General features: G+C 74.5%; 52 protein-coding genes, 1 pseudogene and 4 riboswitches (1 of these 57 only partly in view). Of the genes and pseudogenes, 24 read left to right on the top strand and 29 right to left on the bottom strand.

Annotated elements, in window-relative coordinates; genetic code table 11:
- Window positions 1-542, top strand: the 3' portion of a protein-coding gene (locus V7S47_RS20145; protein WP_336563238.1) for a hypothetical protein. 268 nt of this gene lie to the left of the window's left edge; the window shows 542 of its 810 coding nt (coding positions 269-810); its start codon lies off the left edge, out of view; it ends in the stop codon at window positions 540-542.
- 38 nt (window positions 543-580) lie between these two features.
- On the opposite strand, the gene V7S47_RS20140 is transcribed toward V7S47_RS20145, so the two are convergent.
- The 7 genes from V7S47_RS20140 to V7S47_RS20110 form a co-directional block, all read right to left on the bottom strand.
- Window positions 581-997, bottom strand: coding sequence for an ATP-binding protein (locus V7S47_RS20140; RefSeq protein ID WP_336563237.1), 417 nt, complete (start codon window positions 995-997; stop codon window positions 581-583).
- A gap of 61 nt (window positions 998-1058) precedes the next feature.
- The gene (locus tag V7S47_RS20135) at window positions 1059-1646 is read right to left on the bottom strand and encodes a VTT domain-containing protein (protein WP_336563236.1); all 588 of its coding nucleotides are present in this window, start codon (window positions 1644-1646) and stop codon (window positions 1059-1061) included.
- Complete coding sequence (locus V7S47_RS20130) at window positions 1636-2391, bottom strand: MBL fold metallo-hydrolase (protein ID WP_336563235.1); 756 nt, start codon at window positions 2389-2391, stop codon at window positions 1636-1638. The genes V7S47_RS20135 and V7S47_RS20130 overlap by 11 nt, the downstream gene beginning before the upstream one ends.
- On the bottom strand, window positions 2388-4421 hold the full coding sequence (locus tag V7S47_RS20125; protein ID WP_336563234.1) for an alkaline phosphatase family protein: 2034 nt from the start codon (window positions 4419-4421) through the stop codon (window positions 2388-2390). The genes V7S47_RS20130 and V7S47_RS20125 overlap by 4 nt, the downstream gene beginning before the upstream one ends.
- Before the next feature lie 26 nt (window positions 4422-4447).
- A complete protein-coding gene (locus V7S47_RS20120) occupies window positions 4448-5020 on the bottom strand; it encodes a TMEM165/GDT1 family protein (RefSeq protein ID WP_336563233.1) in 573 nt (190 codons plus the stop codon).
- A 267-nt stretch (window positions 5021-5287) separates the two neighbouring features.
- The gene (locus V7S47_RS20115; RefSeq protein WP_336563232.1) at window positions 5288-5422 is read right to left on the bottom strand and encodes a hypothetical protein; all 135 of its coding nucleotides are present in this window, start codon (window positions 5420-5422) and stop codon (window positions 5288-5290) included.
- A gap of 167 nt (window positions 5423-5589) precedes the next feature.
- Window positions 5590-6405 carry an S-methyl-5'-thioadenosine phosphorylase gene (locus tag V7S47_RS20110; protein ID WP_336563231.1) on the bottom strand — a complete coding sequence of 272 codons (816 nt, stop codon included), beginning with the start codon at window positions 6403-6405 and terminating at the stop codon, window positions 5590-5592.
- A gap of 28 nt (window positions 6406-6433) precedes the next feature.
- Window positions 6434-6640: riboswitch (cobalamin riboswitch) on the top strand.
- 53 nt (window positions 6641-6693) lie between these two features.
- Between V7S47_RS20110 and V7S47_RS20105 the strand changes: the two genes are divergently transcribed.
- The 4 genes from V7S47_RS20105 (at window position 6694) to V7S47_RS20090 (ending at window position 11258) form a co-directional block, all read left to right on the top strand.
- Complete coding sequence (locus V7S47_RS20105; RefSeq protein ID WP_336563230.1) at window positions 6694-7566, top strand: nitrite reductase; 873 nt, start codon at window positions 6694-6696, stop codon at window positions 7564-7566.
- Window positions 7563-8219 (top strand): precorrin-8X methylmutase, encoded by a 657-nt coding sequence (locus V7S47_RS20100; RefSeq protein WP_336563229.1) that lies wholly within the window; start codon window positions 7563-7565, stop codon window positions 8217-8219. Before V7S47_RS20105 ends, V7S47_RS20100 begins: the two co-directional genes overlap by 4 nt.
- On the top strand, window positions 8216-9718 hold the full coding sequence (locus V7S47_RS20095; protein ID WP_336563228.1) for a precorrin-2 C(20)-methyltransferase: 1503 nt from the start codon (window positions 8216-8218) through the stop codon (window positions 9716-9718). Before V7S47_RS20100 ends, V7S47_RS20095 begins: the two co-directional genes overlap by 4 nt.
- A gap of 229 nt (window positions 9719-9947) precedes the next feature.
- Window positions 9948-11258 carry a reverse transcriptase family protein gene (locus tag V7S47_RS20090; protein WP_336563227.1) on the top strand — a complete coding sequence of 437 codons (1311 nt, stop codon included), beginning with the start codon at window positions 9948-9950 and terminating at the stop codon, window positions 11256-11258.
- 14 nt (window positions 11259-11272) lie between these two features.
- Here V7S47_RS20090 and V7S47_RS20085 read toward each other — a convergent pair whose 3' ends face one another.
- Window positions 11273-11836: a TetR/AcrR family transcriptional regulator gene (locus tag V7S47_RS20085; protein ID WP_336563226.1), complete on the bottom strand. Its 564-nt coding sequence runs from the start codon at window positions 11834-11836 to the stop codon at window positions 11273-11275.
- Between the two features lie 98 nt (window positions 11837-11934).
- Here V7S47_RS20085 and V7S47_RS20080 point away from each other — a divergent pair, with 98 nt between their 5' ends.
- Window positions 11935-12642: an SDR family oxidoreductase gene (locus V7S47_RS20080; RefSeq protein WP_336563225.1), complete on the top strand. Its 708-nt coding sequence runs from the start codon at window positions 11935-11937 to the stop codon at window positions 12640-12642.
- Window positions 12643-12658: 16 nt separating this feature from the next.
- Here V7S47_RS20080 and V7S47_RS20075 read toward each other — a convergent pair whose 3' ends face one another.
- The 3 genes from V7S47_RS20075 to cbiE all read right to left on the bottom strand — a co-directional run bounded on the left by V7S47_RS20075 (window position 12659) and on the right by cbiE (window position 15478).
- Complete coding sequence (locus V7S47_RS20075) at window positions 12659-12988, bottom strand: hypothetical protein (protein WP_090861069.1); 330 nt, start codon at window positions 12986-12988, stop codon at window positions 12659-12661.
- Between the two features lie 154 nt (window positions 12989-13142).
- Entirely contained in the window at window positions 13143-13901 is a 759-nt protein-coding gene (locus V7S47_RS20070; RefSeq protein WP_336563223.1) for a cobalt-precorrin-4/precorrin-4 C(11)-methyltransferase, read from the bottom strand.
- Window positions 13898-15478, bottom strand: a complete 1581-nt coding sequence (gene cbiE / locus V7S47_RS20065; RefSeq protein ID WP_336563222.1) for a precorrin-6y C5,15-methyltransferase (decarboxylating) subunit CbiE — start codon at window positions 15476-15478, stop codon at window positions 13898-13900. The genes V7S47_RS20070 and cbiE overlap by 4 nt, the downstream gene beginning before the upstream one ends.
- A 16-nt stretch (window positions 15479-15494) precedes the next feature.
- Window positions 15495-15643: riboswitch (cobalamin riboswitch) on the top strand.
- 22 nt (window positions 15644-15665) lie between these two features.
- Between cbiE and V7S47_RS20060 the strand changes: the two genes are divergently transcribed.
- The 4 genes and pseudogenes from V7S47_RS20060 (at window position 15666) to V7S47_RS25700 (ending at window position 21198) form a co-directional block, all read left to right on the top strand.
- The gene (locus V7S47_RS20060; RefSeq protein WP_336563221.1) at window positions 15666-17663 is read left to right on the top strand and encodes a VWA domain-containing protein; all 1998 of its coding nucleotides are present in this window, start codon (window positions 15666-15668) and stop codon (window positions 17661-17663) included.
- The gene (gene bluB, locus V7S47_RS20055; RefSeq protein WP_336563220.1) at window positions 17660-18280 is read left to right on the top strand and encodes a 5,6-dimethylbenzimidazole synthase; all 621 of its coding nucleotides are present in this window, start codon (window positions 17660-17662) and stop codon (window positions 18278-18280) included. Before V7S47_RS20060 ends, bluB begins: the two co-directional genes overlap by 4 nt.
- Entirely contained in the window at window positions 18280-18894 is a 615-nt protein-coding gene (gene cobO, locus V7S47_RS20050; RefSeq protein WP_336563219.1) for a cob(I)yrinic acid a,c-diamide adenosyltransferase, read from the top strand. The genes bluB and cobO overlap by 1 nt, the downstream gene beginning before the upstream one ends.
- Window positions 18888-21198 (top strand): annotated as a pseudogene (locus V7S47_RS25700) (cobyrinate a,c-diamide synthase). Before cobO ends, V7S47_RS25700 begins: the two are co-directional and overlap by 7 nt.
- 1 nt (window position 21199) lies before the next feature.
- Here V7S47_RS25700 and V7S47_RS20035 read toward each other — a convergent pair.
- The gene (locus V7S47_RS20035; RefSeq protein ID WP_336563216.1) at window positions 21200-21871 is read right to left on the bottom strand and encodes a hypothetical protein; all 672 of its coding nucleotides are present in this window, start codon (window positions 21869-21871) and stop codon (window positions 21200-21202) included.
- Between the two features lie 11 nt (window positions 21872-21882).
- The gene (locus V7S47_RS20030) at window positions 21883-22383 is read right to left on the bottom strand and encodes a hypothetical protein (protein WP_336563215.1); all 501 of its coding nucleotides are present in this window, start codon (window positions 22381-22383) and stop codon (window positions 21883-21885) included.
- A gap of 588 nt (window positions 22384-22971) precedes the next feature.
- On the opposite strand from V7S47_RS20030, the gene V7S47_RS20025 reads away from it, so the two are divergent.
- The 3 genes from V7S47_RS20025 (at window position 22972) to V7S47_RS20015 (ending at window position 25404) form a co-directional block, all read left to right on the top strand.
- A complete protein-coding gene (locus tag V7S47_RS20025) occupies window positions 22972-23361 on the top strand; it encodes a hypothetical protein (RefSeq protein WP_336563213.1) in 390 nt (129 codons plus the stop codon).
- A gap of 64 nt (window positions 23362-23425) precedes the next feature.
- Entirely contained in the window at window positions 23426-24292 is an 867-nt protein-coding gene (locus tag V7S47_RS20020) for a hypothetical protein (protein ID WP_336563212.1), read from the top strand.
- A gap of 257 nt (window positions 24293-24549) precedes the next feature.
- The gene (locus V7S47_RS20015; RefSeq protein WP_336563211.1) at window positions 24550-25404 is read left to right on the top strand and encodes an NAD(P)-dependent oxidoreductase; all 855 of its coding nucleotides are present in this window, start codon (window positions 24550-24552) and stop codon (window positions 25402-25404) included.
- Here the strand turns inward: V7S47_RS20015 and V7S47_RS20010 are convergent.
- Window positions 25398-26267: a LysR family transcriptional regulator gene (locus V7S47_RS20010; RefSeq protein ID WP_336563210.1), complete on the bottom strand. Its 870-nt coding sequence runs from the start codon at window positions 26265-26267 to the stop codon at window positions 25398-25400. The two genes, V7S47_RS20015 and V7S47_RS20010, sit on opposite strands and share 7 nt — an antisense overlap.
- A 71-nt stretch (window positions 26268-26338) precedes the next feature.
- On the opposite strand from V7S47_RS20010, the gene V7S47_RS20005 reads away from it, so the two are divergent.
- Window positions 26339-27592: an MFS transporter gene (locus V7S47_RS20005; protein WP_336563209.1), complete on the top strand. Its 1254-nt coding sequence runs from the start codon at window positions 26339-26341 to the stop codon at window positions 27590-27592.
- On the opposite strand, the gene V7S47_RS20000 is transcribed toward V7S47_RS20005, so the two are convergent.
- Window positions 27549-29792: a hybrid sensor histidine kinase/response regulator gene (locus V7S47_RS20000; protein ID WP_336563208.1), complete on the bottom strand. Its 2244-nt coding sequence runs from the start codon at window positions 29790-29792 to the stop codon at window positions 27549-27551. The genes V7S47_RS20005 and V7S47_RS20000 overlap by 44 nt on opposite strands.
- Window positions 29789-30967 (bottom strand): sensor histidine kinase, encoded by a 1179-nt coding sequence (locus tag V7S47_RS19995; protein WP_336563207.1) that lies wholly within the window; start codon window positions 30965-30967, stop codon window positions 29789-29791. The genes V7S47_RS20000 and V7S47_RS19995 overlap by 4 nt, the downstream gene beginning before the upstream one ends.
- A gap of 235 nt (window positions 30968-31202) precedes the next feature.
- On the opposite strand from V7S47_RS19995, the gene V7S47_RS19990 reads away from it, so the two are divergent.
- From V7S47_RS19990 to V7S47_RS19975, 4 genes are read left to right on the top strand one after another with little or no spacing between them, the layout of a single operon-like run.
- Window positions 31203-31418, top strand: a complete 216-nt coding sequence (locus tag V7S47_RS19990; RefSeq protein ID WP_336563206.1) for a CbtB domain-containing protein — start codon at window positions 31203-31205, stop codon at window positions 31416-31418.
- Window positions 31419-31431: 13 nt separating this feature from the next.
- Window positions 31432-32202 (top strand): CbtA family protein, encoded by a 771-nt coding sequence (locus V7S47_RS19985; protein ID WP_336563205.1) that lies wholly within the window; start codon window positions 31432-31434, stop codon window positions 32200-32202.
- Window positions 32199-33230, top strand: a complete 1032-nt coding sequence (cobT, locus tag V7S47_RS19980) for a nicotinate-nucleotide--dimethylbenzimidazole phosphoribosyltransferase (protein WP_244509562.1) — start codon at window positions 32199-32201, stop codon at window positions 33228-33230. Before V7S47_RS19985 ends, cobT begins: the two co-directional genes overlap by 4 nt.
- Window positions 33227-33925, top strand: a complete 699-nt coding sequence (locus V7S47_RS19975) for an adenosylcobinamide-GDP ribazoletransferase (RefSeq protein WP_336563204.1) — start codon at window positions 33227-33229, stop codon at window positions 33923-33925. Before cobT ends, V7S47_RS19975 begins: the two co-directional genes overlap by 4 nt.
- A 23-nt stretch (window positions 33926-33948) precedes the next feature.
- On the opposite strand, the gene V7S47_RS19970 is transcribed toward V7S47_RS19975, so the two are convergent.
- Complete coding sequence (locus V7S47_RS19970; RefSeq protein WP_336563203.1) at window positions 33949-34452, bottom strand: bifunctional adenosylcobinamide kinase/adenosylcobinamide-phosphate guanylyltransferase; 504 nt, start codon at window positions 34450-34452, stop codon at window positions 33949-33951.
- A 2-nt stretch (window positions 34453-34454) separates the two neighbouring features.
- Between V7S47_RS19970 and V7S47_RS19965 the strand changes: the two genes are divergently transcribed.
- The gene (locus tag V7S47_RS19965) at window positions 34455-35360 is read left to right on the top strand and encodes a cobalamin biosynthesis protein (RefSeq protein WP_336563202.1); all 906 of its coding nucleotides are present in this window, start codon (window positions 34455-34457) and stop codon (window positions 35358-35360) included.
- Here the strand turns inward: V7S47_RS19965 and V7S47_RS19960 are convergent.
- The 5 genes from V7S47_RS19960 to V7S47_RS19940 form a co-directional block, all read right to left on the bottom strand.
- On the bottom strand, window positions 35272-36027 hold the full coding sequence (locus V7S47_RS19960) for a cobalt-precorrin-6A reductase (protein WP_336563201.1): 756 nt from the start codon (window positions 36025-36027) through the stop codon (window positions 35272-35274). The genes V7S47_RS19965 and V7S47_RS19960 overlap by 89 nt on opposite strands.
- A complete protein-coding gene (locus V7S47_RS19955; RefSeq protein ID WP_336563200.1) occupies window positions 36024-37394 on the bottom strand; it encodes a cobyric acid synthase in 1371 nt (456 codons plus the stop codon). Before V7S47_RS19955 ends, V7S47_RS19960 begins: the two co-directional genes overlap by 4 nt.
- Complete coding sequence (gene cobF / locus V7S47_RS19950) at window positions 37391-38110, bottom strand: precorrin-6A synthase (deacetylating) (RefSeq protein WP_336563199.1); 720 nt, start codon at window positions 38108-38110, stop codon at window positions 37391-37393. Before cobF ends, V7S47_RS19955 begins: the two co-directional genes overlap by 4 nt.
- On the bottom strand, window positions 38107-41874 hold the full coding sequence (cobN, locus tag V7S47_RS19945; protein ID WP_336563198.1) for a cobaltochelatase subunit CobN: 3768 nt from the start codon (window positions 41872-41874) through the stop codon (window positions 38107-38109). The genes cobF and cobN overlap by 4 nt, the downstream gene beginning before the upstream one ends.
- Before the next feature lie 31 nt (window positions 41875-41905).
- Window positions 41906-42049, bottom strand: a riboswitch (cobalamin riboswitch).
- On the bottom strand, window positions 42021-43751 hold the full coding sequence (locus V7S47_RS19940; RefSeq protein WP_336563197.1) for a metallophosphoesterase family protein: 1731 nt from the start codon (window positions 43749-43751) through the stop codon (window positions 42021-42023). It overlaps the preceding riboswitch by 29 nt.
- A 37-nt stretch (window positions 43752-43788) precedes the next feature.
- Between V7S47_RS19940 and V7S47_RS19935 the strand changes: the two genes are divergently transcribed.
- Together V7S47_RS19935 and V7S47_RS19930 are read left to right on the top strand one after the other, a co-directional pair.
- Window positions 43789-44244, top strand: coding sequence for an NUDIX hydrolase (locus V7S47_RS19935; protein WP_336563355.1), 456 nt, complete (start codon window positions 43789-43791; stop codon window positions 44242-44244).
- A 105-nt stretch (window positions 44245-44349) separates the two neighbouring features.
- Window positions 44350-44415, top strand: a riboswitch (guanidine-III (ykkC-III) riboswitch).
- A gap of 10 nt (window positions 44416-44425) precedes the next feature.
- Complete coding sequence (locus tag V7S47_RS19930) at window positions 44426-44740, top strand: DMT family transporter (protein ID WP_336563196.1); 315 nt, start codon at window positions 44426-44428, stop codon at window positions 44738-44740.
- A gap of 81 nt (window positions 44741-44821) precedes the next feature.
- Here the strand turns inward: V7S47_RS19930 and V7S47_RS19925 are convergent, their stop codons facing one another.
- Window positions 44822-46282, bottom strand: coding sequence for a protein adenylyltransferase SelO (locus tag V7S47_RS19925; RefSeq protein ID WP_336563195.1), 1461 nt, complete (start codon window positions 46280-46282; stop codon window positions 44822-44824).
- A 23-nt stretch (window positions 46283-46305) separates the two neighbouring features.
- Complete coding sequence (locus tag V7S47_RS19920) at window positions 46306-47757, bottom strand: RNB domain-containing ribonuclease (protein WP_336563194.1); 1452 nt, start codon at window positions 47755-47757, stop codon at window positions 46306-46308.
- An 18-nt stretch (window positions 47758-47775) separates the two neighbouring features.
- Here V7S47_RS19920 and yaaA point away from each other — a divergent pair, with 18 nt between their 5' ends.
- Together yaaA and V7S47_RS19910 are read left to right on the top strand one after the other, a co-directional pair.
- Window positions 47776-48531, top strand: coding sequence for a peroxide stress protein YaaA (gene yaaA, locus V7S47_RS19915; protein WP_336563193.1), 756 nt, complete (start codon window positions 47776-47778; stop codon window positions 48529-48531).
- Between the two features lie 643 nt (window positions 48532-49174).
- Entirely contained in the window at window positions 49175-50428 is a 1254-nt protein-coding gene (locus tag V7S47_RS19910) for an HNH endonuclease (protein ID WP_336563191.1), read from the top strand.
- Window positions 50429-50564: 136 nt separating this feature from the next.
- Here the strand turns inward: V7S47_RS19910 and V7S47_RS19905 are convergent, their stop codons facing one another.
- From V7S47_RS19905 to V7S47_RS19885, 5 genes are all read right to left on the bottom strand, one after another.
- Window positions 50565-50810, bottom strand: a complete 246-nt coding sequence (locus tag V7S47_RS19905; protein ID WP_336563190.1) for a hypothetical protein — start codon at window positions 50808-50810, stop codon at window positions 50565-50567.
- 65 nt (window positions 50811-50875) lie between these two features.
- Window positions 50876-52123, bottom strand: a complete 1248-nt coding sequence (locus V7S47_RS19900) for a phosphotransferase family protein (protein ID WP_336563189.1) — start codon at window positions 52121-52123, stop codon at window positions 50876-50878.
- A 9-nt stretch (window positions 52124-52132) separates the two neighbouring features.
- Window positions 52133-53290, bottom strand: a complete 1158-nt coding sequence (locus tag V7S47_RS19895) for a bifunctional RNase H/acid phosphatase (protein WP_336563188.1) — start codon at window positions 53288-53290, stop codon at window positions 52133-52135.
- Window positions 53287-53982, bottom strand: coding sequence for a zinc ribbon domain-containing protein (locus tag V7S47_RS19890; protein WP_442945369.1), 696 nt, complete (start codon window positions 53980-53982; stop codon window positions 53287-53289). The genes V7S47_RS19895 and V7S47_RS19890 overlap by 4 nt, the downstream gene beginning before the upstream one ends.
- Window positions 53983-54049: 67 nt before the next feature.
- Window positions 54050-55168 (bottom strand): Nif3-like dinuclear metal center hexameric protein, encoded by a 1119-nt coding sequence (locus tag V7S47_RS19885; protein ID WP_336563186.1) that lies wholly within the window; start codon window positions 55166-55168, stop codon window positions 54050-54052.
- A 37-nt stretch (window positions 55169-55205) separates the two neighbouring features.
- On the opposite strand from V7S47_RS19885, the gene V7S47_RS19880 reads away from it, so the two are divergent.
- Window positions 55206-55532 carry an antibiotic biosynthesis monooxygenase family protein gene (locus tag V7S47_RS19880; RefSeq protein WP_336563185.1) on the top strand — a complete coding sequence of 109 codons (327 nt, stop codon included), beginning with the start codon at window positions 55206-55208 and terminating at the stop codon, window positions 55530-55532.
- Window positions 55533-55665: the final 133 nt, after the last annotated feature.

Here is a 55665-nt window from a genome sequence, read left to right as displayed (position 1 = left end):
ACCGCCGGGGCCGCTTCCGGATCTCCGACAAGATCACCAGCACCCGCAGCCGGTCCTACCGCGTCGTCAAGCCCGCCGGCCGGGGCTTCCGCGCCGGGCGCAGCAAGGCGGTCCACGTCGACGTCTACTCCTGGCGTCCCCTGCCGACGCTCGCCCCCGTCAACGCCACCGCCACCTACCCGGTGGACGCGGTGAAGATCAACGGGCGGGCCTACCCGGAGTCGCTCGCCGGCTCCGCCTCGGACGCGCAGGGCGGAACCTCCTACAACCTCGAGCGTCGGTGCCGTCAGCTGACGACCCGCGTCGGTCTCGCGGACACGTCGGAGGACTCGGTGCTCGGCACGGCGTCGCTGAAGGCCGACGGGGTCCAGAAGTACGCCGGCTCGTTCGCGCTGACCCAGTCCAGCCCGGTCACCCTCGATGTCTCGAAGGTCTTCCGGCTCACCTTCGACTGGACGTCGCGGAGCACGCTCAGTGGGGCCGAGGACCAGACCGGTGCCGTGGTGGCGCTCGGGAGCCCGGAGCTCCTCTGCCGCGACTGACCGGAGGCGACGCGCTCAGGCGCGGAGCGGCGGTTCGCTCAGACGGCCGACGCCAGCTCCGCGGTGACCCGGGTGCCGCCGTCGTGGTCGACGCTCCACTGCTCGCAGAGGCAGTCGACGATCGCCAGCCCACGACCGGAGAGCGCCTCGTCCGAGGCGACCCCGGCGAACAGGTCGCCGGCCGTGCCTCCGTCGAGCACGCTCAGGCGGAGCCGGCCGGCGGTCAGTGCCCACGAGACCTCGAGATCCTCGTCGGGCGACGACGAGCCGTGCTGCAGCGCGTTGGTCACGAGCTCGCTGAGCACGAGCTCGGCGTCCTCGATGAGGTCGCGCTGAGCGCCGTGCTCGGTGAGCTGGTGGGACATCACCCGACGGGCGATGCCGGTCACCCGGTTGGCGGCGGGCAGCACCAGGATCGTGCGCGCGTCGAGGGGCCGCTCCGCCGTCAGGGTCATGACCTACCTGTGCCACCCAGCAGGGGTCTCTAATCCCCCGACTTGTCCGGTGTCGCGGAACTCACCCTCGCGGGTGGGGGCGCAGTCGGCGGACGAGCTGCGGCACCACCGAGACCAGGAGCGCGCCACCCACGGCGACGACGAGGGCTGTGCGGGTGTCGTCGAACAGCCCGTCACCGAGCACCCCGACGGCGGCGTACACCGTCGCCCAGAGAGCGGCGGCCACGGCCGCGGCGCTCACGTAGCGGTACCACGGGTAGCCGGTCAGGGCCGCCACCAGCAGCACGGGCACCCGACCTCCCGGCACCAGCCGCGAGACCAGCAGGGTGCGGATCTCGGCGTGCTCGATCCGCTCGCGCAACCGGGCCGGGCGCGAGTGCTCGTCACCGTCGTCGCCCAGCCAGCCGACCCGCCGGGCGAGCGGCTCCCCGGCCCTGCGGAGGGCGGCGTACGTCACGAGATCGCCGCAGTACGCCGCCCCGGCCCCGACCGCCACGACGAGCACGACCTCCCAGGTGTGGTCGGCGCGGGCCAGGACGGCCGCGCTGCTGACCGCGGCGCCGGTCGGCAGCACCGGCACGACCGCACCGAAGGCGACGACGCCGAAGAGCACGAGCAGGGTGGCCAGGCCGAAATGGTCACCGCTCACACTGCACCCGCTCCCCCGGCGCCAGGACGAGGGCGCGGGCCTCATCCTGCTCGAGCGCGGCCGCGAAGCGCTCGCCCGGGGTCACGAACAGCCGCTGGTGCGTACGACGGTCCAGCCGGGCCAGCCCGACCGGCCAGAACGTGCCCCAGTGCACCGGGACCGCCCAGCGGGCGCCGACCGCGGCGACCGCGAGCGCGGCCTGCTCGGGGTCGAGGTGCTCGTCGCCGAGGGTCGGGCCCCAGCCGCCGACCGGCACCAGGGCGAGATCGACGGCACCGACCGCGGCGAGGTCGTCACGCGGGCCGGTGTCGCCGGGGTACCAGCAGGACACGCCGGACCGCTCCACCCGGAAGCCGATCGCCGGACCCCGGATCCGCGAGCCGGGGTGCCGCCGGCCGTCGTGGGTCGCCGGCAGCACCCGCACCGTCGCGCCCGCGACCGTCAGCTCCTCGCCGGGGGCGACCGGGCGGACGTCGTACCCCGGGGGGATGAGGCCCTCGCCGCCGCGCGGGACCAGCACCGTCGCCCCGGGCCGCATCCGCCGCAGGGTCGGGACGTGCAGGTGGTCGTGGTGGAGGTGCGAGACCAGCACCAGGTCGGCGTCGTACGCCGGGGCCGCGGGCGGCGGGCCGTGCCGGCGCAGGTGGAAGAGCCGGTCGACGTGCAGCGGGTCGGTCGCGACCCGCAGCCCCTCGAGCTCGACGGTGACCGACGCGTGGCCCCACCAGGTGATCGCCAGGGTCACGGCTCGGCCCGCAGACCCAGCCGGGTCAGCCGGTCGACGAGGGCGGCGTGCACAGCCCGGCCGTCGAGCGGGCCGTCCGGCACCACGCAGCCCCGCGGGTGGACCAGCAGCGCCTCGGTCTGCCAGCCGCCGAGGCCGCCGTGGGAGCCGACGAGCTCCTCGAAGGCGACGACCTCGCCGAGCGAGCGGTCGTAGGCGCCGAGCAGGACCAGGTCGCCGACGTGCTGCCGCTCGGAGAGCTGGAGGAGGTCGGCCTCGGCGTGCGGGCCGTAGCCGGCGACGGGGTCGGCGCCCTCCCCCTCCGCGGAGCCCAGGACCCGCCAGCCGGTGCCGCCGTCGGCGACGACCGCACCGTCGGCGCGGCGGGTCAGCACCAGCCCGACGTGGGGGTGCTCGGCCAGGCCGCGGACCAGGCCCGGGTGCAGCTCCTCGAGCTGCTCGCGGGTCAGCCGGCCGGGCAGGTCGGTGCGGTAGACGTGGGCCAGGCTGCCCGAGGCCGCGACCAGCAGGCCGGGTCCCTCGGGCGCGGTGCCCTCGGCCGCGTGGTGCCGGCCGCCGGCCACCGAGCGGGCGGCCCGGGTGACCGTCCGGCTGCTGCCCCGGGCGCCGGCGAGCAGCAGGTTGGCCGGCAGCCACCGCTCGTCGGGGTGCACCTCGGCGTGCACCTGCTGGCGGGCCAGGTCCTGGACCAGGTCGTCGAGGGTGTGGCCGGTGAGCTGCAGGAACGTCGAGCCCTGGGCCTGGCCGTGGTCGGAGACCAGCGCGATCTCGTAGCGGCGGCCGACCTCACGGGTCAGCTGGTCGAGGAAGGCCAGCACCCGGTCGAGGTTCTCCAGGGTCCGCAGCGACTCGGGCCGGGTCGGTCCGGCGTGGTGGGCGACCTCGTCGTAGTCGACGAAGTCCACGAACACCACCGGCGTCCCCCGGGTCAGCTGCTCGGCGACGATCGCCACGTTCAGGTCGCGCAGCACCACCGTCGTCAGCCCCCGGAGCAGCACGAACGCGCCGCCGCGCCGGACCCGCGGGACGACGTCGCGGATCCGCTGGCGCCGGCCCTGGTGCAGCTCGGTGACCATCTGGCCGACGAACAGCACCACCGACCGCACCAGCCCGAAGCGGTTGATGGCGTACGACGCCGCGCCCTGGTCGGCTCCGGGCAGCCGGCCGTCGCTCAGGGTGAGCAGCCGCGCGGACGCGTCCCCGGAGAACAGGTTCGAGACGCTGGTGCCGCCGTCGGCGAGCAGCCCGCGCCCGTCGCTCAGGTCGGCCTCGACCAGGGCCGCGTCGGCGGGCCGGCTCATCACCAGCATCCGGCCGCGCTCCTTGTCGAACCAGCGGAAGCCGGGCACGGCCGTCACGTCGCCGTGCAGCAGCACCGCCTGCCCGGCCGGCGTCGTGCACGGCACCCCGGTGTGCCAGCCGCGCAGGTCGTGGGAGCCGGAGCGGATCCACCGCGAGACGGTCGGCATCGAGCCGGCCGTGACCGCCTGGCGGAGCACCGGCAGGCTGACGCCGTCGAGCTGGACGACCAGCAGGCCCGGCCCCTCGGCGCCGGCGACCCGCGTCCGTCGTACGGCCTGGTTGAGCAGCTGGCCGAGGAACGCGTCGTCGCTGCTGGTGTCGAAGAGCCAGTTCACGACCGCGGAGACCACCGCCGCGGCCCAGGAGGCGAGCACGATCTCGCCGAGGCTGAACGGCTCGACCGACGGGACCAGCGCGAGCGCCGCGCCGAGCACGATCGACTGGGCCAGCACCCCGGCCAGCAGCAGGCCGACCGTGCCCGTGAGCACGGTCAGCCGCGTCAGGAGCGGCCGGAGCAGCGCGCCGAGCACCAGGACCAGGACCACCAGGGTGGCGACCGACTCGGCCCCGGACTGCACCTGCTCGCCCGGCAGCAGCCAGAGGCTGGCGGCCAGCGCCAGGAAGGAGGTCACGAACGACCGGAGCACGCCGGCCGCCCACGACCACGACGGCCGCCAGGAGACGAGCTGCAGCCGGCCGAGCCGCAGCAGCCGGGCGATCCTGGTCACGGGAGCAGCCTACGGACGCTCAGCGGTCAGAGCGTGCCCTGCAGGATCAGCAGCACGCCGAAGACCACGAACGCCGCGGCGGCGCCGTACTTGATGGCCTTCTCGGGGAGGCGCTTGCCGAGGACGGCGCCGACCACGATGGCCAGGGCGTCCGCGGCCACCATGCCGACGGTGCTGCCGATCCAGGTGCCGAACCAGCCCTCGTGGGTGGCCAGGGTGATGGTGGCGAGCATGGTCTTGTCACCGAGCTCGGCGAGGAAGAAGGCGAGGCCGACGGCGAGGATCGCGGCGCCCTGGCTCTTGCGCGCCTTCTCGGCCTCGTCCTCGGTGAGCTCGTCGCCGCGCAGCGTCCAGGCGGCGAAGCCGAGGAACGCGATGCCCGCGACGATGTTGATGACGTCCTGGCTGTCGGCGAAGGCATCACCGATCCAGTAGCCGATGCCGACCGAGGCCAGGTGCACGATCGCGGTGGCGACGGTGATGCCGATGATGACGTCGCGGGCCTTGTAGCGCGCGGCGAAGGTCATCGCCATCAGCTGGGACTTGTCGCCGAGCTCGGCGACGAAGATGACGGCGGTGCTGATCAGGAAGGCTTCCACGGGTTCCTCTCCGGGCCTGACCGGCCGGAGGGATGTCCTGGGGGACGTGCCTTCGACCAGGCACGCCCGACACGGATGTCAGAGATGGTGCGACTGGTCGAAAGTCTCGTCCGCCGGCTCATCGCTGAGCTGGCCCGCTGCACCGGTCCCGCGCGAGCGGGGCAGTATGTCGACACAGCTGTTGGGGACTACTCCCTTTCGTTGAAAACCGTACCGCAACGCCCGCCGGTACGACGAACCCGCGTCAGCGGAGGTCGCGGCCCACGATCAGTCGAACCAGACCGAGTCGCAGGAGCCGCAGCCGAACTCCCGGACCGCGGCGCCGTCCGAGAAGTCGACGCTCCGCAGGCGCCACGTGTGCTGGCATTCGGGACTTCCTTCCACGAGGCGCAGGCGAGCCATCGGGGGTCGGGACGGCAACGGGACAACCGGCTCCGGTGCACTCACGTGGGGACCTCCCGTGCTCGAGAACTGGGCCGGCGGGGCGGTTCCCACCCGGCCGTCGCTTCATTCCCCCCACTCCTCCAGACGCGCGGGGGGCCGGTGGCGTTGCCTCGACCCGCACCGGACTAGACGGGTCCGGGCACCTCGTACGTCAGCTCCAGGCCGTCGGCCCAGCTCGAGCAGGTGCAGCCGGCCGGGTCGGGCAGGGTGCCGATGGTGGTCGTGAGCAGGCCGGTCAGCCGCTCCAGGTTCTGCCGGAAGAGCGCGAAGACCTCCTCCTGTCCGACCCCGGAGCCGGACTCGACCCCGGCGTCCATGTCGGTGACCAGCGCGATCGCCGAGTAGCACATCCGCAGCTCCCGGGCGAGCGCCGCCTCGGGGGCGCCGGTCATGTTGATCAGCGTCCAGCCCTGGGCGCCGTAGTGGCGCGACTCGGCCCGCGTGGAGAACCGCGGCCCCTCGATCACGACCATGGTCCCGCCGACCTTCACCTCCGGGTCCGCGTCCGCGACCGCCAGCGACATCCGCGGGCAGTACGGGTCGGCGAAGGGCAGGTGCACGGCTCCGGTCTCGACGTAGCTGGAGATCCGGCGGTGGGTGCGGTCCACGAGCTGGTCGGGGACGACCACGTCACCCGGCGCGACCTCGGCGCGCAGTCCGCCGACCGCGCACGGAGCGAGCACCTGGCCCACGCCCAGCGAGCGCAGCGCCCACAGGTTCGCCCGGTAGTTGATCCCGTGCGGAGGGTGCTTGTGGCGCTTCCCGTGCCGCGGCAGGAACGCGACCCGACGGCCCGCGACGGTGCCGAGCGAGACCGGCGCCGACGGGGCGCCGTACGGCGTCTCGACGACGACCTCCTCGGCGTCGTCGCCGCGCTGGGTGAGGAAGGAGTAGAAGCCGGTGCCGCCGATGACGGCGACCTCCGCCCGGGGTGAGCTCATGGCCGAACTGTGCCAGAGCAGCGGGGCGCGATAATCTCCGAGCGCCAGTCGACCATCACGTGAGTGAGGTCAGGGAACCCGGTGCGACTCCGGGACTGACGCGCAGCGGTGTGGGTGACGGGCGGGGCACGGGACGGGGGCGACCTCGGACCAGTCACTGGGCCGCGAGGTCCGGGAAGGCGCTCCGCACCGGTCGATCCCGAGTCCGAAGACCTGCTGGCCCTTGCGGCGACCGCCGCGAGGTCGACGCGGGTCTCGCGCACGGGCCCGGACCTCGAAGGACCTGATGTGTCTGGATCGTCCGGCGGATCGCTCCGCACCCGGCGGGACCGCTGCCCCGGCGTGCTGCGCCCCTGGCCGGCCGAGGACGGCGCGCTGGTCCGGCTGCGCCTGGTCGGCGGCCGGGTCTCCCCCGCGTCCCTGAGCGCGCTCGGCGAGGTCGCCCGGCGCTACGGCGACGGCGACGTGCACCTGACCGGCCGGGCCAACCTCCAGCTGCGCGGACTGCCCTCCGGGCCGGACGGCGCGCTGCCCGCCGAGGTCGTCGAGGCGGTCGAGGCCACCGGCCTGCTCCCGTCGCGCACCCACGAGCTCGCGCGCAACCTGATGGTCTCCCCGCAGACCGGCCTGGCCGGCGGACGGGCGGACCTCCGGCCGGTCGCCACCGACCTCGACGAGCGGCTCCGCGCCGCCCCCGACCTGGCCGCCCTGCCGGGCCGCTTCCTGTTCGTGCTCGACGACGGCCGCGGCGACCTGATCGACCGCACCGCCGACCTGGGCCTGGTCGCCCTGTCCGCCCAGCTGGCCCAGCTGCGGGTCGGCAGTCGGCGCTGGGGCGACGTCGTCCCCCTGACGAAGGCGGCGCAGTTCCTGGTCGTGCTGGCCCAGCGGTTCCTGGTCGCCGCCGGCACCGGGCCGGACGCGCCCTGGCACGTCGACGAGCTGGCGCTGCCGCTCAGCGAGCCGTTCCCCCTGGGCGGCGAGGCCCCTGCCCCGAGCGGGCCGCTCCCCCACGGCCCGGTGCCCGGCGGGCTCCACGTCGCCGCGCCCGACGGTGTCCTCGACCCCGACCTGGTCACCCGGCTGGCGTCGTACGAGCGCGAGCTGGTGGTCACGCCGTGGCGCGGCGTGCTCGTCCCCGACCCGGAGGAAACCCGATGAGGCGCCCGACCAAGCGCTACCCGTACGTCGACGACGGGCCCGCGATCTACGTCGACTCGTTCGCGACGATCCGGCGCGAGGCGTCGTTCGCCGGGCTGCCGACCGATGCGGAGAAGCTGGCCGTGCGGATGGTGCACGGCAGCGGCCAGGTCGACCTGGTGCCCGACCTGGTCGTCCACGACCGGCTGGTCGCCTCGGCCCGGGCCGCGCTGATGCTCGGCGCCCCGATCCTCTGCGACGCGCGGATGGTCGCGATGGGCATCACCGCCGGTCGGCTGCCCGCCGACAACGAGGTGCGGTGCTTCCTCACCGACGAGCGGGTGCCCGACCTGGCCCGCTCCTTCGGCACCACCCGGACGGCGGCCGCGGTCTCGCTGTGGGAGCCGCTCCTCGACGGCGCGGTCGTCGCCATCGGCAACGCCCCGACCGCGCTCTTCCACCTGCTCGAGATGCTCGTCGACGGCGCGCCCCGCCCGTCCGCGATCATCGGCTGCCCGGTCGGGTTCATCGGCGCCGCGGAGTCCAAGGAGGCGCTGTCCACCTTCGCCGCCGACCACGGCATCGACGTCCCGTTCGTGACGGTCCGGGGTCGCCGCGGCGGCTCGGCGATGGCCTCCTCGGCGATCAACGCGCTGGCCCAGGAGGAGGAATGACCGGCCGGTTCTCCGGCGTCGGGCTGGGGCCAGGCGACCCCGAGCTGATCACCCTGAAGGCCGCCCGGCTGATCGGCTCCGCCGACGTCGTGGCCTACCACGCCGGGGTCGGCAAGCAGTCCAACGCCCGGCGTACCGCCGCGGCGCTGATCCCGGCCACCGCGGTCGAGGAGGAGCTGCGCTACCCCGTCACCACGGGCGCGACCGAGCACCCGGGCGGGTACGCCGGCGCGCTGGCCGACTTCTACGAGGAGTCCGCGGCCCGGCTGGCCGCCCACCTCGAGGCCGGGCGCGACGTCGTCCTGCTCGCCGAGGGCGACCCGCTGTTCTACGGCTCGTTCATGTACATGCACGACCGGCTGGCCGAGCGCTTCGAGACCGAGATCGTGCCCGGCGTCCCCGCGTTCGCCGCCGCCACCGCCGCCGCGGCCAGCCCGCTGGTGCGCCAGACCGACGTCCTCACCGTGCTGCCCGGCACCCTGCCCGAGCCCGAGCTGGCCCGGCGCCTCGCCGACACCGACGGCGCGATCATCATGAAGCTCGGCCGCACCTTCCCCGCCGTACGACGGGCGCTGGAGGCGGCCGGTCGCCTCGACGGCGCGCTGTACGTCGAGCGCGCGTCGATGCCCGAGCAGCGCTGGCTGCCCGTGGCCGAGGTCGACCCGGCGTCGGTGCCGTACTTCTCGCTCGTGGTCGTGCCGGGCGACTCGGTGCACGGGGCCGGCCGCCGGACCGCCGCCGACCCCACGCTCACGCCGGCGGGCCGACCCCGGGAACTGCTCGTGGTCGGGCTCGGCCCCGGCCCGGACGCCTGGCTGACGCCGGAGGTCGAGGTGGCCCTGGGCGAGGTCGACCACGTGGTCGGCTACGCGCCGTATGTCGCACGGGTGCCGCAACGGCCGGGACTGCAGCGGCACGCGTCGGGCAACACCGTCGAGGTCGACCGCGCCCGGCACGCGCTCGACCTGGCGCGCGCGGGCGAGCGGGTGGCCGTGGTGTCGGGCGGCGACGCCGGGGTCTTCGGGATGGCCGCGGCCGTCTTCGAGGCCGCGGAGGACCCGGCGTACGCCGACGTCCCGGTGCGGGTGCTCCCCGGGGTCTCGGCCGTGCAGGCGGTGGCCGCGCGGGCCGGCGCCCCGGTGGGCGCGGACTTCGCGGTCCTCTCGCTGTCGGACCGGCTCAAGCCGTGGTCGGTGGTCGAGCGGCGGCTGCGCGCGGTCGCCGAGGCCGACCTGGTGCTGGCCGTCTACAACCCGGCCTCGCGCTCGCGGACCCACCAGGTCGTCGAGATGCAGAAGCTGCTCCTGGAGCACCGCTCGCCCGGGACCGTCGTGATCGTCGGCCGCGACGTCGGCCGGGCCGAGGAGTCGCTGACCGTGACCACCCTCGGCGAGCTGGACGCCGGCAGCGTGGACATGAAGTGCCTGCTGATCGTGGGCGCGTCCTCGACCCGGGTCAGCGCCTCGGGCGCGGTGTGGACCCCGCGGTTCGTCCACTAGCGAGGCGCGGGCCGGATATCGTGCCCCGCGTGCGGCAGCGCTCTCTCGAGACGGCCGACCGGTGCGCGTCACCGGCCAGCCTCCCCGGGGTTACCCCGGGGACCACCGGAACGTTCGGGCACGGCACCGCGCGCGACTCGCTGCGCTCCGCTGCAGGTCTTCGCGCGCACGACGGGACAGGTCGAGCAGCGCTGCCGCACCCCCACCTCGCCCCGGCGTCCGCGCCCCGGTGAGGGACGACCTCGCCCGGGCGCTGGCCGCCGGGTTCCTCACCGGCGACTGGACGGTGACCGGGCTCGGCGCGAGCGGCGCGGGAGTCCTGGGACGACGCCCCCGCTGGCTGGCTCCCCTCGTGCAGCAGACGCTCGACCTCTACCCGCGTCCGCCCCACGACCGCCCGCGGGAGCTCGCCACCAACCTCGCCGGGCTCCGCGCGGCGGCGAAGGCGCTCCGCACGCGTCCGGTCGCGCAGCCCGTGGCCCCCACGCGGATGCTCGCCAACCGCTGGCGGCTGCCGGTGCTCGACGACCTCGGCGACCTGGCGGATCTCCTGGGGGTCACCGCCACCGAGCTGGACTGGTTCGCGGATCCACGGCACCTGGCCCGCAGCGCCGCGGACGTCCCGCTCCAGCACTACCGGGTCAACCACCGGATCGCACCGAGCGGCGCGGTCCGCGTGCTCGAGGCACCCAAGCCACGCCTCAAGGCCGTCCAGCGGCTGCTCCTCGACGAGGTCCTCTCGCGCGTCCCGCCCCACGAGGCGGCGCGCGGGTTCCGGCCCGGCGGCTCGGTCGCGTCGTACGCCGCTCCGCACGCCGGCCGACCGGTCGTGGTCCGGCTCGACCTGGAGGCGTTCTTCGCCAGCGTCACGGTCTCCCGGGTCTACGGGATCTGGCGTACGGCGGGCTACCCCGAGCCGGTCGCACACCGGTTGGCGGGGCTGGTCACCGCTGTCCTGCCGCGCTCGGTCTGGCGCGCGGTCCCGCGGCCCGCCGACGACGGGCTGCTGGACGCCCACTGGCGGCTGGGTCGCCGGCTGGCCGCGCCGCACCTGCCGCAGGGCGCTCCGACCTCCCCGGCGGTGGCCAACCTCGCGGCGTTCCGGCTGGACGTGCGGCTGAGCGCCCTGGCCCGGTCGTGGGGCGGTCGCTACACGCGGTACGCCGACGACCTGGCCTTCTCCGGCGCCACGGGCTGGGGCACCGGCACCTCCCGGCTCCTCGACGCGATCGAGGAGGTCGTGCGGGACGAGGGGTTCCGGCTCAACGCCCGCAAGACCGGCGTGATGCCGCGCGCGGGCCGGCAGACCCTCGGCGGGCTGGTCGTCAACGACCGACCGCGAGTGGCCCGGGCGGAGGTCGACCGGCTCCGCGCGATCCTGCACAACTGTCGCCGGTCCGGGGCGAGCAGCCAGAACCGCGACGGCGTCCCCGCGTGGGAGCAGCACCTCCGCGGCCGGATCGCCTGGGTGGCCCAGCACGACCCGGTCCGCGGCGCCCGGCTGCTGGCCGAGCACGACGCGGTCGACTGGAGCCGCTGAGCCCTACGCCCGCTCTACGCCCCGTGGGCGTCGAGCAGGATCCCGACCGCCTGCCGGGTCGCGGCGGTGCTGCCGCCGCGGACGACGGCGTACGCGCTGGCACCGTCGAAGAGCAGGGTGAGCTGGAGGGCCAGGGCGTCCGGCTCGGCGACGCCGGCCTCGCGGGCGCGCTCGGCGAACCACGCCGTCAGCGCCTCCTTGTGCTGGCGGGCCGTGACCGAGGCGGGGTGGGCGGGGTCCTTCAGCTCGGTCGCGGCCCCGACGAACGGGCAGCCGCGGAAGCCGTCGTCCTGCGCGGCCCGCTCGAGCGCGTCGAAGACGCCGAGCACCCGCTCACGCGGCGGAGCGTCCGCGCCCGGGTCGCCCATCGACCGCAGCGCGGCGCCGCGGGCCTCGAGCATCGCGACGATGACGTCGTCCTTGCCCGCGAAGTGCTGGTAGAGCGAGCGCTTGGAGACCTCCGCCTCGGCGCACAGCCGGTCGACGCCGACCGCATGGATGCCGTCGGCGTAGAAGAGTCGCTCGGCCGCGGCGACCAGGCGGTCGCGGGCTCCGGGCTTGCGGGTGGTCGCGCTCACGGAACCGATCCTAGGCACGCCCTTGCCGAAAGTAAACCGATCTGTGTACCTTCGTGGCAATACACCGATCGGTGTACTTCGACTCCGAGGAGACCCGCATGACCACGCTCGCCCACCAGACCGTCCTCGTCACCGGCGCCAACCGCGGCATGGGGGCCGCGTACGTCGCGCAGCTCCTCGAGCGCGGCGTCGCGAAGGTGTACGCCGCCGCCCGCGACCCGCGCTCCGTGGTCGCCGACGACCCGCGCGTCGTACCGCTGGAGCTGGACGTGACCGACCCGGAGTCGGTGCGCCGCGCGGCGGCCGCGGCGCCGGACGTGACCGTGGTGGTCAACAACGCGGGCCTGGCTGCGCCCACGTCGGTGCTGGCCGGGGACCCCGCCGGCCTGCGGCGCGAGCTGGAGGTCAACCTGCTCGGGCCGCTCGCCGTCACGTCGGCGTTCGTCGAAGGGGTCGTCGCCGCGGGCGGCGCGATCGTGAACGTCGCCTCGGCGCTCTCCTGGGCGGCCCTCGGTCAGTCGTACGGCGTCTCGAAGGCGGCCCTGTGGAGCGCCACCGACTCGATGCGCTTCGAGCTCGCGCCGCAGGGCGTGCAGGTGGTCGGGGTCTACGTCGGCTACGTCGACACCGAGATGGTCAGCGGGGTCGACGCCCCGAAGGCGGACCCGGCCGATGTGGTGCGCCAGGTGCTCGACGGCGTGGAGGCCGGAGCGCTGGAGGTCCTGGCGGACGAGACGAGCCGCGGGGTGCGGGCGGGCCTGCACCTGCCCATCGAGGAGCAGTTCCCGCAGCTCGTCGCGTCCTGAGCCAGATCGGGGTCGATCAGGAGGAGGGGACCTCGACGCAGTCCGTCGCGCCCTTGGACGCCTCGGCGGCGGCCTTCGTGTCGTCCTCGTCGCCCTTGAAGTCGCTGTCGCCGTCGGCGATCGCCTGCAGCGCGTCGTCGGAGAGGTCGGAGTCGACGTAGAGCTTGGCCATGCAGTCCCAGTCGATGCCGTCGGTCGGCACGCTGTCGCCGAAGATCTCGCTGGCGTTGTCCTGCATCCCCTCCGAGACCTCGTCGACGGACGGCCGGCCGCCGCCACCGCAGGCGGTCGCGAGCGTGACGACGAGGAAGGCGGAGGCGATCAGCTTCGGGGCACGGTTCTTCAAGTTCGGATCCTGTCTTCGGGGGGAGTGCCTGCCGAGTCCGGCGTGGCGTCCGTGACCCTCCCCGGCTGCGTCGCTCCCCACACCCCGTCTAGACAGGTTTCTTTACCTTTCGGGTGAGGCGTACGTCGCACCCGGACCGGCGATCGTCCGGCGCCTACCGGGACTCCTTCGCCGAGCGGTCCCGGGCCGGGTCGTAGAGGTAGGACTCCCCGCCGGCGGCCGGGTCCAGCGCGCGACCGACCAGGACCACGGCGGCCTGGCGAAGCCCGGCCGCCTCGACCCGGTCGGCGACGTCGGCCAGGGTGCCGTGCAGGACCAGCTCACCGGGCTGGCTCGCCCGGTGCACGACGACGACCGGGCAGTCGGCGCCGTACTCCTCCACGAGCTCGGCGGCCAGCTCCCGGATCCGGGTGATGGCCAGGTGCAGGACCAGCGTGGCCCGGGTCGCGGCGAAGGCGGCCAGCGACTCGGTCGCGGGCATCTTCGTCGACCGGGCCTGGGTGCGGGTGAGCACGACGCTCTGGGCGACGAGCGGCACGGTCAGCTCGCGGCCGACTAGGGCCGCCGCGGCGGCGTACGCCGGGACGCCCGGGGTGACGTCCCACGGCACCTCGGCGGCGTCGAGGCGGCGGCCCTGCTCGGCGACCGCGGAGTAGACCGACGGGTCACCCGAGGTCAGCCGTACGACGTCCCGGCCGGCGCGGTGGGCGTCGAGGAGGTGGCCGACGATGGCGTCCAGGTCGAGGTCCTGGGTGTCGACGAGCAGCGCGTCCGCACGACAGTGCGACAGGACGGCGGCGTCGAGGTAGGTGCCCGGGTAGAGCACCACGTCGGCGGCGGCCAGCATGCTCGCCGCCCGGAGGGTCAGCAGGTCGGCCGCGCCGGGTCCGGCGCCGACGAAGTGCACGGTCATGGGTGCTTGCTCCAGCTCCACTGGGTGACGGTACGGGCGGGGGTCCACCCGGTGAACGAGCCGATGGGCGCGGCGTGCTCGACACCCACGCGGGTCAGCTCGCCGCCGAGGTCGGCGTACCTCTCGGCGAGGAGGACCTCGGTCTCGACCGTCACACCGTGGACCACGAGTCGGCCGCCGGGGCGGAGTCGCGCGACGCACGCGTCGAGGAGGCCGGGAGCGGTCGCGCCGCCGCCGACGAAGATCGCGTCGGGGGCCTCCGCCGGCAGCACGTCGGGCGCGCGCCCGGTGACGACCTCGAGGGCGGGTACGCCGAGGGCCGCGGCGTTCCGGGCGATCCGCGCGGCCCGCTCGGGGTCGGCCTCGACGGCCGCCGTGCGGCAGGACGGGTGCGCGCGCATCCACTCGATGCCGACCGATCCGGCACCGGCGCCGACGTCCCAGAGCAGCTGGCCGGGCTGCGGCTGCAGGCGGGCCAGCGCGACCGCGCGCTGGTCACGCTTGGTGAGCTGGCCGTCGTGCTCGAAGGCCTCGTCGGGCAGGCCGGTCGCCCAGGAGCCGACCACCGGACCGTCGAGATCGAGGGCCAGGACGTGCAGCCGCGGGCTGGTGCCGTTCCAGGACGCCGCCGTGCCGGTCGCGCGCGACTCGGTCGGGGCGCCCAGGTCGCCGAGGACGGTCATCGCGCTGGCGCCGTACCGGGCGTCGATGAGGAGGCGGGCCACCTCGGCCGGGGTCCGCTCGTCGGAGGAGAGCACCAGCACCCGGCGGCCCGGGGCGAGCTCGCGCAGGACCGCGTGCGGGTCGCGGCCGACGACGGTCACGACCGCGGTCGTCTCGGCCGGCCAGCCCATCCGGGCCCGGGCCAGGGCGACCGAGGACACCGCCGGGTGCAGCTCCACCGCGTCGGCGCCGAGCAGGTCGACGAGGGTGCTGCCGATGCCGGACACGAGTGGGTCGCCGGAGGCCAGCGCGACGACGCGGCGGCCGGCGTGCCGGGCCAGCTCGGCCGCGAGGCCCGGTCGGAGCGGGGACGGCCACGGTCGTCGTACCTGACCTGCGACGGGCGGGACGAGGTCGAGGTGGCGCGCGCCGCCCAGCAGGACGTCGGCGCCAGCGACCAGGTCGGGCGCGGACGACCGTCCCTGCGCGTCGACGCCGACCACGGTCACCCGGGCCGCGAGCGCGGGCAGCACGTGGTCGCGCAGCAGCGGCGCGAGGTCGGCGTCGGTGGCGTCCGGCTCGACCCAGCGCAGCTCCTCGATCTCGCCGTCCGCGACGGGCGTCCCGGTGAGCTCGGCGGTGAAGACGGTCGACTCGAGCACGGCTCCGGGCTCGTTGGCGGCCTCGGTGGTGAACTCGCCGAGGTAGCGGACCTCGACGTCGAGCCCGATCTCCTCGCGGACCTCGCGGACCGCCGCTTGGGCCGGGGTCTCCCCCGGCTCCAGCTTGCCGCCGGGCTGCATGAAGCGCGTCGTCCCCCGCTTGCGCACGGCCAGCACCCGCCCGGCATCGTCGCGCAGGCAGACGGCGGCGACCACGATCCGGGCGGCGGTCTGGGCGGGGTCGGCGGGCACGAGGGCTGACGCTATCGTGACCGCACAGCCACGAGGTGCCCTGCGTCCGCAGGGAGAATCTGGGAAGCCGGTGAGAGTCCGGCACAGGCCCGCTGCGGTGACCTGCGACGACGCGCGAGCGTCGATCCGGGAAGTCCGAAGACCGGCCTCGCGGCTCCTACCCATGGCGGACGAGCGGGAGCCTCACATGCCTCAGTACCCCTTCTGTGCCGTCGTCGGCTCCGACGACATGTCGCTGGCGCTCATCCTGACGACCATCTCGCCGGAGGTCGGCGGCGTGCTCGTCCGGGGCGAGAAGGGCACGGCGAAGTCGACGATCGTGCGCGCGCTGGCCGCGGTGCTGCCGCCGATCGACGTGGTCGCCGGCGATGCCTTCTCGACCGATCCGGCGCTCTCCCCCGACCCCGCCGTCGCGGTCGAGACCCGGCCGGTGCGGCTCGTCGAGCTGCCCGTCGGCGCCACCGAGGACCGCGTCCTCGGGTCGATCCAGCTGGAGAAGGCGCTGTCGTCGGGTGTGACCGAGTACGAGCCCGGGCTGCTCGCCCGCGCCCACCGCGGGATCCTCTACGTCGACGAGGTCAACCTGCTCCACGACCACCTGGTCGACCTGCTGCTCGACGCCGCCGCGATGGGCCGCTCCACCGTCGAGCGCGACGGCGTCTCCTTCTCCCACGCCGCCCGGTTCGTGCTGGTCGGCACCATGAACCCCGAGGAGGGCGAGCTGCGCCCGCAGCTGCTCGACCGGTTCGGGCTGACCGTCGAGGTCGCCGCGCCGCGCGACCCGGCCGTGCGGGTCGAAGTGGTCCGCCGCCGTCTCGCGTACGACGCGGACCCCGCCGCCTTCGTCGCGCGCTACGACGAGGAGCAGCGCGCGCTCACCGACCGGATCCGGGCCGCGCAGCAGCGGGTCTCCTCGGTCGAGCTGACCGAGGCGGCCCTGCTCGCAATCGCCGAGGTCTGCGCCGCCTTCGACGTGGACGGCATGCGCGCCGACATCGTCACTGCGCGCACCGCCGTCGCGCACGCGGCCTGGCACGGCCGCACCTCGGTGACCCGCGAGGACATCCGGGCCGCGGCCCGGCTGGCCCTGCCGCACCGGCGCCGCCGTACGCCCTTCGACGCGCCCGGCCTCGACGAGGACCGGCTCGACGAGGTGCTCGGCGAGGACGATCCCGAGCCGGATGGTCCGCCGGAGGGTGGTCCCGAGGGTGGCGGCACCGACGGGGGCGGCACCGACGGGGGCGGCACCGACGGGGGCGGCACCGACGGGGGCGGCACCGACGGACAGTCGGGAGACGGGGGTCTCGAGACGGGCGCTGGCGCGCCCTCCTCCACCACCGGGGACTCGACCACCGGAGCGGCCTCGCCGGGCGGGACGGTGGCGGCGGGGATGCCCTACCGGCCCCGGCTGCTGACCGTGCGCGGCACCGGCCGCGGCGAGGCCGGCAAGCGGAGTCGCGCCCTGACCGAGACCGGTCGCAGCGTCGGCAGCAGCCACGGCACCCGGGGCCCGGTGGACCTGGTCGCGACCCTGCTGGCGGCCGCGCCGCACCAGCACGCCCGCGGACGTACGACGGGCCGCGTGCTGCTGCGCGGCGCGGACCTGCGGGTGGCCACCCGCGAGGGGCGCGAGGCCAACCTGGTGCTCTTCTGCGTCGACGCCTCGGGCTCGATGGCCGCGCGCAGGCGGATGGAGCAGGTCAAGACCGCGATCCTGTCGCTGCTGCTCGACGCCTACCAGCGCCGCGACAAGGTCGGCCTGGTCACCTTCGGCGGCGACGGCGCGGACCTCGCGCTGCCGCCCACCGGCTCGGTCGACATCGCCGCCGCGCGGCTCGACCAGCTGCCCGCGGGCGGCCGCACGCCGCTGGCCGAGGGCCTGCTGGAGGCCGCCCGCGTGCTGGAGGTCGAGCGGGTCCGCGACCCGCGCCGCCGCCCGCTGCTGGTCGTCGTCACGGACGGCCGGGCCACCGCCGGGAAGGACGCCGTCGCCCGGTCGCGGCAGGCCGCCCAGGTCCTCGCCCGCGCCGGCGTCCAGAGCGTCGTCGTCGACTGCGAGAGCGGCGCGATGCGGCTCGGCCTGGCCGGGGTGCTGGCCGAGCACCTCGGCGCGGAGCACCTGGCCGTCGCCGAGGTCAGCGCCGAGGCGCTGGCCGGCGTCGCCCGCGACGGCCGCGCGGCATGAACCTCTACGACGCGATCGCCCGGCGCCGCGACGTCCGGGCGGAGTTCAGCGGCGCCCCGGTCGACCCGGCCGTCCTCGACCGGATCCTCGGCGCGGCCCACTCCGCCCCGAGCGTCGGGCACAGCCAGCCCTGGGACTTCGTCCTGGTCCGAGACGCCGGGACCCGCGCGACCTTCCAGGCGCACGTCGCGGCCGAGCGGGCGTCGTACGCCGAGTCCCTGCCTGCCGACCGCCGCGAGGTCTTCGAGCCGATCAAGGTCGAGGGCGTCCGCGAGTCGAGCCTCGGGGTGGTCGTCACCCACGACCCCGACCGCGGCGGCCCGCAGGTGCTCGGCCGGCACGCGATCGACGACGCCGGCCTCTACTCGACCTGCCTGGCGATCCAGAACCTCTGGCTGGCCGCCACCGCCGAGGGCCTCGGCGTGGGCTGGGTGTCGTTCTACCGCGAGGAGTTCCTGCGCGATCTCCTCGGCATCCCCGGCCGAGTCCGCCCGGTCGCGTGGCTGTGCCTGGGCCCGGTGACCCGCCTGCAGGACGTGCCCGACCTCGAGCGGCACGGGTGGCGGCGGGGTCGCCCGCTGAGCGCCGCCGTACACGCCGAGAAGTGGAGCGCCTGATGCCGAAGGGACAGCCCCTCGCCGTACCGGACGACGGGCTCACCACCGCCCAGCGCCGCCGGCTGCCGCTGCTGATGATCAACACCGGTGACGGCAAGGGCAAGACCTCCGCCGCGTTCGGGATGGCCATCCGCGCCTGGAACCAGGGCTGGGACATCGGGATCTTCCAGTTCGTAAAGTCGGCCAAGTGGCGCATCGGCGAGCAGAGCGTCCTCGAGCGGCTCGGCGAGCTGCACCGCGAGACGGGTGAGGGCGGCCCGGTCGAGTGGCACAAGATGGGCGCCGGCTGGTCCTGGTCGCGCAAGGCCGGCGACGCCGAGGACCACGCCCGCGACGCCGCCGAGGGCTGGGCCGAGGTCAAGCGCCGGATCGCCGAGGAGCGGCACGACCTCTATGTGCTCGACGAGTTCACCTACCCGATGGAGTGGGGCTGGGTCGACGTGGACGACGTCGTCTCCACGCTGCGCGACCGCCCCGGACGGCAGTACGTCGTCGTCACCGGCCGCCGCGCCCACCCCGCCCTGGTCGAGGCCGCCGACCTGGTCACCGAGATGACCAAGGTCAAGCACCAGATGGACCGCGGCCAGAAGGGCCAGGCGGGGATCGAGTGGTGACTCCCCTCCCGCGCGTGGTGATCGCCGCTCCGGCCACCGGGCAGGGCAAGACCACGGTCTCGACCGGCCTGATGGCCGCGCTCGCCCGCGCCGGGCACGACGTCAGCGGGCACAAGGTCGGGCCGGACTACATCGATCCCGGCTACCACGCGCTCGCCTGCGGCCGGCCCGGCCGCAACCTCGACCCACACCTGGTCGGCGAGGAGCGCGTCGTCCCGTTGCTCCTGCACGGCGCGGCCGGCGCCGACGTCGCCGTCGTCGAGGGCGTGATGGGCCTCTACGACGGTCGCGTCGGCGGGAACGGCTTCTCGTCGACCGCCCACGTCGCGGCCCTCACCCGCACCCCCGTCGTCCTGGTCGTCGACATCTCCCGCTCGTCCCGCTCGATCGGCGCCGTCGTCCACGGGATGGCCACCTGGGACGCCTCGGTCGAGGTCGCCGGCGTGATCCTCAACAAGGCCGGCTCGGCCCGGCACGCCGCGGAGGTGCGCTCCTCCATCGACCTGCCGGTCCTCGGGGTGCTCCCCCGTGACGACGGCGTCGCCGCCCCCTCGCGCCACCTCGGGCTGGTGCCCGCGGCCGAGCGCGAGCTCTCGGCGGCGGCCCTCGACCGGCTGGCCGAGCAGGTCGCCGCGCACGTCGACCTGGACGCCGTGCTCGCCGTGGCCGCGACCGCGCCGGACCTGGCCGAGGCGGCCTGGGACCCGGCGGCCGTCGTACGCCCACCGACGACGCAGCGGCCCGTCGTCGCGATGGCCGGTGGCCGGGCGTTCACCTTCCGCTACACCGAGACCGAGGAGCTGCTGCGCGCGGCCGGCTGCGAGGTCGTGGCGTTCGACCCGATGACCGACCCGGCCCTGCCGCCCGGGACGGCAGGGATCTACCTGGGCGGCGGGTTCCCCGAGGTGCACGCGGGCGCGCTCAGCGACAACGCGGCGCTGCGGCGCGACCTCGCGGCGGCGGTCGCGGACGGCGTCCCGACCGTGGCGGAGTGTGCCGGGCTGCTCTACCTCTGCGACTCACTGGACTCCTCCTCGATGGTGGGCGCGGTCACCGCGGAAGCGGTCATGACCGAGCGACTGACCCTGCGCTACCCGACGATGACGGCCACCACCGACAACCTGCTGACCCGCTGTGGAGAAGTCGTCACCGGCCACGAGTTCCACCGCACGCACGTCACCCCGGTCGCCGGCGCGACGCCGGCCTGGGAGGTCGACGGCACGGCCGTCGGCTTCGCCGGCCCGCGGCTGCACGCGTCGTACCTCCACACGCACTGGGCGGGCCACCCGCAGCTCGCCCAACGGTTCGCGGAGGCGGTCCACGGTGGATGACCCGCTCCGCCACCACGGGGACGCGGAGCTCGGCGACGGGCTGCTCGACCTCGCCGTGAACGTGTACGACGGCCCGCGCCCGCCCTGGCTCGACACCGCCCTGCGCGACAGCCTGGACGACCTCGGCGCCTACCCGAGCGCCCGCGCCGCCGAGGCCGCCATCGCCGCCCGGCACCACCGCGCGCCCGACGAGGTGCTGGCCACTGCCGGTGCCGCGGAGGCCTTCTCGCTCGTGGCCCGGCTGCGCCCGTGGCGGAGGCCGGTCGTCGTGCACCCCCAGTTCACCGAGCCGCACGCGGCGCTGGAGCAGGCCGGCCACCAGGTGACCCCCGTCGTCTCCTGGGACCTCACCGGCATCCCCGAGGACGCCGACCTGGTCGTCGTCGGCAACCCCACCAACCCCACCGGGGCCCTGCACCCCGCCCGCCGGATCGCCGACCTGGCGCGGCCGGGCCGGGTGGTGCTGGTCGACGAGGCGTTCATGGACACCGTGCCCGGCGAGACCGAGTCGCTGACCCGGCACCCGGACCTGCTGGTCACCCGCAGCCTGACCAAGCACTGGGGCATCCCCGGGGTGCGCGCCGGCTACCTGCTCGGCCCGGCCGGTCTGGTCGCCGAGCTGCGGCGCGGCCAGGTCCCGTGGTCGGTCTCGACGACCGCCGCCGCGGCGATGATCGCCTGCTGCACGCCCGAGGCGCTGGTGGAGGCGGAGCGTCGTGCGGTCGAGTTCGCGGGCTGGCGCGCGTTCCTGGAGGCCGGTCTGAGCGACCTCGGCGTCGAGCACCTCCCCTCGGCGACGTCGTTCGTGCTCGCGCGCCCCGGCGCCGGCGTGCACGAACGCCTCCGGGCCGCAGGCGTCGCCGTACGACGGGCCGACACGTTCCCCGGCCTGGACGAGACGTGGATCCGGGTCGCGGTCCGCTCGACGCCGACCACGACCCGGTTCCTGGACACCCTGCGCGGGTGCTGGTAGCTCAGCAGTTGGCGTCCGTCTCCTCGGTGCGGGTGTGCCACGGCGTGTTGAACGTCGGCGCGCTGACCGACACGTCGTTCACGTACCAGTAGTAGTGGCCGTAGTACGGGTCCCCGAAGTGCATCTCGTAGGTGCCGGTGACCGTCGAGCGGTCGGCCGCGACGTAGAGGTTCACCGCCTTGCCCGGGCTGACGGTCTGGGTGAGCTTGTCCTGGGTGGTCTTCGACCAGGTCCACTCGTGCCCGTACGTCGTCTCGATGCTCACCTCGTAGACGTCCTTCAGCCCGGCCTTGACCCCCAGCGTGATGCCGAGCGAGTTGGTCTCGCCCTCGGTCGAGGACCAGTTGATCTCGCGGGTCTGGGAGTCGGCGGCGCAGTTGGCCGCGCTGCCGGCGAACTTGAACTCCCCCTGCGAGATCGTCTCGCCGCTCGGGTGGAACTCGCAGACGTCGAGGTCGCCGCTGTCGCACTTATCCAGGAGCTCCTGGACGGTCGGCGAGTCCTCGGCGGCGGTGATGCCGCGTGCGCCGGGCTGACCGGGCTTCCCCGCGGTGACGTAGGGCTCCGTCCCGGTGCCCCCGTCCGGCGCAGCGCTCGCGCTCGTCGGAGCGAGCGGGAGGGTCAGGGCGGTGGCGGCGGTCAGGGCGACGGCCGCGGTGGTCTTGCGCATCATGGGTGCTCTCCTCAGCTCATGCCGACGCGCCAGGCGCGGTCGCTGAAGGCGCCGACGTCCGGGTTGTCGTCCTCGTAGGGGCCTTCCTTGGTGCCGGCCTCGTCCCACAGCCACACCCAGCAGTTGGCCCAGGACTGGGTGGAGGTGACGCGGTTGCGCCAGTCCTCGGGGAGATCCAGCTCCCACTCCATCCAGCCGTCCTTCTTGCAGGGTGCGCCGATCGTGATCGTGTACGACGACCCCTGGTAGCGCGCGTCGTCGTACACGACCGCGCCGATGACCTCGCCCGCCGCCCCGACCTGCCGGTTGGCCGCGGCGACCTCCTGCTCGAGCTCGACACCGCCCGATCTCGCGCCGTCGCTGAGCTCGACCCGGTCGCCTGAGGCGGCCGAGAGCGCGGTCTCGAGCGAGGCGTAGCAGCGTTCCGTGCCGGTCTCCGCGGAGACGACGCAGTGGGTGCCCTCGGCGGCCACGACCGCCGAGGCCGGCACTCCTGGAACGAGGCCGACCACGACTCCTCCCAGGACCGCGGCACTTCCGAGCTGGATCTTCGTCGATGTGGGGATGACTCCTCCTCGATGTTGGAAGATGTCTCTTTACCTTCGAACAGGTCCGAATCTGGCGCATCGGGGGAACCCCTTGCGTGTGACAGGGGTCTCCAGCCATCACCGTTGGTTGAGCAAGGTCTCGCCCCGCCGTTGATTGAGCAGGTCGCGCTAGCGACCGTGTCGAAACCCCCGCAGCCCGAGAGCCCCCGTTGACCCTGAAAGGGTCGTCATTGTTTGGCTGGCTGCCAGCGTGAGGTCCGCGGGTGGTCGCCGCCGGCGGCCGGGCTGCGGACCGCTCCCTGCCGCCCGTCCAGGCCCGCCGGTGGTTGAGCAGGTCGCGCTAGCGACCGTGTCGAAACCCCCGCAGCCAACTCGCCCTCGGCGGCCGACTGCAGGCCGCTCCCTCCCTACCGTCCACAGGGACCTTGCGGACGGTAGGGAGAAGTGGTCACCTGGCCCCCACTCGCCTTCTCCGCCACCGACCCCGAGATCTCTTTCCACAGATCCACCGCCGCCCTAGATTCGCACACCTGTTCGAATTAGGATGAGGGCATGAGCCCCGACGTCCACGACCCCGCCACGGCCGCCGCCGTGCTGGCGGCCGCCGAGACGTCCGTACGCACCCGCCGCGCCGCCGCTCTCGAAGACCTCCACCTGGTGCTGGCCTGGGCCGATCTTCACCGCGACAACCCCCAACACCAGCCCGGCGCGATCCCCGTCCGGTACGGCGGAGACCAGCTCATCGACGTCGGCGGCGACGGCACCCCACTCGTCCAAGACCTCTGCCTCGGCGAACTCGCCATCGCCCGCCACACCCACCTCCTCTCCACCCGCGCGCTGATGGCCGACGCCCTCGACCTGCGCCACCGCCTCCCCCAACGTGGGCCATCGTGCAGACCCTCGCCTGCGAGGCGTGGGTGGCGTGCCGGGTCGCGTCCATGACCCGCAAGCTGACCCACGCCCAGGTCGCGCTGGTGGATGAAGCCGTAGCCCGGGCGATCGGCGGGTGCGCGCCCGGACGGTGCTCCGCATCGTCGAGGCCAAGATCATCGAGGCCGACACCGCCGCCCACACCGCCCACATCGAAGCAGAACGCCGCACCCGCACCGTCGTGCTCTCCCCGACCGACGACACCGGCCTACGGATGCTCTTCGCCCGCCTCGAAGCCGGCGACGCCGTCTGGGTCGACGCCACCATCGACCGGGTCGCCGACCTCCTGCACACCGACGCCGACCTCCGGACACTGCACCACCCCGACCTGCCCGAGGACGTCACCAAAGCCGAGCTCCGCGCCGTCGCCTTCGGCTGGCTGGCCCGACCCCACGATCTCGCCGCACTCCTCCAACTCCTCGACCAGCACGACGACGACACCACGACCAAGAAGCGGAAGCCGTCAGCGGTGCTGCACGTCCACCTCCACCAGGCCGCCCTCGACACCGGCGTCGGGGTCGCTCGGGTGCAGGAGTTGGGGCCGCTGGTCCTTGACCAGGTTCGGCTCCTCCTGGCCCATGCGAACGTGACGTTGCGGCCGGTGCTGGATCTGTCGGAGACCATCGCCGTCGACCGCTACGAGCACCCCACCATCGTCCGGGAACGGACCGCGATCCTGATCCCCGCCGATGCGTTCCCGCACTCCACCTCGGTCACGAGACGGGTCGACCTGGACCACCCCACGCCCTACCTGGACCCAGACGACGGCGGACCACCCGGACAGACCGGCGACCACGCCGCCGCACCCTTGACCCGCAGGCACCACCGGGCCAAGACCCACGCCGGCTACACCGTCGAACAGACCGACCGGACCACCTTCGAATGGACCACCCCGCACGGCCTGAGGCGCCGCGTCGACCCCACCGGCACCCACCCGACCTAGCCGACCGACACCGCGCGGGCGGGGTAGGTCGGGCCGGGTCGCTGATCGAGGTGAGGGTGACCGCCACAGGTGACCAGCGGTCCCGGCGCCGCGGCCGGCGCGAGCACCGTCCCAGCCACCGTCAGCGCCAGTAGTCCGATCCCGGCCGCGATCCGACCTGCCGATCTGCTCATCCCCTCCGATATGCGGGAGGCCCGCGCCGTTGCGGGACGGTCCAGACCAGCGGGGCGCGCCCACCCGTCCGCGAGGATGGCCGGATGACCGATCTCCCCACCGTCGCCCTGCTCGGCACCGGCGCCATGGGCGCGGGCATGGCCCGCAACCTCGCCGCCGCCGGGATCGACCTCCGCGTCTGGAACCGTACGCCCGAGCGGGCCGCGCCGCTCGCCGACGTCGCGACCGTCGCGGCCAGCCCGGCGGAGGCGGTCGCGGGTGCCGACGTCCTCCTGACGATGCTGTACGACGCCGACAGCGTCCTCGAGGTCGTCTCCGGGCTGGGCGACGCGATCGCGCCGGGCACGACGTGGCTGCAGCAGAGCACGATCGGCGTCGCGGGCACCGACCGGGCGGTCGCACTGGCCGAGGAGCTCGGCCTGGTCCTCGTCGACGCCCCGGTGCTGGGCACCCGCAAGCCCGCCGAGGACGGCACTCTCACGGTCCTGGCGTCAGGTCCCGACGAGGTGGCCGACCGCCTCGCTCCGCTCCTCGACGCGATCGGCTCGCGCACCCTGTGGCTCGGCCCCGCCGGCGCCGGCACCCGGCTGAAGCTCGCGGCGAACGCCTGGGTCCTCACGGTCGTCGAGGGCCTGGCCGAGTCGCTGGCCCTGACCCGCGACCTCGGACTCGACCCGGCCCTGTTCCTCGACGCGGTGCAGGGCAGCGCGGTCGACGCGCCGTACCTCCGGCTGAAGGGGGAGGCGATGCTGAGCGGTGCGCTCGACCCCTCCTTCGCGCTCAGCGGGGCGGTCAAGGACGCCGACCTGATCCTGGCCGCCGCCCGGTCCGCGGGCACCGAGCTGGCCGTGCTGCCCGGGGTCCGCGACCACCTGGCCCGCGGGGTCGAGGCCGGGCACGGCGACCGCGACATGGCGGCGACGTACCTGGCTCACTGAGCCCACCCGCGCACGAACTCCAGGAACCGTGCCGCTGCCGGCGCGAGCTCCCGGTCCGCGCGCCACGTCAGCCCGACCGTACGACGGGCCGCAGCGGCCGCGACCGGCACGCCGACCGTGCCCGAGGCGCCGGCGAACTGCTCGGGCACGACCGCCACCCCGAGCCCCGCGGCCACCAGTCCCTCGATGGTGGCCAGGTCCGCGCTCTCGAACGAGACCCGCGGGGTCACCCCGGCCGCGTCGAGCAGCCCGTCGACCAGGGCCCGGTGCCCGAAGCCGGTGGGCGTCGTCACCAGCTCCTCGTCGGCGAGCTCCGCCAGCCGTACCCGGCGCCGCGCACGCAGCCGGTGCCCCGGGGGTACGACGAGGACCAGCCGCTCCTCCTGCAGCGGCAGCCAGGCGTACGACGGGCCCGGCCGCGGCGAGATGATCGCGACCTCGGAGAGGCCGGCGTCCAGGTCGCGCAGCATCTCGTGCGCCGGCTCCTGGCGCAGCTCGACGCGCACCCCCGGTGCCACGACGTGGAAGTCCCCCAGCACCCGCGGCACCAGGGACGTCGCCATCGAGTCCAGGAAGGCCAGCCGGACCGTGCCGGTGTCGGGGTCCAGCCGCGCGCGCAGCTCGGCGCGGAGCCGGGCGTGCCGAACGGTCAGGTCGCGGGCGGCTGCGACGACCAGTGCTCCGTCGGGGTTGACCCGGACGCCGTTCGGCACCCGCTCCAGCAGCCGCGCGCCCAGTTCGCCCTCCACCCGGGCGAGCGCGCGGGACAGGGTCGGCTGCGGCACGCCGAGCACGGCGGCGGCCTCGGTCACGTGCTCGTGCTCGGCGACCACCAGCAGCCATTCCAGGTCCCGGATCATCATGCGCAGATCGTATCGAGATCCAGCGGACGACACATTGGACGCATCACGCTCACCCCGGCAGGGTGGAGCGAGTGACCGCCGTACTCGACCAGCCCACCGGCTACCGCAGCGGCAGCGCCGAGCACCGCCGGGTGTCGATCGCGCTGTTCGCGGCGGGCGTGACCACGTTCGCCCTGCTCTACAGCACCCAGGCCCTGCTCCCCGAGCTCGCCCGGTCCTTCGACGTCAGCGCCGCGCAGAGCACGCTGTCGCTCTCGCTCACCACGGCCGGGCTGGGCGTCGCCCTGCTGGTCGCCGGCACGCTCTCCGAGGTCGTCGGCCGGACTCCGCTCATCCACACGGCGGTGTTCGCCGCCGGCGGGGTGGCCGTGCTCTGCGCGCTTGCGCCGACCTGGCACACCCTGCTCGCGCTCCGGCTGGTCGAGGGCATCACCCTCGCCGGGCTGCCGGCCGTCGCGACGGCGTACCTGCGCGAGGAGCTGCACCCCTCCCTCCACGCCCGCGCCGCCGGGCTGTACGTCGGCGGCACCGCGTTGGGCGGCATGGTCGGCCGGCTGCTGCCCGGGGCGGTCGCGGAGGTCGCCGGCTGGCGCTGGGCCCTGGCCGCCGTGGCCGCGCTGGCGCTCGGCTGCGCGGTCGTGGTCCGGGTGCTGCTGCCGCCGTCGCGGCACTTCCGGGCGGTCGCGCCCGGTCAGGGCCGGCTGCTGGCGATGACCCGGCGCGCGCTGACCGACCCGGGCCTGCTGGCGCTCTACGGCATCGGCGGCTGCGCGATGGGCGCGTTCATCGCCGTCTCCAACGCCCTCGGCTTCCGGCTCGCCGGAGCACCGTTCGACCTCGGCCTGGGCGCGGCCAGCCTGGTCTTCCTCGTCTACCCGATCGGCAGCCTCAGCGCCGCCCTCGCCGGTCGGCTGGCGGATCGGTTCGGGCGCCGGGCCGTCGTCCCGGCCGGCTGCGTGGTCGGCCTCGCGGGCGTGCTGCTGACGCTGCCCGACCGGCTGCCCGCCGTGGTCGCCGGACTGGCCCTGCTCACCGCGGGATTCTTCGTGATCCACGGGGTCGCGAGCGGCTGGGTCCCCGCCCGGGCGCACGCCGGCGGGGTCGGGGCGGGCCAGGCGGCCTCGCTCTACCTGTTCGCCTACTACCTCGGTTCGTCGGTCTTCGGCGGCCTGGCCGGCCACGTCTGGTCGGCCGGCGGCTGGTCCGGCGTCGCCGCGATGTCGGGCGCGCTCCTGGTGGCGACCGGACTGCTCGCGCAGGTGCTCCGTCGTACGCCGGTCCTCACACCGACGAGCGAGGCCGCGCCCGGACCAGCGCGGCCGTGAGCGACTCGAGGGTGACCGGCTTGCTGACGTAGTCGTCCATGCCGGCCTCGATGAACCGCTCCCGGTCGCCGGTGAGCGCGTTCGCGGTCAGCGCGATCACGTGCGGGCGGCGCTCACCCTGCGAGTCGCGGATCCGTCGTACGGCGCTCACGCCGTCCATGACCGGCATCTCGACGTCCATCAGCACCACGTCGAAGTCGACCCGCTCGACCAGGTCCACCGCGTCCCGCCCGTTGCCGACGACCGAGGGCACGATCCCCAGGCGCGCCAGCATCCCGACCACGACCTTGCGGTTGACCGCGTCGTCCTCGGCGACCAGCACCGAGAGCTGGCACGAGTCCTCGGGCTCGGCCGCCATGAGTGCGGCCGGGTCGAACTCCGGCGCGCCGATCGCCCGGTGAGCGGTGCGCACCGACACCCGGGTGCCGCGCCCCAGCTCGGACTCCAGCTCGACGGTGCCGCCCATCGCCTCGACCAGACCGCGGCTGATCGCCAGGCCCAGCCCAGTGCCGCCGTACTCGCGGGTCGTCGACGCGTCGCCGCGCACGAACGACTGGAACAGATCGGGGATCCGCCACTCCGGGATGCCGATGCCGGTGTCGGTGACCGTGGTGAGCAGCTCGCAGAGGGGCCGGCCGTCGGCGTCCTCGCTCCGTCGTACGACGGTGGTCTCGACCGAGACCGAGCCGCTCTCGGTGAACTTCAGCGCGTTGCCGACCAGGTTGACCAGCACCTGTCGCAGCCGGACCTCGTCGCCGCGCAGCGCGGCCGGCACGTCGGGCGCGAGGTGCAGCCGCAGCGCGACGCCCTTGACCTCGGCCTCGGGGCCGAACATCGCGACCGTCTCGCCCAGCACGCCGGCCATCGAGAACGGCTCCTCGGCGTGCTCGAGACGACCGGACTCCAGCGACGAGTAGACGAGCACGTCGTTGATCAGGGCCAGCAGGTGGCTCCCGCTGCGGTGCGCGGTCTCGACATAGTCGCGCTGTTCCCCGTCGAGGTCCGTGAGCAGCAGCAGGTCGGTGAGCCCGAGGACCGCGTTGAGCGGGGTGCGGATCTCGTGGCTCATGGTGGCCAGGAACGAGGCCTTCTGGCGGGCCGTCTCCTCCGCCGCCCGCCGGGCCTCGACGAGGAGCAGCTCGGCCTCGTGGCGCTCGGTGATGTCGGTCTGGACGGCGAAGTAGCCCTCCAGCTCCCCGTCCGCGTCGAGCAACGGCGAGACGTCGGTCGTCACCCAGCGCTGCTCGCCGTCGTGGGTGCGGATCGCCACCTCGACGCGGATCGGCAACCGGGCCGTCATCGCGTGCGCCAGACGGTCCACGGTCCCCGGATCGGTCGCCGGCCCGAAGAGGAACTCGTCCGCCCGCAGACCCTGAGCCTCGTCCAGGCGCCACCCCGTCGACCGGGTGAAGGCCTCGTTGACCCAGGTGATCCGGCCCGTCGGGTCGGAGGCGATCAGCGGGCTGTCGGTCGCCTCCACGACCCGCGAGTAGAAGGCCAGGTCGTCGTTGAGCGTGCGCAGCTCCCGTACGGCGTCGCTGCGGCGCCGGTCGGCCCGCAGGAAGAGCACCGCGCCGGTCGCGCTGCTCGCGAGCGCGGCGGCCAGCAGCACCCCGAGCATCAGCAGCAGCCGGCGCAGGTCGCCGCTCAGGTCGGTGGCCGTCTCGTTGGTCGTGGCCACCTGCTCCCGCCGGTTGGTCTCGCCGAGGGAGGCCAGCACGTTGTACGACCGCTCGAGCCCCTGGATCCGCTCCTCGATCTGCGCCCGGGTACGCGCGCTGTCCCGCCTGTCCCGCCTGTCCAGCAGCAGCCGGTTCAGGGCGGGCAGCACCTCCTCGCGCCACGCCGCCTCGTTGCGCCGGGCGGTCGCCATCAGGCTGTCGGCCCCGAGCGTCACCTGCTGGTAGGACAGCGCGCTCTCCTGGGTGCGCTGGCTGACGAACCCGGCCTGCAGCCGCACCTCGTCGTCGGGGGCGTCGATGTCGAGCAGGTGCTGCAGCCGGAGCAGCTCGCGCTGGGCCTGCCCGAGCGTGCGGACGTTGGAGAGCACCAGCCCCTCGGTCCGGACCACCTCGTCCTGCAGGCTCCGCGACGTCGTGGCCAGGTCGGAGGCCACGACGCAGCTGAGCGCCAACAGCACGAGCCCGAGACCTCCGACGAGGATCCCGGGCCAGCGGACGTGTCGTGACGGACGGCTCACGGGGCGCCCCGCTCCGCGGCGGGGAGCCGCACGGTGACGACCGCTCCACCGTCGGCGCCCGGGCGCAGCTCGACCGTGCCGCCCCAGCGCCGCGCGATCGTGGTCGCGGCGGACAACCCCAGGCCGGCCCCCTGGGCCTGGAGCGCGCGGGCGTTGGACCCGCGGTAGAACGGCTGGCCGACGGCGTGCTCCTCGTGCTCGGGCACCCCGACGCCGGTGTCGGCGACCACGACCGTGACCCGCGACGAGCGGCGCTCCACGGTGACCGTGACCCGGTCGTCCGGCCCGGAGAACTTCACCGCGTTGCTCAGCACCCGGTCCAGGAGCTCGCGCAGGTCCGCGGCGGGCACCACCACCAGCGGTACGCCGGGGCCCGCGTCGTGCACGTCGACCCGGGCGGCCGCCGTACCCAGGGAGGCGACGCAGGTCCGGGCCACCGCGGCGGCGTCGGCCGGCCCGATCCGGGCGGTGTCGACCCGCGACTGCGGGGTCGCGACGTCGCCGAGGGTGGTCACGTTGGCGCTGAGCTCCAGCAGCCGGGCCAGGTTGGGCTCCATCCGGGCCACCAGCCGGCCGACCGGGACGGGCAGCTCCTCGGCCAGGTCGGCCAGCATCTCCACGCCCGCGCTCAGGGCCGTCAGCGGGGTCCGCAGCTCGTGGTTGAGGACGGTCAGCAGCTCGCTGCGCAGCTCGTCGTACCGGGCCCGGGCCTCCTGCGCCGGGGTGCGCTGGTGGCCGTGGGTCGCCTCGAGGGCCGAGCCCAGCTCGGCGGCGGCCTGCCGGAGAACGACGTGGTCCGCGCGCGTCCACGCGCGCGGGGCGACGGTGAAGACCATCAGGGCGTGCCGCTCGCCACCGACGAAGAACGGGGCCCCGCCGAGGGCGCCCCGGATCCGCGCGGAGCCGAGGGGGCCGGCCGCGGGCAGGGTCGGGTTGCCGAGCCAGACGCCGCCGTTCTCGCCGGCGCTGCGGCTCAGCGACTCGGCGAACGCGCCGGGCGGCTGCACCCAGCAGTCGTCGACCTGGAGCAGGTGGGCGCTCAGCTCGGTCGCGGTCGCCACGATCTCCGCGTGCGTGATCAACGGCGTGCCCGCGACCCCGTCCGGACCGAGGACGGTCCGCAGCAGCGCGCGCGCAGCCTCCTCCCCCGGTGGGGCTCCCGCGCGCACGTCCATGACCGGAGGTTCGGCAGGTTCGGGACCGATGTGAGGGCTGTGACGCGGACGACCTCCCCCCGCGTCCTCGGGATGCCCTAGGCTGCGTCCGCGGGCACGAGGAAGCCGGTGGGAATCCGGCACAGTCGCGCTACTGTGACACCGCCTCCGAGCGATCGGACGGGCGGTGGAGTCAGACCCGAAGGTCCGCTTCCACCCCATCGAACAGGGACGCAGCTATCCCTGAGGAGGCAACATGTCGCAGTCGACCGCCGTGCCCGGCGCCGAGGTCCAGGTCCCGACCATCCCCGTCCGCGAGATCGCCCCGTGGGCGCTCTTCTTCGGGCTGCTCGGGCTTCTCACGCTCTTCTTCATCAGCGCCGACCAGGGCGCCATCTCCCTCCCGTCGGGCAACGCGATCCACGAGTGGGTCCACGACGGGCGTCACCTTCTCGGCTACCCCTGCCACTGAGCGGGGCGACGTCGTGACTGCGCGCAACTTCCTGGTCCGCGGCCTGCTGATCGGCCTGTTGGCGGGCTTCGCCTCCTTCCTCGTCGCCCACCAGGTCGGCGAGCCCCACGTCGAGCGGGCCATCGCCCTCGAGGAGGCCAACGCGGCCGCCGCGGACGAGCCGACCCATGCCGACGAGCACGCCGACGAGGGCACGTCCGTCTCGCGGCCGCACCAGCGCACCTGGGGCCTGCTCACCGGGACCCTCGCCGTCGGACTCGCGGTCGGCGGCCTGGTCGCCCTGGTCGCGGCCGGCACGGTCGGGCGCCTGGGCCGGCTCTCCCCCGGGCAGTCCACCGCGGTGGTCAGCCTGGTCGGCTTCGTCGCCGTGGCCCTGGTGCCGTTCCTGAAGTACCCCGCCACGCCACCGGCCGTCGGCAGCGGTGACACCATCGGCGACCGGACGAGCTGGTTCTTCGGCTTCGTGCTGATCTCGGTCGCGGTCGCCGCCCTCGCCTCGCTGCTCGCGGTGCGGCTCGCCGCCGACGTCAGCACGTACGTCGGGGTCGTGTCGGGCGCGGGTCTCTACCTGGTCGTGATGGTCGCCGCCGGGCTGCTGATGCCGACGGTCAACGAGGTGGGCGACTTCCCGGCCGACGAGCTCTGGTTCTTCCGCCGCGCCTCGCTGCTCACCCTCGTGGCCCTCTGGGGCGTGATCGGGGTCGGCCTCACCGGCCTCGTGGCCCGGCTGCACGGCCAGACGTCCGCGGTCCGGGCGCGGCGCGAGCTGGCCGCCAGCCTGTGACGTCCCCGGCCGCGATCCGTCGGCCCTCGCCCGTCGTCCGGGCCGAGGCGACGCGACGCCTCGAGTCCCTCGCCACCCCGGCGGGGGCGCTCGGAAGGCTCGGTGACCTGGCGGTCTGGCTGGCCGCGGCGCAGGGCGTCGTCCCGCCGCGTGAGCTCGACGACGTCCGGCTGGTCATCTTCGCGGGCGACCACGGCGTCGCGTCGTACGGCGTCTCGGCGTACCCGCCGGCCATCACACCTGCGATGGTCCGCACCTTCGTCGCGGGTCGGGCCGGCGTGAACGCGCTGGCCCGCGCCCACGGCGTGCACGTGCGCGTCCTCGACCTCGGCGTCGACGACGACCTGGCCGGGGTGCCGGAGTCCGTCGGCGAACGCAAGGTACGACGAGGCTCGGGGGCGATCCACCGCACCGACGCCCTCACCGCCGAGGAGACCCGGCGCGCGCTCGCCGCCGGGGCCGAGGTGGCGGCCGAGGAGATCGCCGCCGGCGGCCAGCTGCTGCTGAGCGGCGACATGGGCATCGGCAACACCACCCCGGCCGCGGCGCTGGTCGCGGCCGGTCTGGGCCTGCCCGCCGACGAGGTCGTGGGCCGCGGGACCGGGGTCGACGACGCCGGGCTGGCGCGCAAGACCGAGGTCCTCGACGCCGCGCTGCGCCGGGCGGGCGACCGCGCCGACGACCCGGTCGAGACCCTGACCGCGCTCGGCAGCGCCGACCTGGCCGCGACGACGGGCTACCTGCTGGAGGCCGCGCGCCGCGGCGTGCCCGTGCTGCTCGACGGCCTGATGTCGGTCGCCTGCGCGTTGACGGCGGACCGGATCGACCCGGGCGCAGCGGCCTGGTTCGCCGCCGGCCACCGCTCGACCGAGCCGGCCCAGTCCCTGGCGCTGGACAAGCTCGGCCTGGAGCCGGTGCTCGACCTGGGGCTGCGGCTCGGCGAGGGCTCCGGGGCCGTCGCCGCGGTCCCGGTGCTGCGCTCGGCCGTGGCCCTGCTGCGCGACGTGGCGCTGCTGTCCGAGCTGTGAGCGACGCCTGGCGGCTCGCCGTCGGGACCCTCACGGCGCTGCCGGTGCGGTCCCCCGGCCGGGTCGACCGGACCGTCGCCGGGCGGGCGATGCTGCTGGCCCCGCTGGCCGTCCTCCCGCTGGGCGCGCTGGTCACCGCGGTGCTGCTGCTCGGCGACCTGGCCGGCCTGCCGCCGCTCGCCGTGGCCTTCGTGGCGGTCGGCGCGCTCGCGGGCGGCAGCCGGGTGCTGCACTGGGACGGCCTGTCCGACGTGGCCGACGGCCTGACCGCGTCGTACGACGCCGCGCGCTCGCTCGAGGTGATGAAGTCGGGCACGTCCGGCCCGGCCGGCGTCGTCGCCACGGTCGTCGTGCTCGGGATCCAGGTCGCCGCGCTGGCCGTGCTCGGCACCTCGACCCGGGGCGCGCTGCTGGCCGGGCTGCTGGTCTGCCTGTCCCGCTGCGCTCTGTGGATCGCCTGCTGCTCGCGCGTGCCCGCGGCCCGGACCGACGGGCTCGGCCTGGTCTACACGCGGACGGTGCCGCTGCCGGTCGCCGTGCTCGGCGGGCTGCTGCTGTCGGTCCTCGGCGGATGGGCGGTGGTGCTGCTGGTCCGTCGTACCGTCGCGCGCTTCGGCGGCGTCACCGGCGACGTGCTGGGCGCATCGATCGAGGTCGCGCTCGCCGTCACCCTGCTGGGGTGGTCGTGGGTCTAACGCGCCGGGCCACCCCAGGACCGCTACAGCCTCAGCACCCGGCCGGCCACGACCAGGTGCACCTCGTCGCAGGCGGCGCCGAACTCCTGGTTGACCGTGCCGAGCAGGTCGCGGAAGAGCCGGCCCGAACGGTGCTCCGGCACCACGCCCAGGCCGACCTCGTTGGTCACCAGGACCACGTCGTCGCCCAAGGCGGCCAGCGCCTCCGCGGTCGCCGCGCCGACGTACGACGTGACCTCGGGCGCGGGCGCCTCCCAGAGCCCGGCGTCGTCGACCAGCCGGGTCAGCCAGGTGCCGAGGCAGTCGACCAGCACCGCACCGTCCGTCCGCAGCGCGGCCGCGAGGTCACCGGTCTCGAGCGTGGTCCAGGACCCCGGGCGCCGGGCCCGGTGGGCCTCGATCCGCGCCTGCCAGTCCGCGTCGTCGCGCGCCGGCCCGGGCGCGACGTAGGTCACCGGCCCGTCCAGCAGCGACTCGGCGTGCCGCGACTTGCCCGACCGCACGCCACCCGTCACGAGGATCTTCATCGATGAGCTCTCCCTCGGCCGTGGGTCTGGTGATCGGCTACGCCGCCGACAGTCTGCTCGGCGACCCGCGCCGCTGGCACCCGGTGGCCGGCTTCGGCCGGCTGGCCGGCGCCCTCGAGCGCCGGGTGTACGACGACCGCCGGGCGCCCGGCGTGCTGCACGTGGCCGTGCTGGTGGGCGGCGCCGCGCTGCTCGGCCGGTGGGCCGGCCGCGGGCGCCTGGTGACCGCGGTCGCGACCTGGGCCGTGCTCGGCGGCCGGTCGCTCGACCGCGAGGCCGCGGCCGTGCAGGCGCTGCTGGAGGCCGGCGACCTGCTCGGTGCCCGGCAGCGGTTGACCCACCTGGTCGGCCGGGACACCGCGACCCTCGACGAGAGCGGCGTGGCCCGCGCGGTGATCGAGTCGCTGGCCGAGAACACCTCCGACGCGGTCGTCGCCCCGCTGGTCTGGGGCGCGGTGGCCGGGCCGGCCGGGCTGCTGGCCCACCGGGCCTCGAACACCCTGGACGCGATGGTCGGGCACCGCTCGCCCCGCTACGAGCGGTTCGGCTGGGCCGCTGCCCGCCTCGACGACCTGCTCAACCTGCCCGGCTCGCGCCTGACCGCGGCGCTCGCGGTGCTGATCGCGGACGACCGGCCCGCCGCGGCCCGCGCCTGGCGCGAGGACGCCGGCGCCCACCCCAGCCCGAACGCCGGACCGGTCGAGGCGGCCTTCGCCGGGGCGCTGGGAGTCCGGCTCGGCGGGACGACGGTCTACGCGGGCCGCATCGAGGAGCGGCCGGTGCTGCACGGCGCGGGGCGCGAGGTGGCCGTCCACGACGTCACCCGCGCCCGTCGGCTGGCCCGGCGGGTCGACCTGGGTGCGCTCGTCGCGGCTGCAGCCACGACAGCGCTCCGGCGACGTCGCTGACCGTCTCGACCCCGGGGGGCGGAGCCGGCCGACGCACGACGACGACCGGGATCCCGAGCTCGTCCGCCGCGTCCAGCTTGGGCCGGGTGTGCTCGCCGCCGGAGTCCTTGGTGACCAGGACGTCGACGCGGTGCTCCGCCATCAGCCGCCGCTCGCCGGCCAGCTCGTAGGGCCCGCGGCTCCGCAGCAGGGTCCACGCCGGGGGCAGCTCGAGCTCCGGCTCGTCGACCACCCGGGTGAGCACCGCGCGCTCGCCGAGGGCCGGGACGAACCGGTGCAGCTCGGTCCGTCCCACCGTCAGGAACGGCCGCTCCCCCAGCGCCGCCGTCGCGGCCGCCGCCTCCTCGTGGGTGTCGACCGGCGTCCAGCCGGCGCGCGGCGCCCAGCCGGGCCGCGCCAGCCGCAGCAGCGGTACGTCGACCTGCGCCGCGCTGGCCGAGATCCGGGCCGCGAAGGGATGGGTCGCGTCCACGACGGCGTCGTACGACGAGGCGTGCGCGCGCAGCGCCTCGGGTCCGCCGAACCCGCCGACCCGCACCGCGCCCACCGGCAGCCGCGGCCGCGCGACCCGGCCCGCGAGCGACGAGACGACCTCGTCGCCGGCCGCGACCAGCGCGGCGGCGAGCGCGCGGGCCTCGGCCGTGCCGCCCAGGATCAGCACCCTCACCGGACGGCCAGCCCCAGCAGCGCGTCCACGTCGAGGTGCTCCTCGACCAGGTCGCCGAGCAGGTCCAGGCGGCGCTCGCGGGCGGCCGGGAACGAGGCGCGGGAAGACATCCCGAGGGCGGCGGCGAGGAAGGCCGCGCGCTGCGCGTCGTCCTCCAGTGATCCGTGCACCATGGTGCCGGTCGCCGGTCCGTCGGTGAGCGTGCCGGTGACCCGGCCGTGGTGGATCTCGTAGCCGCCCGCGGGGTGCAGGCGCAGCACCTTCTCGGGCCCGAACTCGGTGGCCAGGTCGAGCAGCCCCAGCCCCGCGACGGTGGTGGGCGGCCCCTCGACCCCGTGCGGGTCGGCGACGGTCCGCCCGAGCATCTGGCAGCCGCCGCAGATCCCCAGCACCGGCCGCCCTGCCGCGGCGTGCGCGAGCACCGCCTGGTCGAGGCCGCGCGAGCGCAGCCAGGCCAGGTCCGCGATGGTGGCGCGGGTGCCCGGCAGCACCACCAGGTCGGCGTCGCGCAGGTCGCGCGGGGCGCTCGCGAAGACCACGTCCAGGTCGGGCTCGAGGCCCAGCGCGTCGACGTCGGTGAAGTTGCTGATCCGCGGGAACCGGACCACCGCCACCCGCCGGGTGCCGGTCGTCCCCGACCGACGGCCCTCCAGGTCGAGCGCGTCCTCGCTGTCCAGCCAGAGGTCGGGGTGCCAGGGCAGCACGCCGTACGACGGCCGCCCGGTGCGCGACTCCAGCTCGTCGAGGCCCGGGCGCAGCAGGTCGAGGTCGCCGCGGAACTTGTTGACCACCCAGCCCGCCACCAGGGCCGCGTCGTCCTCGTCGAGCAGCGCCAGGGTGCCGACGAACGCCGCGAACACCCCGCCCCGGTCGATGTCGCCGACCACCACCGTCGGCAGGCCGGCGTGCCGGGCCAGGCCCATGTTCACGTAGTCGCCGCGGCGCAGGTTGATCTCGGCCGGGCTGCCCGCGCCCTCCGCGACCACGACGTCGTAGCGCGAGGCGAGGTCGTCGTACGCCGCGTGCGCGGCCCGCGCGAGGTGGGCGCGCCCGGTCTCCCAGTCGGCCGAGGAGACCGTGCCGGCGGGCTGCCCCATCACCACGACGTGGCTGCGCCGGTCGCTGCCCGGCTTCAGCAGCACCGGGTTCATCGCCGCCTCCGGCTCGGCCCGCGCCGCCAGCGCCTGGACCCACTGGGCCCGGCCGATCTCGGCACCGTCCGCGGTCACCATCGAGTTGTTCGACATGTTCTGCGCCTTGTACGGCGCCACCCGCACCCCGCGGCGCGCGAACGCCCGGCACAGGCCGGTCGTCACGATGCTCTTGCCCGCGTCCGAGGTCGTGCCGGCGACGAGGATCCCGCTCACGCGGCCGGCCCCCGCAACAGGCAGACGTCCATCACCCAGCCGTCCACGGCGCGCGCGGCGTCCCGGGCCGCCACCAGCGAGGACCGCACCGTGCCGACCCGGCCGGCCACCAGCCGCTCCCCCGGCGCGCCCAGGTTGGCGCCCCACCAGATCGACCAGTCGTCGAGCCCGTCGAGGTGGTCGACGCCGGAGGTCAGCATCACGACGCAGTTGCGCTGGCCCGCGGCCACGTCGTCGGCCAGCCGCCGCGCGGTCGTCACGTGCACCGGCCGGCCGACCTCGTGCAGGACGATGCCGTGCCGCGCGGCCAGCAGCGACGGGGCACCGATCCCCGGGACCACCTCGACCGGCAGGTCGAGGGCGGCGGTCAGCCGCAGCGTCGAGTCGTAGAGCGACGGGTCGCCCCACACGAGGATCGCCGGGTCCCCCGCGCGCGACGCCACGACGTCGCGCAGCGCGGCCACCCGCGCGGCGTGCCAGTCGCGCACGGCACCGGCGTAGTCGGCCGGGTCCCGGTCCCGCTCCGGGTCGCGCACCACGACGAACGGCAGGTCGCCGTACGCGCGGCAGACCGCGGCCCGGACGTCGACCAGCGGGTCCTCGTCGGACTTGCGGAACGCCACGACGTACGACGACGCCGCGAGCGCGGCGGCCGCCTCGGGGGTGACGTGCTGCGGCCCCATCCCGAAGCCGACCACCCGCAGGGTGCGCGTCACCGGTCCTCCAGGTCGCCCTCGAGGTCGAGGTAGACCTGCTGCATCGCGGCCAGCACGTTCGGGTCCGGAGACTCCCACAGGCCGCGGTCGGCGGCCTCGTGCAGCTTCTCGACGATGCCGCGCAGCGCCCAGGGGTTCGACTTCTTCATGAACTCCTGGTTGGTCTCGTCGAGGACGTACTCCTTCGCGAGCGTGTCGTACATCCAGTCGTGCACGACGCCGGTCGTGGCGTCGAAGCCGAAGAGGTAGTCGACGGTCGCGGCCAGCTCGAAGGCGCCCTTGTAGCCGTGCCGCTGCATCGCGCCGATCCAGCGCGGGTTGACCACCCGGGCCCGGAAGACCCGGTTGGTCTCCTCCTGCAGGGTCCGGGTCCGCACGGCGTCCGGCGTGGTCGAGTCGCCGACGTACGCCTCCGGGGCGGAGCCGGTCAGCGCGCGCACGGTTGCGACCATGCCGCCGTGGTACTGGAAGTAGTCGTCGCTGTCGGCGATGTCGTGCTCGCGGGTGTCGATGTTCTTGGCCGCCACCTTGATCCGGCGGTACGACGTCCGCATGTCGTCGGCCGCCGCGACGCCGTCCAGGTCGCGGCCGTAGGCGAACCCGCCCCAGGCCGTGTAGACCTCGGCCAGGTCGTCGTCCGAGCGCCAGCTGCCGGACTCGATCAGCTGCAGGATGCCGGCGCCGTACGAGCCCGGCTTGGAGCCGAAGATCCGGGTCGTGGCGCGCCGCAGGTCGCCGTGCTCGGCCAGGTCGGCCTGCGCGTGCTTGCGCACGAAGTTCATCTCCAGCGGCTCCTCGAGCGCTGCGACCAGCTGCACCGCGTCGTCGAGCATGGCCACGACGTGCGGGAACGCGTCGCGGAAGAACCCGCTGATCCGCACGGTGACGTCGATCCGCGGCCGCCCCAGCTCCTCGAGAGGGACGACGTGCAGGTCGCTGACCCGCCGCGACGCCTCGTCCCACTCCGGGCGGACCCCGAGCAGCGCCAGCACCTCGGCGACGTCGTCCCCCGAGGTGCGCATCGCGCTGGTGCCCCAGACGCTCAACCCGACCGAGTCGGGGTAGGAGCCGGTGTCGTCGAGGTAGCGCTGGAGCAGCGAGTCGGCCATCGCCAACCCGGTCTGCCAGGCCAGCCGGCTCGGCACCGCACGCGGGTCGACGGTGTAGAAGTTGCGGCCGGTCGGCAGCACGTTGACCAGCCCGCGCAGCGGGCTCCCGGACGGCCCGGCCGCGATGAAGCCGCCGTCGAGCGCGTGCAGGACGGCGTCCAGCTCGTCGGTGGTGCGGGCCAGCCGGGGCACGACCTGGGACGCCGCGAAGGCCAGCACCCGCTGCACCTCCGGGTCGTCGTGGAGCCCGGCCGCGGCGTCGACGGACCAGGCGGCGTCCTCCATGCCCTGCACCAGCGCACGGGCCTGGCGCTCGACCTCGTCGACCGCGCCGACCGCCTCGGCGTTCTCCTTGAGGCCGAGCGCCGCCCGCAGCCCGGGTACGGCGGCGGACTCGCCGCCCCACACCTGGGACGCGCGCAGGATGGCCAGCACCAGGTTGACCCGGGCCTCGCCGTCCGGCGCCTGGCCGAGCACGTGCAGGCCGTCGCGGATCTGGGCGTCCTTGATCTCGCAGAGCCAGCCGTCGACATGCAGCAGGAAGTCGTCGAACTCGGCGTCCTCGGGGCGCTCGTCGAGCCCGAGGTCGCGGTGCATCTCGGCGGCGTGCATCAGCTGCCAGATCTCGCCGCGGACCGCCGGCAGCTTGGCCGGGTCCATGGCGGCGATGTTGGCGTGCTCGTCGAGGAGCTGCTCGAGCCGCGCGATGTCGCCGTACGACTCGGCCCGGGCCATCGGCGGGATCAGGTGGTCGACGATGGTCGCGTGGGCGCGGCGCTTGGCCTGCGCGCCCTCGCCCGGGTCGTTGACCAGGAACGGATAGATCAGCGGCAGGTTGCCGATGGCCTGGTCGGTGGCGCACTCCGCCGAGAGCGCGGCGTTCTTGCCGGGCAGCCACTCCATCGAGCCGTGCTTGCCCAGGTGGACCACCGCGTGGGCCCCGAAGGCGTGCTCCACCCAGCGGTACGCCGCCAGGTAGTGGTGACTCGGCGCCAGGTCGGGGTCGTGGTAGATCGCGACCGGGTTCTCGCCGAAGCCGCGCGGCGGCTGGATCAGCAGCACGACGTTGCCGGCCTGGATGGTCGCGAGCACGATCTCGCCGGCGTCGTTGACGAACAGCGTGCCCGGGGACTCGCCCCAGGCCTCGACCATGTCGCCCTTCAGGGCGGCGGGCAGGTCGGCGGTCCACGCGTCGTAGTCGGCCTTGGTGATCCGCACGTGGGCGTCGGTGAGCTGGGCGCTGGTCAGCCACTCCTCGTCCTGGCCGCCCGCGTCGATCAGCGCGTGGATCAGGGTGTCGCCGGCCTCGGTGTCGTCCTCCAGCTCCAGCCCGGGGACGGCCCCGACCGGACCCAGGTCGTAGCCCGCGTCGCGCATCCGGCGCAGCAGCCGGATCGTCGACACCGGGGTGTCCAGGCCGACGGCGTTGCCGACCCGCGAGTGCTTCGTCGGGTAGGCGCTCAGCATCAGCGCGACCTTGCGCTCGGCCGGCGGGACGTGGCGGAGGCGGGCGTGGTTGACCGCGATCCCGGCCACCCGCGCGCAGCGCTCGGCGTCGGCGACGTAGCGCGGCAGCCCGTCCTCGTCGACCTCCTTGAACGAGAACGGCGCGGTGATGATCCGGCCGTCGAACTCGGGGATCGCCACCTGGGTGGCCGAGTCGAGCGGCGTGACGCCGTCGTCGGAGGCCTCCCACTCGGCGCGGCTGCTGGTCAGGCACAGGCCCTGCAGGACCGGGATGTCGAGGGCGGCGATCCGCTCCACGTCCCAGGCCTCGTCGTCGCCGCCCGCGCTCGCCGTGGCGGGCTTCGAGCCGCCGGCGGCCAGCACGGTCACCACCAGCGCGTCCAGGGTGCGGAACGCGTCGTACAGCTCGTCGGGCGCGGAGCGCAGCGAGCCGGCGAAGATCGGGACGCCCACGGCCTGCCCGGTCGCGTCGACCGCGTCGGCCAGCGCCTGCACGAAGGCGGTGTTCCCGCTCGCCTCGTGCGCCCGGTAGTAGAGGATCCCGACTCGCGGGGTCTCGATACGCTCGCTGGCGCTCGCTACTCGACCAACGACGTTCGTCGGTCCTGGACCAACGACGTTCGTCGGTACTGGACCAACGACGTTCGTCGGCACTGGACCAACGACGTTCGTCGGCACTGGACCAACGACGTTCGTCGGCACTGGACCAACGACGTTCGTCGGTCGAGTAGCCCCCGAGGAACGAGGGGGCGTATCGAGACCCCTCTCGCCGTACCCCCACTCCGGCAGCGCCGCCGGCGGCTCGAACCCCTCGCCGGTGAGCAGCACGGTGTCGGAGAGGAACGCGTGCAGCTGGGCCAGGTTGGCCGGGCCGCCCTCGGCGAGGTAGCGGTGCGCCTCGGCCGCGGTGCCGATCGGGACGCTGGACAGCTCCATCAGCTCGGCGCTCGGCTGCTGCTCGCCGCCGAGGACCACCATCGGCATGCCCGTCTGGGCGATCCGCCGGAAGCCGCTGCAGAGGTCCTGCGGGGAGCCGAGGATCCGGCCGACGACCAGGTCGCAGCCCTCGATCACCTCGGCCATCGACTGGTGCCCGGGTCGCGCCGGGTTGGCCCAGACGTAGTCGGCACCGCTGGCGCGGGCGGAGAGCAGGTCGGTGTCGGACGTCGACAGCAGCGCGATGCGCACGGTGGCCTCCTCGGGGTTCTCGCCCCGGCGTAGATGGCGGAGTCCCGTGGCCAGTGTCTGGCTTCGACCCGTGCCCGGGCCTCACAGTGGCGGAACCGCCCCGGGGTCTCACCGGGTTCCTGCGCCACGAGACGTGTAGCCGGAGCCTAGTCGAGCCCGAGGTCGCCCCGGGTCAGCGGCTGCCCACCGGGCAGCCCGACCTCGACCCGGTCGCCGATCGTGACCGTGCCGTCGACGCTGACGTCGATCGGGGCGTAGCCGGTCTGCAGGCCGGACTCGCCGTCGACGTACTGCAGCTGCAGGCTGACCGTCTTCAGCGGCACCGAGAACGGCGTCGAGAACCGGTTGAACGTCGGCGCCTCCAGCACGCCGCCGGACGTGCCGAGCTGGCTGACCACGGTCCAGGTGACCTCGTGGTCGGCGTCGCCCTCCTCGCCGGTGTTCCAGACGACCCAGGGTCCGGCGACGTCGTGGAGGTGGCCGAAGTCGACGAGCCCGGGCGGTACGTCGTCGATGCCGTCGTCCCACGGGACGGTCTCTTGGCCGATCGTGTCCGCCAGCTCGCTGGTGCCGGTGATGCCGAGGTAGCCCGAGACGGCCCGCGGCTGGTGCAGCAGCGCGATCACGGCCGGGCTGTCGTCGAGGCCGTCGACGAGCTCGCGCAGCTCGACGCCGAGGTCGCGCTCCTCCAGGCCGGACTCGTTGGTCACCAGGCCGCCGAAGAGCGCCTTGAACGCCGGGTCGGCGGCGCCCGCGATGGTCAGCCCGTCGACGTCGACGGTCTCCAGGTCCGGCACCTGCACGTCGTTGTCGCGCAGCTGCTCGACGGTGGTGTCGGAGTCGTGGTCGCCCTTGACCGCCACCGTCGGGATGTCCGGGCTGGCGCCGGCCTCGCCCTTGACGAAGCCCTTCTCGGCCACGGTGCCGTTGGAGCTGATGTCGCCGGAGATGGTGCGGACCGTGAGCGCGTCCTCGCCGAGTGCCTCGGCGAGCCTCGGGTACATCGCCTTCCGCGCCCGGGTGCCGACCAGGCTGCCCTGGGGGTCGGCCTCGGCGACCACGACCTTCTCCCCGTCGCGCGGTGTCAGGTCGGCCGCGTGGAGCGGGAGCTCGGTGTCGAAGGACGCGGCGACGGCGTCGGTGTAGGCCCGCGCGTTCTCCTCGATCCGGGTCTGGTTCTTCTCGATGAACGGCTGCACCTGCTGGGCGACTTCGACAGTCTGCGGACTGCTGAACGAGACGCCGTCGACCCCCGGCATCGGGTAGGTCTCCGCCTCGTCGTCGCGCGCGGACCAGGCGTGGAAGGCCTGCAGCGCCACCACGGTCGAGATCCCGAGCCCGGTCGCCAGGACGCCCGCCGTGAGCCCGGCGCGCCAGCGCCAGGAGCCGCGCCGACGCGGGTACGGCGGCGCTCCCCCGCGGAACGCCGCGGTCAGCAGGCCGCCCACCACGACGCCGATTGCCAGCTCCAGGCGGAGCAGCCCGTCGACGACCTGGTCGCGCAGCTCCGCGCCGTACACCTCGGCGACGGCGGCGGGGTCGTCGACGAACGCGGCGTTGACGCGCAGGAACGCTGGCGAGACGTACGACGACAGCGTGCCGCCGGCCTCCGGCGGACCGGTCGAGCGGATGTCGGCCCCGAAGCCGCCGGCGCCGGTGCGCTCCCAGTAGATCTTCCCGAGGACGCCGGTGTCGACGGTCGAGCGGCCGTCGTGGGCGAGCGAGACCTCGACCGGGAAGGCGCCCAGGCTGTCCTCGAAGGAGGCGTGCTGGAGCGCCCAGACCACCGACACGGGCAGGGCGACGAGCGCCGCCGCCAGGCCGTAGGCGAGCCACGCGACCAGGACCTGGGCGACGCGGCGGGCGAGGGAGCTCATCGGCTCAAGCCTACGGGGCGGGCACACTGGGCCGGTGATGAGTGCGAGCTGGGCGAGCTGCGCGCGCGGCCACGTGCACTGGGGCCGGCGCGGCGCGGCCGGCCTGCTGCTCGCCGACCGGGGCCGGGTGCTGCTCCAACTGCGCGCCCGCTGGGCCCACCAGGGCGGCACCTGGTCGATCCCCGGAGGCGCCCGCGAGGCGGGCGAGTCTTACGCCGACGCCGCCCTGCGCGAGGCCGAGGAGGAGCTCGGCGTCGACGCGGACGCCGTCGACGTCCGGGGCTCGTACGTCGCCACCTGCGGCGGCTGGACCTATGAGACCGTGCTCGCCGTCCCGCTCACCGGCCTCGCGCTCGCCGACCGCTCCGAGAGCGACGGCCACCGCTGGGTCCCCGCCGCCGACGTCGCCGGCCTGCCCCTCCACCCCGCCTTCCGCGCCGCCTGGGACGACCCCGCCGGCGCCCTCCGCGCCTTCGTCACCCCCGGTGGTTGAGCAGGTCGCGCAGCGACCGTGTCGAAACCCCCGCACCCCCCCGGTGGTTGAGCAGGTCGCGCAGCGACCGTGTCGAAACCCCCGCATCCGAACGCCTACGCTGACCCCACGGCTCGCGCAGAGCCGCCGGACGAGGGAGCCGTACCCGGACAGCGACAAGACGGCCGCGAAGGAGTCCCTCGTGCCCTGGATCGTCCTCATCGCCTCCGGCGTCCTCGAAGCCGTCTGGGCGACCGCCCTCGGCCGTTCCGCCGGCCTCACCCGCCTCGGCCCGACCGTGGTCTTCGCGGTCACCGTCGTGGCCAGCATGGTCGGCCTCGCCTACGCCATGCGCACCCTCCCGACCGGCACGGCGTACGCCGTCTGGGTCGGCGTCGGCGCGTCGCTGACCGTCGTCTTCGCGATGCTCACCGGGGACGAGCCGGTCAGCCTCGTGAAGGTGCTGCTGATCCTCGGGCTGGTGTCCTGCATCGTGGGCCTCAAGCTGGCCCACTGACCTGCCCGGTGGTTGAGCAGCGAAGGACGAAGTCCTGAGCGTGTCGAGACCCCTGCACCCGACCGCCGACGGTAGGCCCGCTCACGTCCCGCAGAACGTCCGGAACCCCGCGGCGAACGCGTCGCTGCCCGGCTCGGCGTGGCGTTCCAGCCCCGGCCGCTCGTCGTACGGCGCGGTGACGGCGTCGAGCAGCTCGGTCAGCGGATCGAGGTCGCCCGCGGTCGCCGCATCGAGGACCTCCTCGACCAGGTGGTTGCGCGGGACGTAGACCGGGTTGACCCGGTCCATCGCGTCCGCGTCCGGGCCGAGCGCGCGCCAGCGCTCGGTCCAGGCGTCGAACGCGGCCAGGTCGAGGACCCGAGCGCGCGCCGGCTCGGCGTCGCCGCGCGCAGCTGCCCCGAGCGCACGGAAGAACGACGTGTGGTCGACCCGGCCCTCCTTCATCAGGGCCAGCAGGTCGTCGGCGAGCGGGCGGGCAAGCTCGTCGTCGACGTCCGCGGGCAGGCCGAGCTTGGCGCGGAGGCCGGCGTACCACTGGTCGGTGTAGCGGGGCCGGAAGCCGCGCAGCGACTCCAGGGCCAGCTCGACGGCCTGCTCCTGGTCGTCGTGGAGCAGCGGCAGCAGCGCCTCGGCGAGCCGGGCGAGGTTCCACTCGGCGACCACGGGCTGGTTGCCGAAGGCGTAGCGGCCCTGCTCGTCGATCGAGCTGAAGACCGTCGTCGGGTCGTAGGCGTCGAGGAACGCACACGGGCCGTAGTCGATGGTCTCGCCGGAGATCGTCATGTTGTCGGTGTTCATCACGCCGTGTACGAAGCCGACCAGCATCCAGCGCGCGACCAGGTCGGCCTGGGCGGCGACCACCGCCTCGTAGAAGGCCCGGTACGGCGCCTCCGCGTCCGCCGCCTCGGGGTGGTGCCGGGCGATCGCGTGGTCGGCCAGGCGCCGCGTGAGGTCGACGTCCCCGCTGGCGGCGGCGTACTGGAAGCTGCCGACGCGCAGGTGGCTGCCGGCGACCCGGGCGAGCACGGCGCCGGGCAGGACGGTCTCGCGGCGGACCGGGCGGCCGGTCGCCACCACCGCCAGCGAGCGGGTGGTCGGGATCCCGAGCGCGTGCATGGCCTCGCTGATCACGTACTCGCGGAGCATCGGCCCGACGGCCGCGAGGCCGTCACCGCCGCGGGCCAGCGGCGTCCGACCGGAGCCCTTCAGGTGCAGGTCCCGGAGTCCGCCCTCGGCATCGGTGAGCTCGCCCAGGAGCAGCGCTCGCCCGTCGCCCAGCCGCGGGCTGAACCCGCCGAACTGGTGGCCGGCGTACACCTGGGCGACCGGGGTCACCCCCTCGGGCGGCGTCGTGCCGGTGAGCAGGCCGAGGTCCGCGCGCAGCGCCTCGGCGTCGAGCCCCAGCTCGGATGCGAGCGGCTCGTTCAGCACCAGCAGCCGCGGCTCGGGGGCCTCCTCGGCCTGCCAGGGCAGCGCGAGTTCGGGGAGCGCGTCGGCGAACCGGTGACCGAGCACGAGGGTCGAGACAGGGGTGGCGCTCATGCCACGAGCCTACGGTCGGCCCGCTACTCGACGACCAGCTCCACCTTCCGGGTCGCCAGGTCGGCGACGGTCAGGCGGGCCCGGACGTCGGTGCCGAGCGGCAGGTCCCGCCCGGAACGGACCGGCGCCTCGACCGCCGGGTCCTCCAGCGTCACGGTGCCCCGCTTCGGGTCGTCGTCACGCACGTCGACCACGACGCCGGCGAACTCCTCGCCGACCCGCGACGAGAGCAGCCCCGCCTCGACCAGGTCGAGGACGCCGTTCTCGTACTGCCGCGCGCGCCGGGCCGAGTCCTGCAGCGTCTTGGGCAACCCGGGCAGCGCCTCCAGCACCCAGGCGGGTACGTCGGTGTCGGCGCAGAGCGCCACGCACACCTCGCCGGCGTACCGGTCGCCGAGCCGACGCAGCGGAGCGGTCACGTGGGCGTACTCGGAGGCCAGCGCCGCGTGCCGCGGGTCCGCGGGCACCTCGCCGTCGAAGCCGACGTACCCGGCGCCGCGGAGCAGCCGGGTGCAGGCGACCAGCATCGCCGCGTGCTTGGGCTGCGTCGGGTCGAGGGTGCGGACGAAGTCGGGGTAGAGCATCTCCGCGGGCCACTCGATGCCCAGCGCCCGGGCCTCGCGGTGCAGCCGCTTCACGTCCCGCGGGTCCGCCGGCGGCAGGGTCCGCAGCAGCCCGACGCGCGCGTAGACCATCAGCGAGGCCGCGGCGAAGCCGGTGAGCAGGGAGATCTGGGCGTTCCACTGCTCGACGGGCAGCAGGCTGCGGAACTCCAGCGACCAGGCGCCGTCCTCGGAGACCGTGACCTCCTGCTCGGGCAGCGGCAGCGAGACGCCGCCGCGGGCCGCCTCGCGGGCCAGCCGCAGCTCGCCGACCTCCTTCAGCACGACCAGGCTCTCGGAGGCCTCGCCGCCGTCGATCGCGCGCTGCGCGTCGTCGTAGGTGAGCTGGGCGGTGGAGCGCACCCGCGCCCGCTCGACCGTCACGTCGGTGCGCTCGCCCTCGGCGCTCAGTCGAATCGTCCACAGCAGCGCCGGGCGAACCTGGTCGGGCAGCAGCGAGCCCGCGTCCTCGGAGATCACCTTCGGGTGCAGCGGCACCTTCATGTCGGCGCCGTAGAGCGTCTCGCCGCGCTTGTTGGCCTCGACGTCGACCGGTCCCCCGGGCTCGACGAACGCGGCGACGTCGGCGATCGCGTAGTGCACGACGTACCCGTCGCCGTCGCGCTCGAGGTGCAGCGCCTGGTCGAGGTCGCGCGCCCCCTCGGGGTCGATCGTCACGAACGGCAGGTCGGTGCGGTCGAGCTCGGGCAGCCGCGGACTCGCCGCCGCCCGCTCCGCGGCCTCCTCCACCTCGGGCGGGAAGGCGGGCGTCACGCCCAGCTCCTCCTGCAGGCGTACGACGCCCTCGCGCAGCGGCGCCGGGGCGCCGTCCGCGCTCGACGACCGGACCCGGACCACGCGGTTGCTCGGCATGACGGCAACATACCCACCGTGCTGATCGTGCTACCGCCCAGTGAGGGCAAGACCGAGCCGCGTCGCGGCAAGCCGCTCGACCTGGCGACGCTGTCCTTCCCGTCGCTGACCCCCACCCGGGAGCGGATCATCGCCGCGCTGGTCGACCTCTGCACGGGCGACGTCCCCACGGCGGCGCGGGTGCTCGAGGTCGGCGCCACCCAGCACGACCTGGTCGCGCTCAACGCCCGCCTCGAGACCGCCCCGACCGCCCGGGCCGACCAGGTCTACGCGGGTGTCGTCTACGACGCCCTCGACGTCGCCACCCTCTCGACCGCGGCCCGCCGACGCGCGACGTCCCGGCTCGCGGTCACCTCCTCCGTCTTCGGGCTGGTCCGGCCCGGGGACCGGATCCCGTCGTACCGGCTCTCGGGCGGGACGTCCCTCCCCGGCCTCGGCCCGGTCGCCGGCGCCTGGCGCGCGACCCTCGCCCCGGCCTTCGAGGAGGCCGTCGGCGACGGCCTGCTCGTCGACCTCCGGTCGGGGATGTACGCCGCCTTCTGGCGTCCGACCTCGCCCCGCGTCGCCACGGTCCGCGTGCTGCACGAGGTCGACGGCGTCCGCAAGGTGGTCAGCCACTTCAACAAGGCCACCAAGGGCCGCATCGTCCGCGCCCTCCTGGAGGACGGCGCCAACCCCCGCACCCCCGCCCGCCTCGCCGAGGCCCTCCGCGACCTCGGCTGGACCGTCGAGCTCGACGGCACCCAGCTCGACGTCATCGTCACCGCCCTCTGACCCCTCCGGTGGTCGAGCAGGCAGGTGGTCGAGCAGCGAGGCCGCCCGCCACCGTTGGTTGAGCAGGTCGCGCAGCGACCGTGTCGAAACCCCCGCAGCCCACCCACCGACCTCGTTCGAGTGGACCGCGCCACCGGTGGTCGTCGCCGGTGGTCGCCGCCGGTGGTCGCCGCCGGTGGTCGAGCAGTGAAGGACGAAGTCCTGAACGCCCGTCGAGACCCCCGCAGCCAGCGGGCGACCTTCGGCAGGTCAGGCACCGCCACCGGTGGTCCCCGCCGGTGGTCGAGCAGCGAGGCCGCGCTAGCGGTCGAGCGTCCGTCGAGACCCCCGCAGCCCTGCCACTGACCTCATTCGAGCCGGTCGTGCCCCCGGTGGTCGAGCAGTGAAGGACGAAGTCCTGAACGCCCGTCGAGACCCCCGCAGCCCCGCCGCTGACCTCGTTCGAGTCGGCCTCTGCCGCGCCGTCTGCGCTCGACACCAGGCCGGTTCAAAGACTTTTTACAGAGACAAGGGGGCTCACCGTCCGCGGTGATCAAGGGCCATCACGAGCCTGCTTCTTGCTTTCGGTCTCTTCGGGTCAACCGCCCGAACAAGGCTGTGAACAACCCTCGCATTCGATAACCTGTTCGACTAGAATGAAGGCATGGCTCGGGACCTCGACGACTGCGACACCGCTACGGCGGTGCTGTCGTACGTACGCTCCGAACGACGACACGAGATGCGCGCGGCCGCGAACCAGCTCACCGCCGCCGTCACCTGGGCCGGCATGCACTCCACCGACTCCCTGCAGGATGCCGCAGCGGTGTGGATCCCCGGTTGTGAGGACGAGATGGCCATAGCGGGCCCCGGCGCACCCCTCATCGCTGAGTTCTCGGTGTTGGAGTTCTCCGCTGCGCTGGGGATGTCGTCGGACTCGGGGCGGATCTACCTCGGCCATGCCGTCGAGCTCGCCCACCGACTGCCGCGGGTCTACGAACGCGTCCAGTCCCTCGACCTTCCGGTCTGGAAGGCCCGACGCATCGCCGCCGAGACCATCGACCTCCCTGAGGAGGGCGCCGAGTTCGTCGACCTCCACGTCGCGTCGGTCGCGCACAAGATCTCGATCGCCCAACTCGACCGGACCGTCGAAGAGGCCCGGGTCCGCTTCGACCCCGAAGCAGCCCAGCAGCGCGCACGTGATGCGGCGGAGGTGCGGCACTTCGACATCGAGGTTCAGCAGGTCTCGTTCGACGGGCACGTCGAAGTTCGCGGAACGTTGGACCTGGTCGATGCACTGGATCTGGAGGACGCGGTCGCCCGGGGTGCGACCCACCTCGGCACCATCGCCGACGGGCTGTCGCTCGACGTACGCCGCTCCATCGCCGTCGGTGACCTCGCCCGCCGCCAGCTCACCCTCGACCTGAACGCCGAACCCGACCCCGACCGCAAACGCCCCCGCCAGGTCGTCGTCCACGTGCACCTCGCCGACGCCGCCATCGCGCGGGTCGAGAACACCCGATCGATGGTGTCCGTCGAGCAGGTGCGGTCCTGGTGTCAGGACGGCGACAGCCAAGTCGTCATCAAGCCCGTCATCGACCTCACCGGCCACGTCCACGTCGACGCTTACGAGGTTCCCGACCGGTTGAAGGAACGCCAGGCCCTGCTCCAGCACTCGTGCGTGTTCCCGTGGTGCCGCCGCCGGGCGAGGTCCTGCGACCACGACCACAACGACCCCGCATCCAGAGGCGGGCCGACCTGCGACTGCAACATCGCACCCCTCTGCCGACGACATCACCGCGCCAAGACCCACACCAGATGGCGCTACGACAAGATCGACGACACCACGTTCATCTGGCGCAGCCCCAACGGACTGACGTTCGTTCGCGACCACACCGGCACCACCACCCCGCAGCCCTGACGGCCCGCCCGCTCAGGGCCACGGGCATGCCCCCGCATCAGTGCGGTGCACAGCTGTCACCACGTGACAGCCAGCCACCGCCATCACCGGCGGGACGTGGTCCCTCGCCGAGGTCGAGCGGCAGCTCATCCACCGGTCAGCCGGGATGGGTGAAGGAGACAGGCTTGCCGGAGGATCGGGCATACGCGATCTCCCTGCCCGTGGACTCGCCGATGTACCCGCCCGGATTCACGACCAGGACCCGGTCGGCCAGGTCGATCTTGCGCAGGTGCAGGGCGCCGAGCTCGGCCTTCTGCTCATCGGTGATCGGTTCGTCAGCGAGCCGAAAGACTCCAGGGGCCACGACGATGGCGCCGGCCAGAGTCAGCTCCCGGTTCGCCACGCTGATCTCGTCCGCGAACCGGGCTGAGCCGCAGAGGCACACGACCTCCGGGCGATCAACCACGCTCAGGCCTCCCCGTCCCGTACGGCGGCCAGCTGGTCGACGATCTCCCCCACGACCGTCGCCAGCTCCCACCGCGAGGAGAGCGGCTGACCGCGGTAGATCTGCTCGAAGGTGATCGCCTGGAAGACCGCGTTGGCGACCCGGGTCCGGGCCCAGAGGGCGTCCAGGTCGACCTCCGGGTACGACGTCCGCCACGGCTCGGCGTACGCCTGCCAGACCTCGTCGCGGGCGGCGTCGGGGTCGTCGGCGTTCTCCGCGGCGCTGTCGGCCAGGTGCCGGACGTCGAGGAACGGGTGGGTCAGGCAGGTGTCGGTCCAGTCGAAGAGCACCGGCCGGTCGTCGACGCGGGCGACGTTGCCCAGGTGCAGGTCACCGTGGGCGAGGGTGTCGGGCAGGGGCGAGTCCCAGAGCGCGCGCAGCGTGGCGGCGAGCCACGGTTCGAGCGCGGCCGCCCGGGCGCGCTGCTCGGCGGACAGCACGTCCACGCTCTCGCGCAGGACCGTCCGGAGCTTCGCCAGCGTGGCCTCGAGCCCCCGGTCCGGGGCACCCGCGGCGAGGAGGACGTCGCGGGCCGGGAGCGAGTCCAGCTGGAGGCGGGCCAGGCGCCGCGCCACCTCGACGGCGTACGACGCCGGCGCGCCGTCGTCGGCGCCCGGGAGCGACTCCATCAGCATCCAGGCCCGTTCGGGGTCGACGGCGAGCACGACCGGGGTCGCGTCGGGGGCCAGTGCCCGCACCGCCGCGGTCAGGGCGGGCTCGGCCCGGAAGCCGTCGCAGGTCGCCTTGAAGAACAGCTCACCGCCGCTCAGGACCGGGAAGCGCAGCACCGCCGAGAGGCTCCAGAGCTTGACCGCCTCCGGCGGGCCGAGCGGCGCGGGCGCGTGCGACGACACCCAGGCCACGACCGGGTCGACCCAGCCGCGGACGAACCAGGCGGCCCGGCCGTCGTCGCGGTAGCCCGAGCGCCACTGCTCGACCGACTCCACCAGCCCCGGCACGCCGACCGACCCGAGCGGGACCCACGAGGCACCCGGCAGCGAGGAGGACGCGCCCACGAGGACGTTGGTGATCGTCCCGTCCTCCGCGCGCCAGGGCGGACCACCGACGAAGGCCTCGGGTGATCCCACGGCGGCCGCCAGGTCGCGGAACGACGGCCACCGGTCCGGGTGGCGCGGGAGCGCCCCGTCGACCACGAGCACGCGCGAGGTCGCGGGATCGACGAGCGCGACCTGGTGGCGACGGGCGAGCACCCGGGCGTCCTACCAGCGACCCGCGTCCGCGAACGCGTCGTTCCCCGGGGGCAGCGCGTTGTAGAGCCGCAGCGAGCTCTTGCCGTCGGGGTAGAACGCCACCACCGTCACCGACGCCGGTGACAGCTCCATCGAGAAGACGGACGAGAGCGGCGCCCCCACGGCTCGCGCGACCAGCGTCTTGATCGGCGTCACGTGGCTGACCACGACCACCGTCCTGCCGGCGTACGACGCCAGCACCCGCTCCAGCCCGGCCAGGACCCGCTCCTCGACGGTCCGGAACGACTCACCGCCGGTCGGGGCGACGTCCAGCGAGCCGAGCCAGGCGTCCATCTCGGCCCGGTGCCGCTCGGCGACCTCACCGAAGGTGAGCCCGTCCCAGTGGCCGAACTCCATCTCGGCGAAGCCGTGCTCCTCGACGATCGGCCGGCCGAGCACGTCGCCGACGATCGCCGCGGACTCCGCCGTACGACGCACGGGCGAGGCCACTACGGCCCCGACGCGCTCCGCGATCGGCGCCAGCCAGTCGGCGGTGGCCCGCACCTGGGCACGGCCCTCGTCGCTGAGCCCCGGGTTGGAGCTGGCGAGCCCGCCGGAGAACCGCTTGTCGACGGTGTGGGCGGTGACGCCGTGCCGGACCAGCACCAAGGTGGTGGGCGCGCCGGTCGAGGCCGACCAGCCGCGCGACGGCTTCTCGACCTCCTCGACGGCGGAGTCGGAGTCGCCGGGCACGCGCACCCCGCTCGCGACGCCGTCGAGCGCGTCGTTCACGAGCCGGTCGGCGTCGGCGTTCCGCTCCCGCGGGATCCACGTGTACGACGTCCCGGACGGCGCCAGCCCGGCCGCCTCGGCGGCCAGCGGCTTCATGCTCGGGTGCTTGATCTTCCAGTTGCCCGACATCTGCTCGACGACCAGCTTGGAGTCCATTCGGACCTCGATCGTCGCGCCCGGGGCGAACTCCTGCGCCAGCCGCAGGCCGGCGATCAGGCCGGAGTACTCCGCGACGTTGTTGGTCGCGACTCCGAGCGTGCTGCCGTCCTCCGCGAGCACCGCCCCGGTCGCCGCGTCCCGCAGGACCGCGCCGTACGCCGCCGGCCCCGGGTTGCCCCGCGAGCCGCCGTCCGCCTCGACGATGACCGAGGTGGGCATCGAGCGCGGGGCACTCACAGCCCGGACTCGGCCGTCCGCACCAGGATCCGCGAGCACTCCTCGCACCGGACGACCGTGTCGGCCGGGGTCGACTTGATGACCGCGAGCTCGGCGTTGTCGATGCCGAGCTGGCAGCCGGTGCAGCGCCGCTGCCGCAGCTCGGCCGCGCCGACGCCGTTCTTCTGGGCGCGCAGCTTGTCGTAGAGCGCCAGCAGGTCGGTCGGCAGGCCCTCGACCGACGGGCCGCGCTGGGCCTCGACGTCGACCAGCTGGGCGTCGATGGCGCTCGCCTTCTCGTCGCGGGTCGCGGTGAGCGCGGCCAGCCTCTCGTCGGCGTCGGCGATCTGGGCGACCAGGCCGTCGAGGTCGCGCTGGGCGTCCTCGAGGCGGGCCATCACCTCGAGCTCCTCGTCCTCCAACGTCGAGATCCGCCGTTCCAGCGACTCCAGCTCGTGGGTCATCCGCTCCAGGTCCTTGGGGTTGCTGATCAGCCCCTGGTCCATCCGGTCGCGGTCCCGCTTGCGTCGGGTCTTGACCTGCTCGACGTCGGCGTCGACCTTCTCCTGCTCGGCCGTGAGGTCGTCGACGACGATCCGCGCGTCGCGGGCCCGGTTGTCGAGGTCGGTCCGGGAGGTGCGCAGCGCGTTGATCTCGGCGGTCTCGGGGATCGTCGCCCGCTGGTGGCGCAGCTGGTCGGCGCGGGCGTCCAGGGCCTGGACGTCGAGCAGCTTGAGCTGGGCGGTGGGGTCGGCTTTCAGCGGAGGCTCCTGGGTCGGGTCATGAGCGGAAGGTCCACGGATCGGTCACGGTGGTGCTGACCCGGGTCTCCACCGTATCGCCCAGCGCGGCCCGCAGCCGCGCCTCCACCACCGGCAGCCAGGTCCACTCCGCCGCCCAGTGCGCGACGTCGACCAGCGCGGGGCCGTCCTGCTCGACGAACTCCGAGGCCGGATGGTGCCGCAGGTCGCTCGTCACGTACACGTCCGCGTCCCCGCGCCGCACCGTGTCGAGCAGGAAGTCGCCCGCTCCCCCGCACAGCGCGACCCGTCGTACGACGCGCTCCGGGTCGCCCGCCACCCGTACCCCGTGGGCGGTCTCGGGCAGCGCCCGGGCGACGGTCGCGGCGAACTCGCGCAGCGTCTGGGCGGGCACCGTCCCGACCCGCCCGGTCCCGGTCGCGGCGAGCCCGGCGTCGGCGAGCTCGACCAGGTCCCAGGCCGGCTCCTCGTAGGGGTGCGCGGCGAGCAGCGCCCGCACGACCGTCGTACGGCGCGAGCGCGGAAGCACCACCTCGACCCGCTCCTCGTCGACGACCTCCAGGTCGCCGACCGCGCCGATCGCCGGCGTCGCCCCGGCGAGCGGCCGGAACCGGCCCTGTCCCGGAGCGCTGAACGACGCCTCCGCGTAGTCGCCGACCCGTCCCGCCCCGGCCTCCGCGAGCGCGGCCCGCACCACCGCCGCGGACGCCACCGGCACGTACGTCGTCAGCTTGTCGCGCGGCTCCGCCGGCGCCGGGAGGATCGGCGCCGAGTCGGTCAGGCCGAGCGCGGTGGCCATCGCCTCGGACACGCCGCCGACGGCCTGGTCCGCGTTCGTGTGCGCGGTCAGCAGCGCGCAGCCGGCACGGGTCAGGGTGCTCAGCGTGCGCCCCTTCGGCGTCGTCGCGGCCACCCCGTGCACGCCCTTCAGGAACAGCGGGTGGTGCACGACCAGCAGGTCGGCGCCCCACGCCGCGGCCTCGCGGGCGACGTCGTACGTCGGGTCGACGGCGAGCATCACCTTGGCTACGCCATCGGCCGGATCACCCGCCACCAGCCCGACGGCGTCCCAGGAGTCCGCGGTGGCGGGCGGGTACCAGCCGTGCAGCAGGTCGACGATCTCACCGAGCGAGGGCATGCCCGGAGGCTATCGAGCCGCTCCCTACAGTCGGGGCATGCCCGTCGTGAAGATCAACGCCATCTCCGTCCCGCCGCAGGCCCACGAGGAGCTCGAGAAGCGCTTCGCCGCCCGCGCCCACAGCGTCGACGGCTCCCCCGGCTTCCTCGGCTTCCAGCTGCTCCGCCCGACCGCGGGCGAGGAGCGCTACTTCGTCGTCACCCAGTGGGAGGACGAGGAGTCCTTCGCCGCCTGGCGCGACGGCAGCGCCCGCGCCGCCCACGCCACCCCGGAGGGCGAGGAGCCGCGCAAGCCCGTCTCCCACGGGGCCGACCTGCTGGAGTTCGAGGTCGTCCTGGACGTCCGCCCCTCGGTGACCGAGTAGCCCGAGGCACGAGGGGGCGCTTTCGGTGGTCGAGTAGCCCCGAGGTACGAGGGGGCGCGCTTTCGGTGGTCGAGTAGCCCCGAGGTACGAGGGGGCGCGCTTTCGGTGGTCGAGTAGCCCCGAGGTACGAGGG

Source organism: Nocardioides sp. CCNWLW216 (assembly GCF_037120545.1).
In the GTDB taxonomy this organism is placed as follows: domain Bacteria; phylum Actinomycetota; class Actinomycetes; order Propionibacteriales; family Nocardioidaceae; genus Nocardioides; species Nocardioides lianchengensis.
The sequence above is the reverse complement of the archived record's forward strand: the minus strand, read 5'-3'. Positions and strand labels throughout refer to the sequence as shown.

Coding starts and splice junctions, on each gene's coding strand:
- V7S47_RS20140 (WP_336563237.1), bottom strand. CDS start 997: ATGACCCTGACGGCGGAGCGGCCCCTCGACGCGCGCACGATCCTGGTG.
- V7S47_RS20115 (WP_336563232.1), bottom strand. CDS start 5,422: ATGGCTCGCCTGCGCCTCGTGGAAGGAAGTCCCGAATGCCAGCACACG.
- V7S47_RS20110 (WP_336563231.1), bottom strand. CDS start 6,405: ATGAGCTCACCCCGGGCGGAGGTCGCCGTCATCGGCGGCACCGGCTTC.
- V7S47_RS20100 (WP_336563229.1), top strand. CDS start 7,563: ATGAGGCGCCCGACCAAGCGCTACCCGTACGTCGACGACGGGCCCGCG.
- V7S47_RS20095 (WP_336563228.1), top strand. CDS start 8,216: ATGACCGGCCGGTTCTCCGGCGTCGGGCTGGGGCCAGGCGACCCCGAG.
- V7S47_RS20080 (WP_336563225.1), top strand. CDS start 11,935: ATGACCACGCTCGCCCACCAGACCGTCCTCGTCACCGGCGCCAACCGC.
- V7S47_RS20070 (WP_336563223.1), bottom strand. CDS start 13,901: ATGACCGTGCACTTCGTCGGCGCCGGACCCGGCGCGGCCGACCTGCTG.
- V7S47_RS20060 (WP_336563221.1), top strand. CDS start 15,666: ATGCCTCAGTACCCCTTCTGTGCCGTCGTCGGCTCCGACGACATGTCG.
- bluB (WP_336563220.1), top strand. CDS start 17,660: ATGAACCTCTACGACGCGATCGCCCGGCGCCGCGACGTCCGGGCGGAG.
- cobO (WP_336563219.1), top strand. CDS start 18,280: ATGCCGAAGGGACAGCCCCTCGCCGTACCGGACGACGGGCTCACCACC.
- V7S47_RS20035 (WP_336563216.1), bottom strand. CDS start 21,871: ATGATGCGCAAGACCACCGCGGCCGTCGCCCTGACCGCCGCCACCGCC.
- V7S47_RS20025 (WP_336563213.1), top strand. CDS start 22,972: ATGAGCCCCGACGTCCACGACCCCGCCACGGCCGCCGCCGTGCTGGCG.
- V7S47_RS20015 (WP_336563211.1), top strand. CDS start 24,550: ATGACCGATCTCCCCACCGTCGCCCTGCTCGGCACCGGCGCCATGGGC.
- V7S47_RS20010 (WP_336563210.1), bottom strand. CDS start 26,267: ATGATGATCCGGGACCTGGAATGGCTGCTGGTGGTCGCCGAGCACGAG.
- V7S47_RS19995 (WP_336563207.1), bottom strand. CDS start 30,967: ATGGACGTGCGCGCGGGAGCCCCACCGGGGGAGGAGGCTGCGCGCGCG.
- V7S47_RS19990 (WP_336563206.1), top strand. CDS start 31,203: ATGTCGCAGTCGACCGCCGTGCCCGGCGCCGAGGTCCAGGTCCCGACC.
- V7S47_RS19970 (WP_336563203.1), bottom strand. CDS start 34,452: ATGAAGATCCTCGTGACGGGTGGCGTGCGGTCGGGCAAGTCGCGGCAC.
- V7S47_RS19965 (WP_336563202.1), top strand. CDS start 34,455: ATGAGCTCTCCCTCGGCCGTGGGTCTGGTGATCGGCTACGCCGCCGAC.
- V7S47_RS19940 (WP_336563197.1), bottom strand. CDS start 43,751: ATGAGCTCCCTCGCCCGCCGCGTCGCCCAGGTCCTGGTCGCGTGGCTC.
- V7S47_RS19935 (WP_336563355.1), top strand. CDS start 43,789: ATGAGTGCGAGCTGGGCGAGCTGCGCGCGCGGCCACGTGCACTGGGGC.
- V7S47_RS19925 (WP_336563195.1), bottom strand. CDS start 46,282: ATGAGCGCCACCCCTGTCTCGACCCTCGTGCTCGGTCACCGGTTCGCC.
- V7S47_RS19920 (WP_336563194.1), bottom strand. CDS start 47,757: ATGCCGAGCAACCGCGTGGTCCGGGTCCGGTCGTCGAGCGCGGACGGC.
- V7S47_RS19910 (WP_336563191.1), top strand. CDS start 49,175: ATGGCTCGGGACCTCGACGACTGCGACACCGCTACGGCGGTGCTGTCG.
- V7S47_RS19885 (WP_336563186.1), bottom strand. CDS start 55,168: ATGCCCTCGCTCGGTGAGATCGTCGACCTGCTGCACGGCTGGTACCCG.
- V7S47_RS19880 (WP_336563185.1), top strand. CDS start 55,206: ATGCCCGTCGTGAAGATCAACGCCATCTCCGTCCCGCCGCAGGCCCAC.